This window comes from Echinimonas agarilytica (assembly GCF_023703465.1).
Lineage (GTDB): Bacteria > Pseudomonadota > Gammaproteobacteria > Enterobacterales > Neiellaceae > Echinimonas > Echinimonas agarilytica.
In genome coordinates, this window is the sequence record NZ_JAMQGP010000006.1 from 287,371 (window position 1) to 329,164 (window position 41,794).

A 41,794-nucleotide genomic window follows, 5' to 3' on the forward strand; every position below is an offset into this window, starting at 1 on the left:
GGCGGGCCATCGATTGCTGATATGGACAATGACGGTGACTACGATCTGATTTTAAATAACCACAATGATTCACCCAGCAAACTCTATTGGAATAATGGTGATGGGAGCTTAACCAAAAGCGATCCAGACCTTTCTTTATGGAGGCTCATGGATCTGCACGGTTCGGCGGCAGGTGACTATGACAATGATGGAGATTTAGATTTGCTCATTACGTTAGGCGGTGGTAATGGAACAAATCCGACCCCTCCTGTGTTTTTTCGGAATGATGATGGCGTTTTAGTGCGTAGCGATGTTGTTGTTGGTATCACCGAAGGGGCTCGCGGTCGTTCTCCTCGCTGGATGGATCTGGATATGGATGGAGATTTGGATCTGGCGTTATTCAATGCCGAGGGCATCAATGGAGAAACTGGCGCTCAGCATATTTTTTATCGGAACAATGGTGACGGTACATTTGAAGTTGCAGACATACCGGGTATTGGATATACCTCGGGCGATCGCATTGTACTCACCGATTTCAATAAAGATGGCATTGACGATGTATTGATTATCGCACCCATGCAGCTATGGCAAGGCAATGGAGACTTTACTTTTACTAACGTGACGTCATCTTGGTTGCCTGAATCTACTCGCAATTTATGGGGAGGAATGGCAGCAACCAGTGTCGATTTAGACAACGATGGCGACCTTGATATCTATGTGGCTGGCGGTAAAGGCTATTACTCGGTTGCAGATAAATCGCTTGATTTCAATGCTGAAACCCAGCGTTTGGATATCAGTGATAAAGGAGATGCAGCCGGCAGCACAGCATTTACGTTTGAAGCCGATGGCGCAATTGATTTGGTGAATTATGACACCAGTCTTATCACTACTTCTTACAATGGTTCATTCCAAGTTTATCTCGGCTCAGCAAAAGCTGCGATAAACCCAGCAGATCGCGATGCGGTGCACAACATCACGCAAGCGGATGCCGATGGTTGGCCTGCCGTACGAGATGAAAATGGCATCTATATTGGACATACTGGCGACGGAAATTGGCAGTTAGAAATCGTACGTGATCAGAAGCTAAGCTGGAGTATTAAGTTTGGCTTTGAAGGTATTCGCGACGTCCACACGGAATGGCAGCCAAATAACCGAAATGTTCAAGATGTGTTACTGATTAACCAAGGCGACCAATATACCTTGGCGCAAGACAGCTGGAATATTCCAAAAGGTGGTAACCACTGGGGCGTGAGTCACGGTGATTTCAACAATGATTCACACAATGATTTACTCGTTTACCGTTACACCTATTTAAAACAGCGTGTTGCAGATTATCTGTTGCTGAACACAGGTAACGATAGCTTTGAAATTGTGACCTCAACCGAAGCAACAGATCTTAGCTCTGGTGGGCATGCAGATTCCGGTCAAGCCTTTGACTTTGACCTCGATGGTGACGTCGATATATTAACCGGTGATGATGAGTACGGGGTATGGCATTTATTCCAAAATGACTATGCTGGTATGAACAACCACACACTCGTTCAAGTGGGCTACAGCCCGATTGAAAACGTAGATCCAATCTCGGCTCAAGTGACAATTACCACTGCAAGCAACACTTACTATAAGCGTGTTGCCTCTTCGGGGGAGTCACACTCGCAAAGCTTGTTGAATACTCTACATTTTGGTTTAGGGGATGAGTCAGAAATTGTTTCAGTGGAAATTCGCTGGCGCAATGGAGAGACCGTTTACTTGCGTGATGAAGCTGCAAACCAATTGTTGAAAAGTTCTGATGGTGAGTTTCCTGCTCCTGAGTCAATTATGCTATCGCCAGCAAATGCTGAAGTTCGCGTGGGTATCGAATTACCATTAATGGTCGATTTTGTGCCGGTGAACGCAGACCCTCAAGTTACTTGGAGTTCTGACAACGAAGCATTAGCCACGGTCGATCAAAACGGTGTTGTCACCGGTGTGAGCGAAGGAACGGGTGTCACGATTACTGCAACATCAGATGCCAATGATGAAGTTGGAACGGCAATGATCGATGTGATTGAGTTTTTCGAAGTTCCAGTGGAAGGCGTTACTTTAGCTCCTGAATCTACACTCTTATTGAAAGGCGCAACAACAAATTTAGTTGCCACGATTTCACCAGACGAAGCTGACAATCGCGATTTAAATTGGGCGTCAAATGATGTCAATGTTGCTACAGTTGAGAATGGTGTCGTCACAGGGGTTGATGACGGTGAAGCGATCATTACGGTGACAACGCTCGACGGCGATTTTACGGACACCAGTACGATTACTGTAGAAACCTATGCGCCTCCGTCAGTTGAGTTTGATGACGAAGAATATTACACCACAACGGAGTTTGCGACGTCTGGTAACTTAGATGTGATGGTGAATTATCACGCAGGTACAGGCGATACCATCATTGAAGGTGTAGATGATGGAGCGAAGTTTTGGCTCCGAGAAATGACATCCGATTGGTCTGCAGCAGTGAACGATTACGTTGTATCTGATGCTCGCATTGTGGGCATGTCAACGGGGACCGCTTCTGCAAGCATTGCGCTTGAAAACGTAACTCCAACAGCCGATTTGCCAACGGGTAACTTCTACTTCCTCTGGGTTCGTATGAGCAACGATGAAGGTGAAACGATTGATAAAGGCGTCTACCCGATTACCATTGTTGCAGGCGACCCAGATGACGGCTCTGCTGCAGTACTGTGTAATGCGAGCAATTTGGTAAGTTGTGGAAACAATGATGGCGAAGGGGCAACTGTGGGTGAGTGGTATTCTTACCAAGACGGCAGCTATGATACCGACTTGTCTCATAGATTGTCGGTTTCAAATGAGCAAACCAATGGTGGTTCGGGTAGCATTAAATATGCGTATGATGAATCTGGAACATCTCACTTTTTGTATCAGGATGTTGTGTTTGAAGTGACATCTGAGGGCAGTTATCAGTTTAGTGCCGATGTATTCGGCGATAACTTATCCTCAGGCACAGACTATGTTATTGAGTTGTCATTTCGTCCTGAGGGCTCTCCGGATGATGCTGAAACGTATAAGTTATGGCATCGCAAGGGTGCAGGTTCTTGGCATAACTTGAGTGTCACTAGCCAGTTACCTGAAGGCCGTTATTTCGTAGCCTTTAAAGTGTTCAGTCCTGGTTTTGCTACTGATTTAACGTTGGATTACTATATCGACAATATGGTGGTCACTCAGCAATAGTGTTAAGCCTTTGTGATGACATTGAAAGCCACCGCTTGCGGTGGTTTTTTTATGCCGATTGAGCTGTCATGATCATCTGAAGTTCATCAATAATCGGCTTAACCTGAGAGGGAATTGGTGCTTACTGAGTAATGTAAAAGTGATGCATTTGAACGAGCTAAAGCTGGCTTTAAAAGTTGCAGACTTAGTCAAGGTTTTATTTTGGCTTCTATTTTCTATTCTTTAGACATAAAAAAACGGAGCCAATGCTCCGCTTTTTTCACACAAATATGATTTTATTTTAGGGCTACTTTGACCCATACAAGACGATGATCAGATGAGGTCTTACGCTCCTGCACCGCAAAGTGCATCTTATCACCTTCAGCGGGCCAAAATACGCCACTGCTCATTACCTCAAGGCCTTTCACAGAAGGTAATACATAGTCCACACGTAAGCGAAATCCTGATGTGTGAGTTGCTGCGTTGGGATTGTCGGACGTGTGCTGAGCTCCACCCTTGCTGATAGGAGTGGGCTCAGCATTCACCGCTGGGTGCAATAGAAGCTGGTCTATTGCGCCCTGACGGGTATCGCCTTCATTGGGAGATGCATTCAAATCCCCCATAATCACAAATGCTGCTTGCTCAGGTAACCCGCCAGTATTGCCCGCATCGTCGACTAAGTAATCATTGCTTGTTGCGCTGATATAGTCGGCCCACAGGCGTATCTCATCATAGTTTCGTGCGCCATTTCTATCTTCTGGCCCATCAAAGACCGGAGGCGTAGGGTGGGCGGCCAACACATGCAAGGTTTTACCATTCACGGAGACAGGAACATCCCAATGAGACTTGGAGGATAAACGCATACCTTGCCATGTCTCATCGGTATGAAATGCTGTGCCATCGGGGTTCATCACGCGATTTGCATTGGGCATTTGATGCCATTTGAAGAGTCGAAATGAGCGAATCTTCGCCTCATCAAGTGGATATTTAGACAATAAAACCATCCCATATTGACCGGGATAGTTGCCGTAGCCCCATGCATCGTCACCGGTGCCACTGGCGATGCCGTCACCATTCAAATCGTAAGGGCTTGGTACTCCGGTATTCACCTCGGCTACATAATAAAAAGGGTAATCAATGGCTTGTTGCCCATGCTGGCCTCGATTGAGGTAATTAGCAATGAAGGCTTCAACTCCTTCTTTGGGGTCCGTAATGTAATCAAACTCGTTGAGCAACAGTATATCTGGACGTACATGTTGAATAATCGCAGCCACGTTTTTGATTTGAGAGTGGGTGCCCGTTGCCAGCTGTTTCTTGAGAGCATTTGGATCGCGTGGGTCGTTTCTGGCTTTATAGTTATCTGCTTCCATACTCACATTAAAAGTTGCAATGGTGAGTTCGGTGACTGTCGGTGCGGGCTCTTTCGAAGCACAGCTCATTAAAAAAACTCCTGCGGTGAACAAGGCTATGCATGTTCGAAGTACGTTTTTTGATTGTATGTGATGAAACATCATTTTTCGTCTATAACCTTAAGAATACGTGGCAGATTTAGCATCGCTAACCCAAGTTGATACTAATCGCGAATGGGCCTGAAAAGTATGCCAGTGTCATTTTTTATTTACCCAAAATGTAATTAAATTATTACAGCGGTTAGTTTTTGCTGTTTATTTAGTCTGATTTATTGTCCATTAAGTTAACATTGTTGTAACGTAGTGCCACTAGAATGTTTGCTCAAGATTCTGGTTTTACAAAAAAACAATCAAAAAACAATATCTTAGGTTGGTTCTTAAGATGGGGACAAATGCGATGATTTCAAAAGTTTTTAAACGTGGCCGTGTAGCATGCGCACTGGCCTTGGCTTTAGGCGTAAGTGGCGCGGCATACGCGAACGAAACTGCGTCGGGTATTCGTGGAACAATTGTTGATGCTTCAGGTCAGCCTGTAACAGATGCAAAAATCACGATCGTTCACCAACCCACGGGAACCGTTTCTGAGGTTGTCGTGAACGAGCAAGGGCGCTTTAACGCTCGCGGATTACGTGTGGGTGGACCATACACCGTCTCGGTTGATTCAGATTCTCATTCCGACGACTCACGAGAGAATGTCTATTTAAACTTGGGTGAGACCTTGCGCTTCACAAGCGTGTTAGAGCAAGCGGGCATTGAAACAATCCAAGTCAAAGGTGCTCGACTCGCATACCGCACAGCCGGTTCAAATAGTGATTATGGTTTACGAGATATTGAAGACTCTCCAACCATGAACCGCGATTTAAAAGAAATTGCGCGAATGAACCCATTTGCGGTGTTGGCCAACGACGACGCTGGCACATTTACGGTTGCAGGCTTAAACCCGAAAACAAACACATTGTTGGTTGATGGTATTGGCCAAAATGATGATTTTGGCTTGAACAGCAATGGTTACCCGACTCAGCGTAGCCCCATCTCTTTAGAAGCCATTGAACAAGTGGCGTTGAACACGACACCTTTCTCTTCTCGTTATGGCGGATTTAGCGGCGCACAAATGAACGCCGTGACTAAATCGGGTTCGAACGAAGTCACCGGTAGCGTGTTTTATGAATTCACCAACGACAGCATGGCGGGTGACGGTAAAGATCCGATCACAGGCGACAAGTCGGAACAAGAATTTGAAGAAAAAACATACGGCGGCTCGATTGGCTTCCCAATTATTAAAGATACGTTGTTTTTCTTTGGTGCATATGAGTACTTCAAATCACCTCGTGATGCAGACTGGGGTCCAGCAGGCACTGGTGCAGCAAACGAAGCCGAATACATTAGCTTAGAAGATGCCAACGAAGTCGTTCGCATTGCCAATGAAGTGTATGGCGCAAACGCCGGCGGTTGGGGTGACGAAATTGAAGAAGAAGATGAAAAACTTCTGATTAAAATTGACTGGAACGTGAACGACGATCATCGTGCTGCGTTTACTTATCAGCACTCTGAAAGTAACGACACACGCAATGAAGAAGGTGATAGTGACGAGCTGAAATTGTCGAGCCACTGGTACGACAAAAATGAAACGCTTAAAGGCTATTCATTGCAATTCTTCAGTGATTGGACGAGCAACTTCTCTACCGATATTCGCGTATCGTACAAAGATGTCACCTCTGAAGTCTCTCCTCTCGTGAACTCTGGTATGGGACACGTTACGGTTTATACTGGTGAAAATGATTGGGGCGACCCAATAAACTCGGTCGTATTGGGAACTGACGAATATCGTCATGCCAACGAACTCGACAACCAAAACTTAGAATTACGTTTTGCGGGTACTTACCTGTTGGGTGACCATGAGATTGGTTTTGGTATTCAGCACAATCGTCTCGATACCTTTAACATGTTTGTACCGACTTCCTTGGGTAAGTGGGACTTTGACAGCATTGAAGATTTTGCATCAGGCTCTGCTTCAGATCTCGAATACCAAAACGCTTATACCGGTAATCCAAGAGATGCAGCGGCTGAATTCACCATGAACACCACTGCGTTATTTGCAGAAGACGTGTGGGCCATTACTGATGATTTAGAACTCACATACGGCTTGCGTTATGAGCGTATGGACACGAGCGATAAGCCAACACTCAACGAAAACTTCCAAGAGCGTTATGGTTTCAAAAACAATGAAACAATTGATGGTTTAGATATTTGGTTGCCTCGCATCGGGTTTAAATACCAAGTACTCGATAATTTACAAGTGCGCGGTGGAGCGGGTCGTTTCTCAGGCGGTCAACCCACAGTTTGGCTTGCAAACAGCTTCTCTAACGACGGTATTACCAACGTTGAAGCTTTGGATACAAGCGCATACTTAGACAACGCTAATCCAACTGAAATCCCTCAAGGGCTGACGGATTCATTAGTGCCGGGTGATGGTTACGTAAACTCTTTAGATCCTAAGTTCGATTTGCCATCTGACTGGCGTTATAACTTAGCGATAGATTACACCACTGACATCCCTTACCTCGGTAAAGACTGGTATTTCGGCACTGAGTTCTTGTACATCGATCGTGAAAACGATGTGGCATGGGTAGACTTAGCGCGTGAAGCAACAGGCACCACTCCAGGTGGCCGTACTGTGTATACGCCAATCGACAAACTCACGGGTGAAGAGTCTGATCGTTATGACTTGATGCTTACCAATGCAGAAAAAGACGGTCGTAACCGCGCGATTAGCTTTACCATGTCAAAAGCGTGGGAGTCAGGTGTTCGTTTCAGCACGTCTTACACTAACACTGACATTGATGAAGGTAACCAAGGTTCATCGTCACAAGCCACGTCGAACTACCAATACACAGCCGTTGGCTTAGATCGAAACGGCACAACAATTGGCCCTGGGTACTACGAAGTTGAACATCGTTGGATCCTAACATTGGGTTACGACACTGAGTTTGTTTCTAACTACAAATCAACCTTCAATGTTTTCTGGGAGCGTCGTAGCGGCCAGCCGATTAACTACGGTTTGGGTGCATTTAGAAATGGCAGCTTGGGTGATCAGCCAGAGTTTGATGATTCGGACTACTACTTACCTTACATTCCAACGGGTGCCGATGATCCAGCGGTTAACTATCGCGGTGATTTGACGTATGAAGCCTTCATGGATGCAGCGCGCGCAATTGGTATGGGCGGTGATGCGGGTGGATATGGCGGTAAATCAAGCGGCAACCAACCTTGGGTGAGCCAGCTGGACTTCCGTTTCACACAAGAGCTACCAGGTTTCTATGGCGACAATCGCTTCTTGTTCTACTTTGATGTGAAGAACGTTTTGAACTTGCTCAATGACGATTGGGGCCAAGTGAAAACCAAGCGTTATGGTTCAGACATCTTAGTGGATTACAGCTACGACCAAGACACGGGTGAGTACACTTACTCAGTTCCTTATGGTCAAGAAGGTTTGGAAACACGCAATTGGGACGATTACAACGTTGAGCAATCAGCGTGGCGCCTGAAAGCGGGTATTCGCTACAACTTCTAAGCGTTTAACATAAACTTAAAAAACCGGCTCATTGGAGCCGGTTTTTTTATGCACTTAGTTTAGAACGTGAGTGGTGGGTAAAATTATTTAGAAATCTTCACTTCACCCTTAACGGTCGAGATACGAACCGTGCCTTTACCGTCTCCTTCAGTGAACGATAACGAGCGCGTATTGCTCTTTTTATCGACCTTCACCTGAGCGTCGTTGAGCTGGTTCACAATGTCGCTGCCATAGTGGCCTTCAACATGCACATTGGCTGACAAGCCCTGAGGAAACTTCAATTCTATGTCGCCACTAACAGATGATGCTTGTATGGAGCCGCTGTCGGTCAAGCCGATGACAGCTTCAACATCGCCGTTAACAGTGGTCACATCAACCTTAGCAAGCTCATTACTTTTTAACTCAATGTCACCATTGACGGTTTCTGCGGTAAACCCATTCACCTTTCCTGTGACTTCAATGTCGCCATTTACGGTTCGAGTTTCCACATCATTGCTTTGGATGTTTTCAAGCTCAATGTCACCATTAACGGTTTCAAAATAGCTTGAACCGCTAACATTTTTGACTTCGATATCGCCATTGATCAGTGTAATACGTGTATCGCCTTCAATGTTTTTAGCACCAACATCACCGTTAACAGCGTCGATTTTCAATGCGCCGATAGTACTGCTAATAGAGACATCAGCGTTGGTTGATTGGTATATCACCTGGCTTTGTTGAGGGACAAAGATTTCAAGACGATCACCTTTTAGCGTGGTGCCTGACCAGTTCTTGCGTTCTTTCACTTGAATGACAATGTCATCGCCTTCACGTTTAAAGATGAGCTTTTCGGCTGAATTGGATAACTCGCCTTTGATTTGCACTTCATCGCGGGCCCAGCCCGTAATTTTAGCTTTGCCATTACTATGTTCGATAGACACGGTGGCGCCGGGTGTAGCCGATAGCGTGTCGTTGATGAGTTCACCTGCATAAGTCATTGCAGTGCTTAAGCTGAGCGTTAATACGCATGCCATAGTTGATAGTTGTTTCTTTATCATCATCTTCATGTTCCTTTCAAAGCAAGCCACGTGGGCGCTATGGGGTATTCCTTGTTGAGCGTTATACCTTAGACCATTTAGGGACGTGTACACGCTCTACGAGTTGGACTTGCTGTTGGTAAACGCTTTGCAGCATTTTTAACAACGTTGGGTTCATTGGATCGTTGTCGAGAGCCAATTTAATCGCTTTCGCAGCTTCATCTAATTCCTTGAGCTGTTCTTCCCAATTCTTAGTGAGGGCCGGGCGGCCTTTAAATTGCGTGAGTAAGCCCTGCAATTCATGCGAATGTTTTTGTTCGAGCGCGGAAATCATTTGGTCGCTCGTGACCTGAGCGGAGTGCTGATACGCCACAAACCATGTAGAAACACCAACCAAGGTAATGGCGGCGGCCATTGCAATTAAGCGCGACGCTTTTGGTTTTGAGGATTTTGAAGATCGCTCAGGTTCATTTAGCGCATGCTCTATGCCAGGCCAAAGGTCACGTTGAGGCGAGGGCGCTTTATGCACCTGCGTTACATGGGTCGCTAAAGCCGATTCAAAATTTTGCTTACTCATGACCTAATCTCTCCTTTAACAAATGTTTGGCGCGATGATATTGAGCTTTGCTAGTCCCCACTGCCATATTCAGCATTTCAGCTACATCTTCATGGCGATAGCCTTCAATTGCGTGCAGAACAAATACCATTCGAGCACGCTCTGGCAAGCTAGCAACGTGGGCTTCAAAGTTCACTTGTTGCAAATCGCTTTGTGCCGGGAGTTGCATTGCTTCAGAATTCTCAATTGAGAATGTGCGTTGCCACCATGACTTTTGGCGGCGCATGTACGACACCGTGATATTGGCTGTGACACGATGCAGCCAAGTCGAAAACTTGGCGTCACCGGCATAGTTATCTAACTTGTTCCAAAGTTGGATAAAGACTTCTTGAGTTGCGTCTTCGGCCATGTTTCGGTCACCAATGAGCCGCAGTGCAAGCCCGTACACTTGCCCAACACTGATGTCATAAAGCTGCCGATATGCGGCCTTATCGCCTGCACGACTCGCTTCGATAAGGTGGATTAGCTCAGTGTCAGTGAAGCGTTCGTGGGCTTCAATTAACTGTCCTTGATTACTCAATAGTCACGTCTCTGTGATTGCGTTAAAGAGTTAGTCGAACAATAAACCAGAAAGGTTTAAATGGTAGGAAAATATTTTTAAATGGATGTGTTCATGGTGCATGAACACATCCATAATGATTAATTTGAAGCGCTTGGAAGTCGATAGATATGGGCGTAAAGTCCGTCGAGCTGTTTGGTTTCTGTGACCTCAAGCCCACACTTGAGAAGCACGTGATGTGAACTTAAATTTTCAACATCCGCCATCCCTATATAATCGTTAATGCCTAGTACCTCTCGTCCATGTTTTACGCAGGCTAAAGCGGCCTCGCTGGCGATGCCTTGTCCCCAGAACTCAGGTAAAAATCGATATCCAATGTCGATGGCTTCAAAGTCGGGCAAATACTTAAAACCACAAAAGCCAATGACTTGAGATGTGTCTTTCCACTCAACAGCAAGCCGACCATAACCATAGGTATCATAATCTCGGTGCCACACATCGGTGACTAGCTTCCGAGCGTCCTCTAGGGTTTTGGTTTGCCCTTTATCCCCAGTATATCGAGTGACCTCTTTGTTGGATGCGAAGTTTAAAATATCTTTGGCATCCTCAAGCTGAAAAGGCCGCATGCGCAAGCGAGGTGTTTCAATGGATAGCGTTCGCTGCCATTTACTGCTCATGGTCGTCATCCTATTACTATTGTTGCGGTGTGCTGAGCTCTTTCGCCTCAACCCGCTGTGTCTTTTTTAATGATATTGGGCGCAATTCCGCATCGCTATTCGTGGTGGTCCAAAGCATGACCGACCATGCTGCAACATTTTGTTTTAGAGCCTCTGGCGATACTTTGTCAAGTGTGTCATTGGGCGTGTGATGAAAATCAAAATAATCAGTGCCGTCTTGCAACAATGTAAGTGCAGGAACGCCTTTGTTGACCAGTACAGATGTGTCTGGGCCTCCGGTGGCCTTATTATGGCCTGCTTCGATATTCAATGGCGCTAGCTCTTTAAGTAATTTTTTACTCAATGCAGAGAGCGCATCGGAAAAGCGTGTATCTAGTTTCCAAATTTCACCGGCGCCAAAGTCGGACTCGGAAGCCAAGTAAATGTTGTGTAAGTCATCTGCATTTTCTCTCGCGTAAGCTTTCGCGCCGACTAAGCCCAATTCTTCAGCGGCATAAAGCACCACTCGCACACCCCGCTTGGGGCGATCTGGTAAATCAATGATTTGTTTTGCAGCAGCAGTCACAATAGCAATGCCGGCACCGTCATCCAACGCGCCAGTGCCTTCATCCCAACTGTCGTGATGCGCGCCCACCAGTACATACTGCTCTGGAAATTTAGCGCCATCGTATTCAGCAATAACATTGTATGAAATTGCTGATTCTAGGTGCTCACTGCCAAGCTCAAAGTTTAAAGTAACCTTGCCGTGTTGTGTGAGTAGACGAGTGAGCTGATCTGCATCGGGCGCAGAAAGCGCAGCCGAGGGAATTCGAGGTTTCTTTACGTCGTATAGCATCATTCCAGTATGGGCGAAGCGATCGCTGTCGGTACCGATTGAGCGAATTAACAGTCCTACCGCGCCTTTAGTGGCCGCAATGCTCGCTCCATTGGAGCGGCCGCCCACAACTTCTCGATAATACTTGCCCGCTCGGTGACGCTCCATTTTGTGATCAATAAAAACAATATGCCCTTTAACCGCTCGGGCGGATATTTCAGAGAGTGCTGCCAATGAAGACACGCGCACCACTGGCGCAGTAATCCCGCCTTCTGGTGTGCCAACTGAATGCCCGAGGGCTGAAATGATCAAAGCTTGAGGTGCAGGAGAAACAATAGACGCATTCGCTATCCCTCGCTTCCATGCGGGCACACGCACGGGCTGCTTATAGACACGATCAAATCCTTGTGATGTGAGTAAGTTTTCTGCCCATGCAACAGTTCGTAAATCGGCTTCTGTGCCTGGCAGTCGTGGGCCAATATTGGTCGTTAGGTCGGTCAATATATCGAGTGCGTGACGGGAAGTGAGCGCAGTTTCTATAAGTTGCTCATTGATTGTTTTTTTCTCGACGGTGTCGTTTGCGTTTACAATAGATGCAACAAAAGCAAATGATAAAATAATGTGTCTGAGCACATAAACCTCTTTTAATGGCGCATTGATCACGGATACCGTTATCATTGAGCTGAACATACTAAAATGAAACACAATGAATAGCGAACGCTGTTAGAAATTGATAGGTAACGTAACTGTAATGAACCTCCAGCAAATGCAGCGCAATGCAAGTCAGGCAATTCCGTTGCTTAAGGCTCTGTCCAATCAAAACAGGCTGTTTATTCTATGCCATTTACACGGTACAGAATTAAGTGTGACTGAGTTAACTGAGCGAGTCGGTTTAAGTCAGTCGGCTTTATCCCAACATTTAGCGATTTTGCGTAGCGAAGGGTATGTAAAAACAAGAAAGGAAGCGCAAACAGTCTATTACTCGCTCGACAGTGAAGAAGTGGCGGCCATGATTGGCTTACTGCACGACTTGTATTGCAAGGAATAAAGTTGAGTTGCTGCGGGTCAGTTTGAGTAGCATGAGGATTGCAGGACAAATTTCAGGCATAAAAAAACCGGTCATAGACCGGTTTTTCATATGACCTAAAAAACTTACAGCGCTTTAATCTGAGTATTCAGACGAGCCTTATGGCGTGCTGCTTTGTTTTTGTGGATCAGGCCTTTAGCGGCAAAACGATCCAAGATAGGTGTAACAACTGCATACTCTGCTGCTGCTGTTTCTTTATCACCAGCTTCAATAGCTGCGTTTACCTTCTTCAGGTATGTGCGCATCATGGAGCGACGGCTAGCGTTATGCTTACGGCGCTTTTCTGACTGGAGCGCACGTTTTTTCGCTGACTTGATATTAGCCAAGGTCGGACTCCCAATTCACTTATGTAGATAGATTTTCAAGGCGGCGCATTTTGCACCGTTAAAAACCCAATGTCAATTAATTTCGCGTTAGCTTACAGGCTTTGCAAGTTGCTTTTGGCGATTTGCGTACAGCCTAGTAAGATGAGCGCGGATTTTAGCAGTACGTTGGGCCTAAAGCCAGTGCTTAAGCACGCTAAATCATCGGATTTGTTAGGTCGCTGCCACAAAAGGAATGAAGCTTGAGTAAGCAATTAGTTAAATCGGGCGCGATTGTCAGTGCTATGACACTGATTTCGCGGGTGCTAGGGTTGGTACGAGATGTTGTAGTTGCCAACTTAATGGGAGCCGGTGCCGCAGCGGACGTGTTCTTTTTTGCCAATAAAATTCCTAATTTTTTACGCCGTTTATTTGCAGAAGGCGCATTTGCACAGGCGTTTGTTCCTGTGCTGGCAGAAACCAAAGCTGAAGGCGACAAAGACGGTGTTCGCCAGCTAATCGCTTATGTGTCGGGTACTTTGGGCACATTGGTGATGATTGCGACCATTGTTGGCGTTGTGGGCTCTCCTGTTTTAGCGGCTATATTCGGTACGGGGTGGTTTATCGAGTGGCTGAATGATGGGCCCGAGGCGCATAAGTTCGAAACGGCATCGCTGATGCTTAAAATTACCTTTCCTTACCTGTTTTTTATTGCACTGACGGCGCTTTCGGGGTCGATTCTGAATACCTATGGGCGTTTTGCTGTGGCCGCGTTTACCCCCGTATTTTTGAATATAGCGATTATTAGTTGCGCTTTACTACTCAGCCCAACACTAGACGAACCTGCGCTAGGGTTAGCGTGGGGCGTTTTTTTGGGTGGAATCATTCAGTTCTTATTTCAAATTCCATTTTTGAAGCGAGCAGGTTTTTTGGTCAAACCCAAGTGGGGATGGCGTCAACCTGGTGTAGTGAAAATACGTACGTTGATGATCCCTGCATTGTTCGGTGTGTCGGTAAGTCAACTCAACTTGTTATTCGATACCTTTATCGCCAGCTTTTTAATGACCGGCTCTATTAGTTGGCTGTATTACGCCGACCGTTTGTTGGAATTTCCACTAGGCCTGTTTGGTATAGCTATCGCCACTGTGGTATTGCCAAGTCTCAGTAGTAAGGCTGCCGCACACGATAAAGACGCCTTTAAACACACCATGGATTGGGGCGTGAGAATGGTGAGTGTACTTGGTCTGCCTGCCGCCCTTGGGCTCATTGTGTTGGCGCAGCCTATTTTGATGCTGCTCTTCATGCGAGGGGAGTACACTTCCAATGATGTACTGGCGTCGAGCTATAGCTTGTTTGCGTATGCATCAGGCCTGCTGTTTTTCATGTACATCAAAGTGTTGGCCCCGGGCTATTTTGCGCGGCAAGATACCAAAACACCGGTTAAATTTGGCATTTATGCCATGGTGTCCAACATGGTTTTCAATGTGATATTGGCGTCTTGGCTTGGTTACATTGGCCTTGCCGCGGCAACCTCTCTATCGGCTTTGCTCAATGCTGGGCTGTTGTATTGGGGTTTGCGCCAACTGGGAGTATTTCAGCTTTCGAGTGAATCCGTTGGTTTAATTATTCGTATGTTGATCAGTGCTGTCATTATGGCGTTTAGCGTTTGGTACTTAAGCCCTGAGTTTAAACACTGGTTGCAATTTAGCTTTACTGAAGCGGTGTTTTGGTTGGTTGGATTAATGCTCTTGGCTGCTTCCGTCTATACGGTTATGTTAGGGATTCTGGGTGTGCGAGTAAGACATTTAATGCGATAGCTAGTAAGCAGCGCATTGAACACGTTATAATCCGCGCTTTTACAGCCAACATGGCCACCATGGAACTAATTCGCGGTATACACAATTTGCGACCAGAGCACCAAGGGTGTGTACTCACTATCGGTAATTTCGACGGTGTGCACCTTGGGCATCAAGCTGTTATTAAGCAATTGGTTGCAAAGGCAAAAGAGTATCAGCTTCCATCAACTGTGATGGTATTTGAGCCTCAGCCTCAAGAAGTTTTCGCACGCGAAACAGCGCCTGCTCGCTTGAGTTTATTGCGCGATAAAGTGCAGTTGCTGGCAGAGCTAGGTGTTGACCGATTACTGTGTATTCAGTTTAATCAGCATTTTTCGTCGCTGACTGCTGAGCAATTTATATCGCAATTATTGGTCACACAGCTTGCTGTGAAATTTTTAGTGGTGGGCGATGATTTTCGATTTGGCCAAAAACGCCAAGGTGACTTCGACTTGTTGCTTAAAGCGGGCCAACAGCATCATTTTGTGGTGGCTAATACCGCGAGCTTTGTGCTGAGCCAAATGCGTGTAAGTAGCACTAAAATTCGAGCGGCGTTGTCGACGAATCAGCTCGATGACGCGCAGTCTATGTTGGGCCGTAAGTATGCACTCACTGGGCGTGTGGCCCACGGTAAGGCGCTGGGACGGACCATAGGGTTTCCTACTGCGAACGTATTTATGAAACGCCAAGTGGTGCCAGTGAAAGGCGTGTATGCCGTAGAGGTTGAGTTAGCCTCTGGCGAGCGTCGTACCGGTATGGCGAATATTGGTACGCGGCCCACAGTGAATGGCACGCGTTGCCAGTTGGAAGTACATATTTTTGATTTCGAAGGCAATTTATATGGCCAACGAATTCGGGTTGAACTGGTCGCAAAATTGCGAGAAGAGCAGCCGTTTGCATCTGTCGAGGCTTTAACCGCGCAGTTGCACCAAGACAAATTAAATGCACAGTCGAGCTTGGCTCAGCTGTGATGATTATATTCTTTCGAATTGACGTAAGACAGACGACATCAGGATTGAGCTTTCAATGAGCCAGTATAAAGACACGCTGAACCTTCCAGAAACAGATTTCCCCATGCGCGGCAACTTAGCCCAGCGCGAGCCGAAGATGCTGCAACAATGGCAGAAAAATGATTTGTACGGCGTCATTCGTGATGCGCGCAAAGGTCGCAAATCATTCATTCTTCATGATGGTCCTCCGTACGCCAACGGTGAAATTCACTTGGGGCATGCCGTTAACAAGATTCTGAAAGACGTCATTATTAAATCTAAAACATTGAGTGGCTTTGATGCTCCTTATGTACCGGGGTGGGATTGTCATGGTTTGCCGATCGAACTTCAGGTTGAGAAAAAACATGGTAAGCCAGGCAAAAAGCTTGATGCAGCCCAATTTAGAGTTAAGTGTCGAGAATATGCGGCTCGTCAAGTCGACGGTCAGCGCGAGAGTTTCAAGCGTTTAGGTGTATTTGGTGAGTGGGACAACCCTTATCTCACGATGAACTTTGACTTCGAAGCCAATCAATTGCGCGCTTTGTCAAAAATTGTAGAAAATGGTCACTTGCACAAGGGCTTTAAACCCGTTCACTGGTGTACCGATTGTGGTTCAGCGCTCGCTGAGGCGGAAGTTGAATATCAAGACAAGACATCTCCGGCGATTGATGTTGCGTTTGAAGTCGTTGACGCCGAAGCCTTGTTGGCTAAATGCGACCACCCTGCAGATCATACAGGGGAAGGCCCAGTTTCAGTGGTGATTTGGACCACAACGCCTTGGACTTTACCTGCAAACCGAGCGGTGGCTGTTCACCCTGAACTTGATTATGTGGTGGTTCAAGCGAATACGGAAACAGGGCCACGTCGTTTGGTGATGGCTAATGCCCTGATGATGGATGCAATGGACCGCTACGGCATCAGCGATTTTCACGTTGTGGCCACCTGCCGCGGTGTTGACTTAGAGCTTGCTGCACTTAAACATCCATTATTTGATATGGAAGTCCCTGTTATTTTGGGCATGCATGTGACCACTGAATCAGGTACGGGATGTGTGCATACGGCACCGGGGCATGGTCAAGACGATTTCATCGTCGGTCAGCAGTATGACTTAGAAGTGGCTAATCCAGTTCTCGATCATGGCGTGTTTAAACCTGAAACGCCATTGGTTGGCGGGCAACACGTTAAAAATGCCAACGGCATTATTGTCGAAGCCATGAAAGAAAATCACACCCTATTGTGCCATGTGAATTACCAGCACAGCTATCCGCATTGCTGGCGTCATAAAACGCCGATTATCTTCCGAGCAACACCGCAATGGTTTGTCAGCATGGAGCAAGCGGGCTTGCGTGATGCGGCATTGAACGAAATTAAAGACACGCAATGGTTGCCTGAATGGGGTGAGAACCGCATTCGCAGTATGGTTGATGGTCGTCCAGATTGGTGTATCTCTCGTCAACGTACGTGGGGGGTTCCTATTGCTTTGATTGTTGATAAAGACACAGGCGAATTGCACCCTAACGCGTTGGAGTTGCTTGAAGAAATCGCCAAGCGTGTGGAAAAAGAAGGCATTCAAGCTTGGTTCGATTTGGAACTCAAAGACATCTTAACGGCCGAAGAATGTGACCAATACCGTAAGGTGCAAGACACCTTAGATGTATGGTTTGACTCTGGTGTGACGCATGCATGCGTCGTTGATGCGCGTGAAGAAACGTTCCACGGCAACAAAGCCGACTTGTACTTAGAAGGGTCGGATCAGCATCGTGGTTGGTTCCAGTCCTCGTTGTTAACATCTATCGCCATCAAAGGTGAAGCGCCTTATAAAGCAGCGTTAACGCATGGTTTTACCGTTGACAAAGACGGCCGTAAAATGTCGAAATCCTTGGGCAACGTGATTGCACCGAAAGAGGTTATTGGCAAGTTAGGGGCAGATATCTTGCGTTTGTGGGTTGCGTCAACGGATTACACTCAAGAAATGACGGTTTCTGATGAAATCTTCAAACGCAGTGCTGACGCGTACCGTCGAATTCGTAATACTGCGCGTTTCTTACTTGCGAACTTAAATGGCTTTAATCCAGAAACGGATGCAGTGCCATTTGAAGACATGGTTGCGCTAGACCAATGGGCCGTAGCTCGTGCCCTCGAAACGCAAAATACTATTGTTGATGCTTACGAAAACTACAACCTTCACCAAGTGAACCAGTCATTGATGTTGTTCTGTTCAATGGACATGGGGAGCTTTTATCTCGACATTATTAAAGATCGCCAATACACCGCAAAAGACAGCGGCCTAGCGCGTCGTTCATGTCAAACAGCGCTGTATTCCATCGCCGAAGCGTTGGTGCGTTGGATGGCCCCAATCATGAGCTTTACCGCACAGGAAATTTGGCAAGCATTACCGGGTAAACACGAGCAGTACGTATTTACCGCGGAGTGGTTTGACGGTCTTCGCGAGCTTCCAGCTGATGCCCCTTTGTCTGCAGAGCAATGGCAGCAAGTACTGGCGGTGCGCACCGAGGTGAATAAATCTCTCGAAGCAGCGCGCCGTGATGACTTGATAGGTGGCACACTCGAAGCCAATGTCACGCTTTACACGGACGGTTCATTGACCGACGTACTGCAGGCATTGGGCAATGAGTTGCGCTTTGTGTTGTTAACATCAACAGTTCAAATCAAACCGTTAGCGGAAGGCGTTGATGCGGTTGCCACTGAAATTGAGCAATTAAAAGTGGCGGTCTCAGCGACAGAAGCTCCGAAGTGTGAGCGCTGTTGGCACCATAGTGATGATGTGGGCACGCACGAAGCGCACCCAACGTTGTGTGGCCGCTGTGTGACCAACGTTGATGGTGAAGGCGAGGAACGTCATTATGCCTAATGCAAGTGCAGCTCAAACGAACATAACGCCAGAACAAACAAGCTGGCGCGATAGTGGCCTGCGTTGGGTATGGGTGGCGATCATTAGTTTGATTTTAGATCAGGTCACCAAGTTACTTGTGATTGATCAAATGGATCTCTACCAGAGTATTGAGGTTTTGCCGTTTTTCAATTTAACGTATGTTCACAATGAAGGCGCCGCATTTAGCTTTTTGAGCGATGCGGGCGGTTGGCAGCGCTGGTTCTTTACCGCGATTGCCATTGGTGTCAGTGGCATGTTGCTGTATTGGTTGCGTAAAAATAACGCGACTCAAGCGCTTCAAAATTTAGCCTTTACGCTTATTTTAGGCGGCGCATTGGGCAATGTGATTGATCGTGCTGCCTACGGTTATGTTATCGACTTTATTGATGTTTACGTGGGGGCTTCTCACTGGCCTGCGTTTAACATTGCAGACTCGGCCATTTGTGTGGGTGCAGTGCTATTGATCTGGGATGCTTGGAAGAATCCAACGGAGCAGTCGAAATGACCGGAATCACGATCAGCAAAGGCGCAACGGTGATCATGCATTTCAGCATTAAACTGAAAGATGGAACGGTGGCCGACAGCACCAAAGTGAATAATAAACCTGCCCAATTTCAAGTGGGCGATGGCAACTTAACCGAGAGCTTTGAAAACTGCTTACTCGGGCTGTCTAAGGGGGATGAGCGCACATTCGAGTTGGGACCAGATGAAGCTTTTGGACAAGCCAACCCTGATAATATTCACCACCTCGACCGGACCAAGTTTACTGCTGAAACACCCGCCGAAGAGGGTTCGATTGTTGTGTTTACACAACCGAATGGTGCTGAAATTCCGGGAATCGTTCGTGAAGTCGTGGGTGACTCTGTGACCGTCGATTTTAATCATCCGCTGGCGGGGCAAACCGTTACGTTTGAAGTTGAAATTCTAAATGTTGAGGGTAATGAATAATGGACATTTTATTAGCCAATCCGCGTGGCTTTTGTGCGGGAGTGGACCGCGCAATTAGTATTGTCGAACGTGCCTTAGAATTGTTTGAACCGCCTATCTATGTACGTCATGAAGTTGTTCACAATCGCTATGTTGTGGATGGATTACGTGATCGAGGCGCCATTTTTGTAGATGAATTGGACGAAGTTCCAGACGACTGCATTGTTATTTTTTCAGCGCATGGCGTGTCCAAAGCTGTGCGTGATAATGCCAAACAACGAGGTCTCAAAGTATTTGATGCCACCTGTCCATTGGTCACTAAAGTCCATATGGAAGTGACTCGTGCGAGCAAACGAGGTACCGAATGTATTTTGATTGGCCATGCAGGACACCCAGAAGTTGAGGGCACAATGGGTCAGTATGATACTGATAGTGGTGGTATTTATTTGGTCGAATCTCCGGCGGATGTCAAAACATTGCCAGTAAAAGATCCGAATAATCTGTGTTACGTTACTCAAACAACCTTGTCTGTAGATGACACGGCCGAAGTGATTGATGCGCTACGCGAACGTTTTGAGAAAATTGTAGGGCCGCGCAAAGACGATATTTGCTATGCCACGCAAAATCGTCAAGACGCAGTGCGAGAACTTGCTATTAAAACCGACGCCATGTTGGTGGTTGGCGCACGTAATAGCTCAAACTCAAATCGACTTCGTGAGTTGGCCGAGAAAATAGGCACCACTGCTTACCTCATCGATACTGCAGACAACATTGAAAAAGAATGGCTCACCGGTGTGAATACCATTGGTGTAACCGCTGGGGCTTCAGCGCCAGAAATTTTGGTGCAACAAGTTGTAGAACGCCTGCAAGAATGGGGTGGTACTCAGGTACAAGAACATCCGGGACGAGAAGAAAATATAACCTTCGCAGTGCCGGCTGAGTTGCAATAGTCACATTCTTGCTGAGTTTCCAATAAGCCACCATTTCGGTGGCTTTTTTGTAGGTTGCACACATGAATCCAAGCACAGTGAGATTGATGTCACGGGGATATAGAGGAACGCAATGTTGAAACCTTCATTCAATCAAAAAGGATTTACCTTGATTGAAGTGCTGATCACTATGTTCATTTTAGTTGTGGGCTTGCTTGGGCTTGCAGCAATGCAATTAACTGTGACTCAAGCAAACCAAGACAGCTATGTGCGTTCGCAAGCCATGGTCATTGTACAAAGCATGGCCGACCGAATTCGCCTAAATCAACAATACGTCAATCGAACAGATTATACATCACCTGTTCTTGTTGCGGCTAACGACAACGCTTATAGCACCAAAACAAATTATAACTTTTCAGGCCTTGGTAGTTGCACATCAACGGCTTGGAATTGCTACTGCCAAACCATTCCTAACAATGTGCCTAAATGCCGAGATGATGGCAGTACCAATGCCGCGTCGTGCTCTGCATCCGAGCTGGCTCAGTTTGATGCGTGGGAAATGAGTTGTGCTGGAGTAAACGTTCATCCCGACTTTTTTTTGGAAGTGGCTTGCCAGGATGCCAATAGTGCCGATGGAGATGCGTGTTCAGCACACAGTAATTATGTGGTTACAGCCAGTTGGCCAGCAAGCGTATCTGATGTGTCCTCGCGAGCGAGTTGCCCAACCGACATCACGCTTGGACTTGCTGCGACAGGGGCCCAAAATGTTGATCGAAACTGTGTGCTGTTAACGGTGACGCTTGGAGGTTCACGATGAATACTCAAAAAGGTATGACGCTCGTTGAACTGTTGGTATCGCTGGTGATCGGAACGGCATTGTTGGCAGGCTCATTAACGGTGCTGACTAGCAATAATGCGAGTTTGAGACTCAATGAAGCCTTATCTTCGGTGCAAGAAAATGGGCGTTTTGCACTATCGAAACTCACTCAGGATGTGCGGTTGGCGGGGAGCTATAACCCGCAAGCACCTGAATTAGATGTTAATGGTATTGAAGTGACCACAGAACAAGCAGAGGTTGTAGATACCGCAGTTGGGTTTGTTGGTGCATTTCTTTCCAACGCGTTTCTGGGAAGCAAAGAAGGGGCGAGCGGCGCTTCGGATACACTGGTGATAGGTATGCAAGGCGGTGCTGACTGTACTCGAGATAGTCATGGATACGGGACGGTGGTCGTGGCGGGGCAAACCGTGGCTCGCGAATTCCATGTGGTAAATGAATACTATTTAGATGCCAACCAGCTTAAATGCAAAGGCTATGATGGCCGGGTACTCAGAGGTGTGAAGTCCTCTTCCGGTTCATCAAATGCTGTGACGTTGGTAGAAAATGTGGATGATTTTCAGATTCTATATGGTGTGGCAGAGCCCGATGCATTGGGTGCATTTACTGGTCAACCCAGTTACTACGCAACAGCTGACCGAGCAACCGTTGCGGTAAATGCCGGAGCTCGTGTCGTCGCCGTTCAGTTATCACTGTTGCTATTTAGCGAAGACACTATCAGCAAAAATGGCGCTAACCGCAAAATGAAATTATTAGACAATAAAGCCTCTGTGCCGGCTGAAGCACGTGTTTACCGTACCTTTGAACAAACGGTGATGCTGCGCAATGCTTGGAACGCTGCCGTGTTTGGAGCGAGCTCATGAGACCAATACACACCCAATCTGGGGCCGCCTTGGTGGTGTCGCTTGTTATTCTTCTGGTGTTAACCTTGACTGGGGTACTAGCGCTGAATCGCTCGACCATGCAGCAAAAAATGGCCACATTATTTGATGCGTCAGGCATGGCATTTGATGCCGCAGAAGTTGCGATTGATGGCGTGGTCTTTGAGCAAGAAGACGTGACTTTAGATGCCAACTTGCGGGTACTGACGATTGCTCAAGGTGCAGCTAGTTTTGACCCTGAAATTGATAGTATGGAGTGTCATGATGCCAATTGGACGTCTAGAACCATGACCAGCTCGGGCATGACCAAAGGAGCGGTTCATAGTGGTACAGGCAGCTTGCATGCTGATCCAGAATTAAACTCTTGGTCCAAAGTTGCCTATGTTGGAGAAGGCCTGAGAGTGCCAGCCGGTTGGGGATTTAATCAAGGGTTTCATTATTTCCAAGTGCGAGGATGCGGGCATGTGGCAGGCGAGCGAACAACCACTGCGAATGAATTACAAATATATTTACTTGGACCAAAGTCCGAGTAGTTAGGGCGTATAAGAGGACATGAAGATGGCTCCAGCAACCATGTGGAAACGAATCACGGCGTGCACTGCCAGTGTTGTATTCTCTTTATGTGCTGGCATGGCTGCGGCAGATGACATTGAAATCTATGCTGGGGCCAGCGACTCTTCGGCGACTTACTTGCCCAACGTCATGTTTGTCATTGATACTTCCGGCAGTATGGATGGCAAGGACGGCACATCAACCACGCGTTTGTACAAAGTTCAGGAAGCGCTTAAAGAAGTGCTTGCTGCATCGACCGACGTGAACGTGGGGCTTATGCGTTTTTCTGATCCCGGCGGGCCTGTTTTATTTCCTGTGAGTCATATCGATTCAGCAGTATCGCCCGATGAGCGGGTAAGTGTGCGGCTTGACCAAAATGATGGCTCAGAGACGAATTCGGGTTACGTGGTATTGGATAATACCGTGATTAGTTTGGGTAACGGCGACTTACATGGTTTTCGTTTTGAAGATGTACGTATTCCGCAAGGAGCCAGCATTCATTCGGCCCAATTATATTTTGGAGCATCGACAGACAGTGCGGATGCTGTGACGTTTACTATCAAAGGCGAAGATGCTGACAATTCAGAACAGTTTTCGACCGCATCTAACGATCTCTCAAGCAGGACGTTCACCTCCGAAACATCCAGTATTACCGATGCCTCCGTATGGTCTCAAGATCAATTCAGCCCAAGTTTTGATGTGACCTCTATTGTGGAAGAAATCACTGAGCGCAGTGGCTGGTGCGGAGGCCAAGCGTTAAGTTTGTTTGTGAAGGCCGAAAATGGTTCTAGCTATGGCGCGCGTCCTATTCACGCCAATGACAGTTCTTCATCGTTAGCGGCTGCGTTAAAAATTAGCTATGACTACAGCAATGCAAGTGGGTGTGTCAGTGGCAGTCACGCCAACCAAATTAGCGCCCAAGAAAATAATGTTGAAGAAACCACCAATGGCTGGAACAGCACCGGTAATGTGATCAATGTAAAGTCCAATGAAAATCAGGCCATTGGTTTACGTTTTGAAAATGTATCAGTTCCGCAAGGAGCAACCATTGAAGAGGCGTACTTAACGCTGACGCCATACGCCAACCAATCAAATTCATCTACGTCTAAAATATCCATAGAAGACACCACAAACGCAGCGGCCTATTCCAACTCTCGATACCCAGTCACCTCAAGAGATTTTCTTGGCAATGTGTCGTGGACGGTCAATGGCTGGTGGACTAACTCGGCTCAAAATACGTCAAACATATCGTCGCTAATCACCAGCGTTGTGAGTAAATCGGGTTGGAAAAGTGGCAATGCAATGTCATTTAAAATCACGCCGTCTAACAAAGAAATTAAAGCATATACCTACAAAGGCAGCGCCAGCAAAGCGGTGTCGTTGTACATTAAGTATCGTGGCACGGCGGAGTCATCTAGCTTTACCGTGCGGCAACACATGCAAACATTGGTAGACGGTTTAACTCACGAAGGATATACACCTGTTGCTGAGACGATGTACGAAGCCTATCGATACTTCAATTCCAAAGACGTTGAATATGGTTTGGTTCGCGGAACCGATTCGAAAGTGAAGCCACTGACTCGAGTCAGTCATGAAAATTCGTATTCGGGGGCAGAACCTGTCCGCGCAGCGGGTTGCTCGGAAGATAATTTGAGTGCGTCGGCCTGTTCAAGCGAATACATTCCTTCGTCACCTAAACCGAAATACGTCAGCCCTGTGACTCATGTGTGTCAACAAAATCATTTGGTATTGCTGACCGACGGATATGCCAATAAAACACGACAACATGTGAGAGATTCAATCGATGCCTTAACGGGCAAAACATGTGATGCAAAAACCAGCGGCAATATTAATGATGTGAACTGTGGTGTGCATTTAGCGCAGTACAATGCCGCAAGCGAAAAGCCTAATGGCGCAGAAGATGCCAGAATTTTCACCCACACCATTTCTTTTGTACCGGAAGGGACAGGCACGCCGAGCTGGCTCACTTATCTACAAGATATGGCAACTTTGGGCGGCGGAGATTTCTATCCAACCTCCGATGCAACGTCAGTCGCAGAAGCATTTCAGCGCATTATTTCTGATGCAAAAAAGCGTAACACGACCTTTGTTGCACCCTCGGTTGCTATTTCAGACGTCAACAAATTACTGCACGATAATTTTGTCTATTACGCCGTATTTAGCCCGCGAGACACGCAGGATTGGCCCGGCAATTTAAAGAAGTATAAGGTCCAAGATGGCCTGATTTTGGGCAAAAGTGGCAACAATGCGGTTGACCCCGCCACAGGCTTTTTTGAGTCAGCTGAGGGCGACTATTGGTCGACAACGTCATCCGGAAACGATGAGGTATCAGTCGGCGGAGCCACTGAAGTCAATGCTAATCTGACCAACCGAGTGGTATATAGTAATTTAGACGGCTTTAAACAAATATCATCGTCTGCACATCAGTCTCTTGTGACCGAGGATGTGCTGGGGATTTCTGCGCGATCGGATGCGTCGGATCGCCGCGATGAGCTGCTTAATTGGATTAAGGGGCTCGATGATGATGGAAATGCTGATTACACCATGGGGGATCCTCTGCACTCGTCACCCGTTGTGATGAATAATGACAAAGGCAATGACGTCATATTTTTTGGCACTAACCAAGGGTTTATTCACGCCATTGATACCAGTAATGGCAAAGAGCTGTATTCGTTCATTCCCGAAGAGTTACTCAGTAACGTCAATGAATACTACGAGAATTCTGTTTTCGTAAATCGAGTGTATGGCATGGACGGCCCGCTCACACTGTATGATTCAGGTGATAAGAAGATCCTCGTGGCCGGAATGCGCCGAGGTGGAGAAAGCTACTACGCGTTGGATGTTACTAGCAGCACGCCCTCAATGGCTTGGCTCAACCCTATTCAACCTCAATCCACTGGCCCTTACAGCAAGTTGGGACAAAGCTGGTCGAAGATGATCCCAGCTAAAGTTCAAATTAATGATGTAGACAAAAATGTACTGGTGTTTGGTGGTGGTTATGACCCCACGCAAGATACCAAAGAAACCCGTGTGACCGATGGCGTAGGCAACGTTATTTATATGGTGGACGCAGCCACGGGCGAACTCCTTTGGTATGCGAGCAATGCCAACCTATCCGGTGGCTCAGAGTACACCACAGTGGCGGGAATGGATTATGCAATTCCGGGCGACATCTACGTGTTAGACCGCGACAGAGATGGCTATTCCGATCATATGTATGCCATGGATATGGGCGGTCAAGTACTGCGTTTTGATATTCACAATGGTCACGGTTCGACTCACTTTGTATCGGGTGGCATCATTGCAGATGTTGCGGGAAGCTCGGTGGAAGCTAATAACCGTCGCTTCTTTTACACGCCAGATGTCGGGTATGCCGATGATGCTTTTGGTAAATATTTTGCGGTTGCATTAGGCTCCGGCTATCGCGCTCATCCTTTGAACACTGAGATTAACGACCGTTTTTATGTGTTACGAGATGCCGGTGTTTTCGAAACTACAACTGCAACGGTCAATGGTAAAAATAAAGTAACCTACGCCTTCAACAAAGTGGCTGAAGATGATTTACTCGACTCCACCAACATCACCTCTGGTAGCGATGTGAACGGGTTAAGCACTGCCGAGTTAGATCGGTATAAAAAAGGGTTTTATGTGCGCTTAACGACCGAGGGGGAAAAAGTTCTTTCATCGCCTGTGATCGCCGATTACAAAGTTGCGTTCACTACATATATTCCAGGCGACTCTGCCACCGCGCCTAACGCGTGTACCCCTCCTGAGGGCAATGGACGGGCTTATGTGATGTCGCTAAGTTACGGGCTTCCTACCGGGGACTATGACGAGAATGACAGTGTGGATGCAGATGACCGCTATATCAATTTAACGCATGGAGGCATTCCAAGTTCTCCAAAAATTATCTATTCAGAACAAGATCTTCCGGTCATTTGTGTGAGTAGCGAATGCGCAAACGCCTCTACCATGTTTGATAGCGATGGCAACCCCGACTCATCGACTAATTCGCAAGGCAATAGTTCAAACGCCTTGAATACATTTCTGCCTCCAACCAATCGCGTTTATCGAGATAGTAATTGGAGCAGCGAAAAGGAAATATCACCTTGATCATAGGTAAACGCTCTATCCGTGGTTTCAGCCTCATTGAATTGATGATTGCGGTATTGATTCTTGGTGTACTCGTGCTGGTGGCATACCCAAGTTATACCGACCATGTGATGTCCACCAAGCGGCAAAAAGCCATGGCTGATTTATTAGCATTGGCCAACGCGATGGAAACTTACAAAGCACAAAGTTATAGCTATGGTGGAGCCGGAGCCAACGGTGCAGACACCGGAGCCCCCACTATTTTCAACAGCTGGTCGCCTGCTGACGAGCCTTCAGCCAACAAAGCATACAATTTGACCATCAAAAAAATCGGAGATAATGGCCGAACCTATGAACTCCTTGCTACCCCATTGAGTACGGAAAATATGAGCAAAGATGGAAAGCTATTGTATCGCTCCGATGGCGCGAAAGCGTGGGATTCGAATAATGATGGTACGTTTGCCAGCTCAGAGTACTGCTGGCAGTGTTGATGATGACCTAGGAAGCACCTGAAGAGGCAACGCAGCTTAGCTCTGTGCCACTGGGATACTCATGAACGCCATTACCGTTATAATCCTTAGAGAGTTTAATACGGCCTTGCAGATTAATTACGACGCTTCGAGCATATGCGGCTTCTTTAGAGCTATCACAAATTTTAAAGGTGCCAAATTGAGTGGTGTGGCCTTCAGCTTGGTATTGAATCACAGTGCCATTATTGAACGAGCGAGTGATGCTTTCTGGCGCCGCCTCCACGCTGTGGATGACGGTATCACCTGAGTTAAAGGTTTTACTATTGTCGGCATCGATAAAGATCATAATGGCATCATCCCAAGACGTCGAACATGCCGACAAATCTGCCTTGGCAGGACAGACACCAATCACCTGCGCCGAATCAATCGCGCTCATACGAGCAACTTGTAGCGCAGAACTCACATAACTGGCTTGTTGAGACGCTCGGCTGTGACGGATAAATTCGATCAAAGATGGTACGCCCGCAAGTAATACGATGCTGGCAATAGCAACCGTCACCATTAATTCGATTAGGGTAAAACCAGACTTCCTTGCCATAAGACTTCAACATCGCTTCTAAAGACCTAACTGAACGGCAAGATTAGCATTATTTACAATGCTAAGACATTGAGTAACTCACGGATTTTAGCCCTTAGACGTTTCAGCCGATCAGGTTTAGCGGCCGTCATCAAACTCTCATTTGACCCAGCCAACTTCCTTTCTAGGTTTATTGTTCGGCTGTTACTTTTATTAACTCATTTAATACATAACAATTTGAATGACTAAAAACGCTTAAACTTGATCAGAATGTATCCCAACCGTACCACTTCTTTAGAACTTGCTTTATGATTGAGCCCTGATGATGATTGCGCCTGAATGAAGGCCAGAATTTGAGGTAGACGTGTTAAACATTGCTCTTGGACAAGTGCACTGCTGGGTTGGTGACATTGAAGGTAATTGTCAGAAGATTTTGGATGCCCTGCATCAGAGTTACTCCGAAGGTGCAGATCTCGTTCTTTTTCCAGAATTAACATTGACGGGTTACCCTCCCGAAGATCTTTTATATCGTCCTGATTTATACGACCGAGTAGATGCCGCTCGCGCACGGATTCTTGCTGAAATGCCAGCGATTGATGCAATGGTTGGATTACCGACCAAAACCCATCAAGGAATCTTCAATAGTCTTGCGTGGCTAAGCCATGGCGAAGAGAAAAAGCGTTACCACAAGCAATCGCTGCCGAATTACGGCGTATTTGATGAAAAACGTTATTTTATCGAAGGCGACAAAAGCTGTGTAATTCAAGTAAAAGGGCATTCTTTAGGGGTGCTCATTTGTGAAGATATTTGGCACGAACAGCCCGGCCAAGCAGCCAAAGATGCCGGAGCCGAATTGTTGCTGGTGGCCAATGCGTCTCCGTATCACAGCAAAAAAACGGCGATGCGTCATCGGATCATTGAGTCCAAAGCCAAAGCCTTAAATGTGCCAGTGGTTTATGTGAATCATAGCTGCGGGCAAGACGAGTTATTGTTCGATGGCCAATCATTGGCGATCAATGAATTGGGCCACACGGTCTACCAAGCACCAGCATTTGAACCTGACCTTACCAAGGTGCGGTTCGATGGCAAAACCATAAGTTGCGATACCGAATCTAACCCTAGCATGGACTCCCTTGCCGAAATCTACAAAGGCTTGGTATGCAGCGTGCGTGATTATGTTCTGCGCAATGGTTTTGAAGGCGCAGTATTGGGACTTTCGGGCGGAATCGATTCAGCACTCACCTTAGCGATTGCCGGAGATGCGTTGGGCAAAGAGCGAGTGCAAGCCGTGATGATGCCATTTCGCTATACTTCTGAAATGAGTATTGCCGATGCCAGCGAACAAGCTCGTCTAATGGGGGTGGAGTACGAAGCGGTATCGATTGAGCCTATTTTTGATGCGTTCTCTAGCCAGCTTGAGCCGATGTTTGCCGGAACCGAAAAAGACACCACGGAAGAAAATCTTCAAGCACGAAGTCGCGGTGTTATTTTAATGGCGATATCGAATAAACGTCGTCGAATGGTATTAACTACAGGCAACAAAAGTGAAATGGCTGTGGGGTATGCCACGCTCTATGGTGATATGTGTGGTGGATTTGCGGTGCTCAAAGATGTGCCTAAGACCATGGTTTACGCCTTATCGAATTATCGAAATACGTTAGGACGAATTATTCCTGAACGTGTGATTACTCGTCCTCCGTCGGCTGAATTAGCGCCCGGACAAGTCGATCAAGACAGCCTGCCTGATTACGATGACTTGGACGATATGATTGAAAGATATGTAGAACTTGATGAATCACTGGCAGATATTGTAGCTGCAGGCTACGATGAGAACGTTGTGCGGCGAGTGATTCGTTTAATTGATATTAATGAGTACAAGCGACGCCAATCTGCAGTAGGTCCACGGATCACCCCCCGAGGATTTGCGAAAGATCGCCGTTATCCAATTTGTTCAGGGTTTGGTCGTCAGAACTGGTAAAAAGGAATAGGTATGAAAAAAGTAGAAGCCATCGTTAAGCCATTTAAGCTTGATGACGTTCGTGAAGCATTGTCTCAAGTCGGAGTGAGTGGTTTAACCGTAACAGAAGTAAAGGGCTTCGGTCGTCAGAAAGGTCATACAGAGATGTATCGTGGCGCTGAGTATATGGTTGATTTCTTGCCGAAAGTTAAATTAGAAATCGTTGTTCCTGACGCTGATGTTGAGCGCGCAGTTGAAGCCATTACAGAAGCGGCCCACACCGGCAAGATTGGTGACGGCAAAATATTCATCCAAAATGTGGAACGCGCAATTCGCATCCGCACAGGCGAAGAAGACGACGAAGCATTGTAATCAATGCTTCGTGTTTTTTAGTGGATCAAAAAAGCCAGTCGAGTGACTGGCTTTTTTATCACTTAACAGTGGTGGTTTAGTTCACCATGCTGTTGTCTGGATAATTTAATTTCAGCACTGCAAGTGTATCTTGCTTGGCTTCAGGCATATCCAGTTTGTCATAACTTTCAACCATGAGCTCTAACGCACGCTCGACCGAAGGGGTATCAGACATATATTGTACGACATACTTCCCACGCCCAATGCTCGCAACGTACGCTTCACGCTGGTAGTAGTATTCGGCCACTCGTACCTCATATCGCGCTAGTCGATTTTTCAACGCAATCATGCGTCGGGCTGCATCTGGAGCATACTTACTGGCCGGATACTCGCGAATCAGTCTTTCAAAGTCACCAAAGGCTTGGCGCACCATTGCAGGGTCGCGATCAGACCGATCGATGTTAAACATGCTTTGGAAAAAGTTTGAATCTTCATCTTCACTCATCAAGCCACGCATATACAACGCATAGTCGATGTCTTTGTGAGTTGGGTTTAAGCGAATGAATCGATCCGCGGCTGCACGGGCTGCTGCATTGTCTGAAACCGCATAGTAGCCGTAAATCAGATCAAGTTGCACTTGGTCTGCATGCGGCCCAAACGGATAGCGTGACAATAAAGCTTCAAGGTGAGCAATCGCACTTCGGTAATTACCGGTGTTCATGCGCTGCTTAGATTCCAAATATAATTCAGCGGCAGGTTGCTCGGAAATTTCTTCTTTTTCGGGAGTGCTTGAGCACGCACCTATTAACAATGTAGGGATTACTAAGCCCAATACGGACCATCTTCTAAACAACATTTCGACATCTCCGCAGCACTGCTGCGTTTCGGTTAGGCTGACTTCCATATACAATGTCAGCATTCTAAACTAATCCTCGGCACGATGTGAATGTGTCGTGACTAAGAATGAGACTATGGCTCAAGAATTTTCGATTACAGCAGAACTAAGTTCGCACCAGTTTGGACAACGCCTCGATCAAGCGTTGGCTGAAGTTTTTCCTGATTATTCAAGGACTCGCGTGCAAGCGTGGATCGCTGACGGTCGCGCCGAAGTCGATGGAAAGGTCGTGACCAAAGGCCGAGAAAAAGTCATGGGCACCGAAAAAATAGTGCTCAATGTTGTTCTTGAGGACGAAGTGACGCATCAGCCTGAAGACATCGACCTCGATATTATCTACGAAGATGATGACATTTTAGTGATCAATAAGCCTGCTGGACTAGTGGTTCACCCCGGTGCGGGCAATCAGCAAGGTACTTTATTGAATGCTTTGTTGCACTATTTACCGGCCCAGATTGAAGTGCCGCGTGCTGGTATTGTGCATCGTCTAGACAAAGACACAACAGGGTTGATGGTGGTGGCCAAAACGGTCCCTGCGCAAACGCACTTGGTGTCGATGTTGCAAGATCGCAATATTACGCGTGAGTATGAAGCTATCGCAGTGGGTGTTATGACAGCAGGTGGAATGGTTGAAGAACCTATTTCACGCCATCCTAATCGTCGTACCGCCATGGCTGTGCATCCAAATGGTAAAGAAGCAGTGACGCATTACCGTGTTGCAGAAAAATTTGCACATCACACGCGTCTTCGCCTACGTTTGGAAACAGGACGTACGCACCAAATCCGTGTTCATATGGCTCACTTACACCATGCTTTGGTGGGGGATCCGACATACGGCGGCCGAAATCGATTGCCAAAAGGTGCCAGCCCAGAAATGGTCGAGGCACTCAGAGGTTTCAGACGCCAAGCCCTTCATGCTGCTCGTCTTATTTTAGAACACCCTATCACGGGCGAGAAAATGGATTGGCAGGCGCCGATTCCAGATGACATGAAGCAACTTACAGAGGTTTTACGCGAGGATGCGCGAAGAAATCCCTCAGATATCGGATAGTCAGATCGAAGATTGGGCCTTGCCTAGCAATGTCCGTGCGACTCAGTCAACACGTGAAAAGGGCGCGAGTCGCCCGCCTTATCAAGGCTTAAATCTTGGGCTTCACGTGAATGATGACGCAACGCTTGTGCATCAAAACCGACTCACGCTGCAACAATCGATGGTAGGTTGCCAACACCTTCATTGGCTAGAGCAAATTCATAGTACTCAAGTGTTGCACTTAACGTCGGCACCGCGCATCGTCATGTCGGCCGACGCGTCTGTGACGCAGGTGCCGGGTCAGGCGTGTATTGTCATGACAGCTGATTGCTTGCCCGTTCTGTTTTGTGCTGCCGATGGTTCAGAAGTCGCAGCCGCGCATGCCGGTTGGCGAGGATTGTTAAATGGAGTGATCGAGAATACTATCGATGCCATGCAAACCTCGGTAAAAGATATCAGAGTATGGTTAGGGCCTTGTATTGGGCCTCGTGCATTTGAAGTGGGCGAAGAAGTGCGCGCTGCATTTATTAAATCATCGCCTCATCACCAACAAGCCTTTGTTGCGCAAGGCAATAATAAGTGGCTCGCTCACTTGCACTTATTAGCCGTACAACGCCTTCAAAAATATGGTGTGACCGACATTTCTGCTGATGCTCGGTGCACATTTGAACAACCCGAATTATTCTTTTCTTATCGCCGAGATGGCGTAACGGGCCGCATGGCTTCGGCTATCTGGATCGAACAACACGCTTGAATATCCAGTTTTAGTACCCATCTATTAATCAGACCAAAATTTGTTCGATTAGACGGGAGTGACTATGCGTATTGATCGATTAACCAGTAAATTTCAGATTGCCTTATCAGATGCCCAATCACTAGCTTTGGGCCGCGATCACCAGTATATCGAGCCTTCTCACTTGTTGTTGGCGTTGCTCAACCAAGATCAAGGGTCGGTGCGTCCGTTGTTGCAGCTTGCCCAAGTTAATGTTGTGGCGTTGCGTTCTCAATTGTCAGAATCGCTCGACCAAATTCCAAAAGTAGAAGGCATTGGCGGTGATGTTCAGCTGGGTCAAAGCACGATTAGTCTGTTGAATATGACTGACAAGCTGGCTCAAAAGCGCAAAGACAAATTTATCTCCAGCGAGTTGTTTGTGTTGGCTATGAGTCAGGACAAAGGCAAAGTTGGCGATGTACTTCGCGCGCAAGGTGGCACCCCTGAAGCGATTGAAAAAGCCATTGAGCAAGTGCGTGGCGGTCAGAAAATTGATGATCCGAACGCAGAAGAACAACGCCAAGCGCTTGAAAAGTATACTATCGACTTAACTGAGCGTGCAGAAGCAGGCAAGCTCGATCCTGTGATTGGGCGTGATGACGAAATTCGACGCACATTACAGGTATTGCAGCGCCGAACCAAAAATAATCCAGTCCTCATTGGCGAACCGGGCGTAGGTAAAACTGCAATTGTTGAAGGCTTAGCTCAACGTATTGTTAACGGAGAAGTGCCCGAAGGCTTAAAAAACAAGCGTGTATTGTCACTCGACATGGGCTCATTGCTGGCTGGTGCGAAATATCGCGGTGAATTTGAAGAACGACTCAAAGCGGTTTTGAGTGAATTGTCGCGTGAAGAAGGCCAGGTTATTTTATTCATTGATGAGCTTCATACCATGGTTGGAGCAGGCAAAGCTGAAGGTGCGATGGATGCCGGAAACATGCTTAAACCCGCTTTGGCTAGGGGAGAGTTACATTGCGTGGGCGCCACCACTCTGGATGAATATCGTCAGTACGTTGAGAAAGACGCAGCGTTGGAGCGTCGATTCCAAAAGGTATTGGTTGAAGAGCCCAGTGTCGAAGATACTGTGGCCATTCTGCGTGGATTAAAAGAACGCTATGAATTGCATCATTCGGTTGATATCACCGATCCCGCTATTGTTGCCGCAGCAACTTTGTCTCACCGCTACATTTCAGACCGACAATTGCCCGACAAGGCGATTGATTTAATTGATGAAGCAGCGTCTTCCATTCGCTTACAGATTGATTCTAAACCCGAAGACATGGACAAATTGGAGCGCAGAATCGTTCAGCTCAAAATTGAACAGCAAGCCATTGCCAAAGAGCACGATGATGCCAGTAAGAAACGCTTAACCTTACTGGAAGCTGAGCTTTCTTCGTTGGAAGAGCGATATCGCGAACTAGACGAAGTTTGGGAGTCTGAAAAAGCAGCTCTGTCAGGCACTCAACATATTAAAACTGAACTTGAACAAGCTCGTTTAGACCTCGAATTTGCAAGCCGAGCGGGCGATTTGAATCGCATGTCTGAGCTGCAATACGGTCGTATTCCAGAGTTAGAACGGCAGCTAGACTTGGCTTCGCAAGCTGAGATGCAAGAAATGACTCTGCTGCGCAACAAAGTTGGCGAAGAAGAAATTGCCGAGGTTCTTGCCCGCGCCACAGGCATTCCGATTGCGCGAATGCTTGAAGGTGAACGCGATAAACTGTTGCGAATGGAAGATCAATTGCACAAACGTGTGATTGGTCAACATGAAGCGGTGGACGCGGTGTCTAATGCCATTCGTCGCTCTCGCTCCGGTCTGGCCGATCCGGATCAGCCTATCGGTTCATTCTTATTCTTAGGCCCAACCGGTGTTGGTAAAACAGAGCTGTGTAAATCGTTGGCGTCATTTATGTTCGATACCGAAGATGCCATGGTGCGTATTGATATGTCTGAGTTTATGGAAAAGCACTCTGTTGCTCGTTTAGTGGGAGCGCCTCCGGGCTATGTCGGCTATGAAGAAGGCGGGTATTTAACAGAGGCGGTGCGTCGTCGTCCATATTCTGTGGTTTTACTAGACGAAGTTGAGAAAGCTCACCCCGATGTGTTCAGTATTTTACTGCAAGTACTGGATGATGGGCGTTTAACCGACGGCCAAGGGCGCACGGTCGATTTTCGCAATACAGTGATCATCATGACTTCTAATTTGGGCTCGGATCGTATTCAAGAGCGCGCCGGACTTGACGATTATGAGTTGATGAAGGCTCAGGTGATGGATGTGGTGGGGCATCATTTCCGTCCAGAATTTATTAACCGTATTGATGAGTTGGTGGTGTTCCATCCGCTTGAAAAAACGCAATTGCGATCGATTACGGGCATTCAAATCGAAGGTTTGGCTAAACGCTTAACTGAACGAGAATTGACCCTCGAAATTTCGACAGAGGCGCTCGATAAATTATCAGACGCGGGATTTGATCCAGTGTATGGTGCGCGCCCACTTAAGCGGGCTATTCAGCATCAGCTTGAAAACCCACTGTCACAAGCATTATTACAAGGGAAATATGTACCTGGCAGCGTAATTCAAGTGGATGTAGCAGACGAACAATTGGTTTTTTCTTAGTCATTTTTCTTGCAGGGGGCATTCGTTCCCTGCTTCATTTGCGTAATATCAAACATACTCATTCACCCCACTCACGTGCATGTGCTAATCTGTTGCCAGTTATTGACTGATTTATCCGGAAAAATAGCCTCAATGTCAGAGCATCAAGATCAAGAGCCACAGGCTCACAAAGGTATTTTCTTATTGCCGAACCTGTTAACCACAGGCGGTTTATTCTCAGGTTTCTATGCTGTTGTAGCATCGATGAACGGGGATTTTAAACTTGCGGCAGTCGCTATTTTTATTGCCATGATTTTTGATGGTTTAGATGGCCGAGTGGCACGCATGACCAATACTTCAAGCGCTTTTGGTGCGGAGTATGACAGCATGGCAGACATGGTATCATTTGGTGTCGCTCCAGCCCTGATTGCATACAATTGGGGGCTGAGTGAACTTGGTAAAGTTGGCTGGTTAGCTGCCTTTATTTTTGTTGCAGGTGCCGCGTTACGGCTTGCAAGGTTTAACACCATGGTGGGTGTTGCCGATAAACGTTATTTTCAAGGGTTAGCCAGCCCAGCCGCGGCCGGTATTATTGCAGGCATGGTGTGGTTAGGTAGCGACTACGAGGTTGTGGGTCACTCGATTAATTGGATTGTTGCTGCGATTACAATCGTGTCGGGTTCGCTCATGGTCAGCAATTTCCGTTATCACTCGTTCAAAGACGTGGACTGGAAAGGACGCGTGTCGTTTCTTGCCATTCTTGTGATTGTGTTGGTTTACGTGGTGATCGCCACAAACCCATCCTTGGTATTGTTTGTTATTTTTGCGGGATACGCGATTTCAGGGCCATTCGTGACGATTCGCGGTGTACGTAAATTAAAGATGGAACATGTTGTGGGCGACAGCGATGATGCAGATTTTGATTCGTCGAATGAAGCGAAGCAGTCTACGCAAGATAAGGCTGAAACTCCCAAAGAGAAAAGTGATCCATAAAGTTAAGCCATTACCGCTTTTTCGAACGTTCATTGTTTCAAAACGCACCAGTGTAAGGTGCGTTTTTTGTATCCTCTTGCCTCAATTAGTGCGACTCCAAAAATACAATCTAACGAAGTCATACATCGCTAATCATTGAATTTTAGTACGACTTTTTGTGTCGAGTATTTTAAGATTATAGAAAGTGTCTAGTGCGATCAGGCCGTATCGGCCGTCATATTGAATGAAGACTAAATGGAAATGAACAAATTCATACCACTCGCTTTAGCCGCTTCTGTCGTTTCGTTACTAGGTTGTGGTGAACCCACTTATCTCGATGTAGGCAGCGAGGAAGCACAAGTGTTGTTGCACGAAATCTATTCCACGCATTGTGCATCTGAAAAGGTTGTGGAATATGAGGCTGAAGATGGCATTCTCACCGAAGCTGAGATAATGGAAAATGTTCATAGTGCCAACGCTGTATATGAAGCTCTAAACCAGCTTAATGAGGCAAGTTCTAAGCTCCAAGCGATTGCTCGTAACAGCCCTAAGTTCATAGAGGCGTTTAAGCAGGAACAGCAAGCCCGAGACCAATACAATTTTTTAGTCTCTGATCAAACCGACATATGGTTTGATGAAAACGACTTGCGAACTCACCACCATAAAGAAGCAGTGGAGGCCACTGAAACGTGCGCGTTGACCTACTTGAAATCTAAACACATCATTTTGTTGTAAGTAGCCCTTGCCTTGATACTTCGTTTGAATTCGCCCATGAACTGCTACAACGGTCATCCCATCGCAGATCTAAAAAAGCAGCCAAAAGGCTGCTTTTTTCCGAGTTAAAACTTGACTAGTTATTATCGCTTCTTGCGGCGAAAGGCTATCGCTATCGCGCCAACCATAATCAGAAAGGCAACCGAAGGTTCTGGTACTACATTCACGCTGCCTAGGTCGAATGGTAGGTTGTCATAAAGAGTACCGCCTAAAATGGCGTTAAACTCGCCGCCAAACCCAGCTTCCCAAATGCCTTGAAAGTCGAAGAATGTTGCTGAGTCGACTACATCAATCAGTAAAAATTGAAGCCCACTTGCAATGTCCATCGGGTCAATCTGCAGCTCAATCACAAATGCATCTTCAGGTGCAAAATCAACACCCAAGAAATCAAATGATTGCCAAGTATCAATGGTGTCAAACTCGTCAGCCAATAGAGGGTCGAAAGAAATAGATCCCTCTACAACATTGTTGAAAATAATGTCTTGAGTGACCAGCACTGCATTTGCGTGGAGGCTTGTGATTAAGAGAGTTGCGCCGAGTAATATTGTTTTAATGATTTTTTTCATTGTGTTTATCCTTAATGTCTTCGTTGGCGGGCAGATACTTGCATTCGTATTTGCCCGCACTTCCTGTGGTTATATAAATGGTAGTTAGTTAGCCTTTACATCGACGATGGTCACCATTTGCTCAACACCTTTGTTGTCGAGGAAACTTACTGCGCCTAAATATGAACCGCCAGCAACCAATCCGCGTGTCGAGATAGACACATAGTTGCTTCGGCCTTGAATTGCTCGGCGGCTTGAAGAGACTCTCATATTTGATGTGTCAGCCCCTTCTTCTGCAAACCAGAACGGCATTTGGTAGGTGACGGTAGAATCGGCTTGGCCATCGATATTGTAGGCGTGAACCATGATGAAGTAGAAATCACCATTTGGGCCATCCGCTGCCGGCTCAGGGTTAATCAACAATACTTCTTCGTTTGACGTTGCAGTCGTTGATTGGCCTGCCAAGTCGCATGCGTTTGCAATGCAGCGATATACGTACAAATCTAAATCTGCTCCAGGAACAGAAACGAGATCGTCGCTCAACATAAACTTCAAAGCTTTTGTCCCTTCAGAGACTAAGAACCCGTGCTTACCCAAACTGGCTTCGTTGAAGGTAAAGGTAGAGTCAGCATCTTGAGGAATGGTTGCGCTAGTGACAAACGGTAGTGTGAGACCCGTCGAACGTTGACTGGTGGTGCCGGTGTAGTTCATTTCGATCTCAAAGTTGAGTCGCCCCCGCGTTGCATTGACGGTGTTGCTGACAAGCGCTGGCGCCAATATCGTTTGAGGCGAAACTACTTTCACCGCGATAGGGCTCCGAACAACGTGGCCAGCTGCGTCACTCCAAGTGATTGAGCCAAATACCCACTCACCCAGTTGTGCATTATCTTCAACCGTGAATAGTAATCCGTATTGAGCCGAAGAACCTGAATTAACAACTAACTCTCCAGTTTCGGAGGCAGTGAATACTTCAATAGAAATACCTGAAGGAGCATCTACCAATGCTGTATAGACGGAGTCTTGTTGGGTAATGTTGGTGACAGTTCTATACACGGCTTCGGGAGCTGATAATTCACCAATCGCAATTGAAGGTAAGTTCAGTTCACTGGGATCAATGTCAAAGTTAGCTGCCACATAATCGGGACAAGCAAAACCACTGGTTTCAAGTACGAAGCTGTCTTGCTCTAAACCACACATGAAGGCCATATAGTCAAAAAAACCGGTTTGATAGACCAAACCCGGGTCCATGGCTGATACAGGCACAGCATGTCCAGATCCGAAGTCAAAAGGGTCGGCTATCTCGATTAATGTTTCTTTGACGAGATTTTGCCGAGCGGAGGTCATTAAGGCCGACTTAATAATAGACGGCGACCAATTCGGATATTGGCCTTTGAGCAAAGCTGCCATACCTGCGATATGAGGGGCAGACATAGAAGTACCTTGCAAGTACTTAAAGGTTTCTCCATCCGCTGCAAAAGCAGGATTACTGGTGGTTGCTGCGAGGATGCGCACGCCCGGTGCAGTAATATCGGGTTTAATAACATCACCCGTGGACAAGTTAGGGCCACGTGATGAGAAATCAGCAATGATATTACCGACTTCCTGACGAGGGATATAAGTACCAGCGTCGAGAGTCACCGCTGTGTATGCGTTATCATCTAACCCAGACAGTAAGGTTTCACCGTTGGCCTTACTAATCATAACTCCGGGTATATCAAAGTTTTTGGTGCCACCCATAACAATAGGCGCTCCATCATTATTGGTATACACAACGACACCGACAGCACCCGCTAGAAGTGCGCGTTCTACTTTTTCGGTAAATGCACACGCTCCACGGGTTATCAGGGCGATCTTGCCAGCAATTTCTTCTTCATTTTCCAGTGGCGTGGGTGTTTCGGGTGCAATAAAGCATCCGTCAATGGGTTGGGCTGCCACTAATGCTTGTGTAGTAACACCAACTTCACTCATTGGTTTAGTGATTGCACCCTCAACTGATTCGTAAAGCGAGACCATGTCGTCGTCAGTCACCACGCTAATCGCATTCGTTGCACTAGTTCCATCATAGGTAGAGGCAGCAACACTCATCACCCAAGGTGCGGGTGTGCCAACGGTGGAAATATCGGGACCATCGTTACCGGCTGATACGGCAACAAATACACCCGCTCTTTCTGCCATGAGCATTGCTGCAGTTGAAGGCACGGTTAGATCAGTAAGGCTACCGCCAATGGAATAGTTGATCACGTCAACGCCATCCTCCACTGCTTGATCGATTGCCGCCATTGTATCGCCGTAAAAACAACCACTTTGTTTTTGACCTGATTCAGTCTCGTAATCACTATTCCAGCATGCTTTATATACTGCTACACGTGCACGGGGTGCTATACCCGTCACTGATCCAACATCTGTACCGAACAATACTGCCGGTACATTTTCATTACCCGCTGCTGTACCTGCGGTATGACTGCCATGACCGTCGGCGTCTCGTGGTGACCGAAACTCTTGAGGAATGAGTGGGTAGGTCGCTTCAAAAGCGCCACTGAAAAACTGCGCACCGATTAATTTGTGATTACATACAAATGCTTCGTCTTCGCCAGCATCACATGAACCAGCCCAGCCAAAATCTGTGGGATCACTATATGATCCGTCATCAGCAAAGCTAGGGTTTTCCGGCCAAATACCAGTATCGACAATACCAACGACTACGTCTTCACCTTTCAGATCTAGGGTGTGTTGACCCGAGGGCGAGTCCAATCCCAAGAAAGTCGGAGTATTTGCAGTGGTTACTTGCTGTAACTGATCTTCCCACACGCCTAAAACGTCAGGGTTTGCTTTTAATGCGTCGACTTGAGATGACGTTAATGTGGCACTAAATCCGTTAAATGTATGCGTGTAAGAGTAGGTAATCTCACTGACGCCTACTTTTTGTGCAAGAGTTTGGTGCAATTGCTCTAATTTGGCCGTGTACTGTTGCACCTCACTGTCACGGGCGTTGTACCGGTTTTGTGGAATTGCTGCCTTATTGGAAGGTATGAGTTGCCCTAAATCATTTGCAACACTAATCCCTGAGGGGGATTTAAGCTGAATAATGTAGTTACCGGATTTGGATTTGGGCTGTAGACTTGTTTTTCCTTGTTGTAGCTGTGTTGTATCAAGGTTACCAATCTCATTTGCTGAGATTCCTAGAACTGGCAGCGCGACAATTGCGCCTGCAAGCAATAGGCTTGATGCTCCTTTCTGTTGAAACATAAAATTTCCTTTTATATACCTGAGTCCGCTATTTGTTTTGTGATTGCGGATTATTAACGGTCGGCCCTTCGTACTTCTCCATCGAAGGTAATGTGACTAAGCAAATTTAGTGCCTCAGATAGTATTTCGTTAGTTGAATGTGAGAGTTTTGTTGATAGAGGGTGTAAAGATAAGTTTATGGTGCCAAAAACGCCTAAAAACGAGCATTTATTAAGCGGTTTTTAGCATGTGAGGAATATTACGAATTTATTTCATAAAAGCCCTTGACCGTGTCAGAAGATTCCCTATAATGCGCCCCCACAGCAACGGGCAAGGCGGCAACGCTAGAAGTTAAGACTTCAGCCCGAAGCGGTGAAGAAAATCGGTTAGCAAAAAAGATTCATTGAATCGCTTGACACTAACCACCGGAAGCGTATTATACGCCTCCCGCAACGGCAACGCCGAAGCGACGCTCTTTAACAATTTAGCAAGACAATCT

Annotated in this window: 32 protein-coding genes (1 of these 32 cut by a window edge); 21 read left to right on the forward strand and 11 right to left on the reverse strand. The window is 46.8% G+C overall.

Annotated elements, in window-relative coordinates:
- Positions 1–3,207: the 3' portion of an Ig-like domain-containing protein gene (locus tag NAF29_RS13060; RefSeq protein WP_251262055.1), read on the forward strand. 753 nt of this gene lie to the left of the window's left edge; the window shows 3,207 of its 3,960 coding nt (coding positions 754–3,960); the start codon falls outside the window, past its left edge; the stop codon is at positions 3,205–3,207.
- Between the two features lie 275 nt (positions 3,208–3,482).
- On the opposite strand, the gene NAF29_RS13065 is transcribed toward NAF29_RS13060, so the two are convergent.
- Complete coding sequence (locus NAF29_RS13065) at positions 3,483–4,625, reverse strand: endonuclease/exonuclease/phosphatase family protein (RefSeq protein ID WP_251262058.1); 1,143 nt, start codon at positions 4,623–4,625, stop codon at positions 3,483–3,485.
- Positions 4,626–4,992: 367 nt separating this feature from the next.
- Here NAF29_RS13065 and NAF29_RS13070 point away from each other — a divergent pair, with 367 nt between their 5' ends.
- Positions 4,993–8,166 (forward strand): TonB-dependent receptor, encoded by a 3,174-nt coding sequence (locus tag NAF29_RS13070; RefSeq protein WP_251262060.1) that lies wholly within the window; start codon positions 4,993–4,995, stop codon positions 8,164–8,166.
- Between the two features lie 83 nt (positions 8,167–8,249).
- Here NAF29_RS13070 and NAF29_RS13075 read toward each other — a convergent pair whose 3' ends face one another.
- From NAF29_RS13075 to NAF29_RS13095, 5 genes are all read right to left on the reverse strand, one after another.
- The gene (locus tag NAF29_RS13075; protein WP_251262061.1) at positions 8,250–9,206 is read right to left on the reverse strand and encodes a DUF4097 family beta strand repeat-containing protein; all 957 of its coding nucleotides are present in this window, start codon (positions 9,204–9,206) and stop codon (positions 8,250–8,252) included.
- Positions 9,207–9,264: 58 nt separating this feature from the next.
- Positions 9,265–9,759, reverse strand: coding sequence for a hypothetical protein (locus NAF29_RS13080; RefSeq protein ID WP_251262062.1), 495 nt, complete (start codon positions 9,757–9,759; stop codon positions 9,265–9,267).
- Positions 9,752–10,318: an RNA polymerase sigma factor gene (locus NAF29_RS13085; protein WP_251262063.1), complete on the reverse strand. Its 567-nt coding sequence runs from the start codon at positions 10,316–10,318 to the stop codon at positions 9,752–9,754. Before NAF29_RS13085 ends, NAF29_RS13080 begins: the two co-directional genes overlap by 8 nt.
- A 119-nt stretch (positions 10,319–10,437) precedes the next feature.
- Positions 10,438–10,974 (reverse strand): GNAT family N-acetyltransferase, encoded by a 537-nt coding sequence (locus NAF29_RS13090; protein ID WP_251262064.1) that lies wholly within the window; start codon positions 10,972–10,974, stop codon positions 10,438–10,440.
- A 16-nt stretch (positions 10,975–10,990) separates the two neighbouring features.
- Positions 10,991–12,466, reverse strand: coding sequence for a M20/M25/M40 family metallo-hydrolase (locus NAF29_RS13095; RefSeq protein ID WP_251262065.1), 1,476 nt, complete (start codon positions 12,464–12,466; stop codon positions 10,991–10,993).
- A 73-nt stretch (positions 12,467–12,539) separates the two neighbouring features.
- Between NAF29_RS13095 and NAF29_RS13100 the strand changes: the two genes are divergently transcribed.
- Entirely contained in the window at positions 12,540–12,836 is a 297-nt protein-coding gene (locus NAF29_RS13100; protein WP_251262066.1) for an ArsR/SmtB family transcription factor, read from the forward strand.
- Positions 12,837–12,940: 104 nt separating this feature from the next.
- Here NAF29_RS13100 and rpsT read toward each other — a convergent pair whose 3' ends face one another.
- On the reverse strand, positions 12,941–13,201 hold the full coding sequence (rpsT, locus tag NAF29_RS13105) for a 30S ribosomal protein S20 (protein ID WP_251262068.1): 261 nt from the start codon (positions 13,199–13,201) through the stop codon (positions 12,941–12,943).
- Positions 13,202–13,440: 239 nt separating this feature from the next.
- On the opposite strand from rpsT, the gene murJ reads away from it, so the two are divergent.
- From murJ to NAF29_RS13160, 11 genes are all read left to right on the forward strand, one after another.
- Positions 13,441–14,994, forward strand: a complete 1,554-nt coding sequence (gene murJ, locus NAF29_RS13110; protein ID WP_285817750.1) for a murein biosynthesis integral membrane protein MurJ — start codon at positions 13,441–13,443, stop codon at positions 14,992–14,994.
- A gap of 59 nt (positions 14,995–15,053) precedes the next feature.
- Positions 15,054–15,983, forward strand: a complete 930-nt coding sequence (gene ribF, locus NAF29_RS13115) for a bifunctional riboflavin kinase/FAD synthetase (protein WP_251262070.1) — start codon at positions 15,054–15,056, stop codon at positions 15,981–15,983.
- Between the two features lie 55 nt (positions 15,984–16,038).
- Positions 16,039–18,873, forward strand: a complete 2,835-nt coding sequence (gene ileS / locus NAF29_RS13120) for an isoleucine--tRNA ligase (RefSeq protein WP_251262072.1) — start codon at positions 16,039–16,041, stop codon at positions 18,871–18,873.
- Positions 18,866–19,399, forward strand: coding sequence for a signal peptidase II (gene lspA, locus NAF29_RS13125; RefSeq protein WP_251262073.1), 534 nt, complete (start codon positions 18,866–18,868; stop codon positions 19,397–19,399). Before ileS ends, lspA begins: the two co-directional genes overlap by 8 nt.
- On the forward strand, positions 19,396–19,842 hold the full coding sequence (fkpB, locus tag NAF29_RS13130) for an FKBP-type peptidyl-prolyl cis-trans isomerase (protein WP_251262074.1): 447 nt from the start codon (positions 19,396–19,398) through the stop codon (positions 19,840–19,842). Before lspA ends, fkpB begins: the two co-directional genes overlap by 4 nt.
- Positions 19,842–20,771, forward strand: coding sequence for a 4-hydroxy-3-methylbut-2-enyl diphosphate reductase (gene ispH, locus NAF29_RS13135; RefSeq protein ID WP_251262075.1), 930 nt, complete (start codon positions 19,842–19,844; stop codon positions 20,769–20,771). Before fkpB ends, ispH begins: the two co-directional genes overlap by 1 nt.
- Before the next feature lie 112 nt (positions 20,772–20,883).
- Positions 20,884–21,567, forward strand: a complete 684-nt coding sequence (pilV, locus tag NAF29_RS13140; RefSeq protein ID WP_251262076.1) for a type IV pilus modification protein PilV — start codon at positions 20,884–20,886, stop codon at positions 21,565–21,567.
- The gene (locus NAF29_RS13145) at positions 21,564–22,448 is read left to right on the forward strand and encodes a PilW family protein (RefSeq protein WP_251262077.1); all 885 of its coding nucleotides are present in this window, start codon (positions 21,564–21,566) and stop codon (positions 22,446–22,448) included. The genes pilV and NAF29_RS13145 overlap by 4 nt, the downstream gene beginning before the upstream one ends.
- A complete protein-coding gene (locus NAF29_RS13150) occupies positions 22,445–22,999 on the forward strand; it encodes a PilX N-terminal domain-containing pilus assembly protein (protein ID WP_251262078.1) in 555 nt (184 codons plus the stop codon). The genes NAF29_RS13145 and NAF29_RS13150 overlap by 4 nt, the downstream gene beginning before the upstream one ends.
- 25 nt (positions 23,000–23,024) lie before the next feature.
- The gene (locus NAF29_RS13155) at positions 23,025–27,152 is read left to right on the forward strand and encodes a VWA domain-containing protein (protein ID WP_251262080.1); all 4,128 of its coding nucleotides are present in this window, start codon (positions 23,025–23,027) and stop codon (positions 27,150–27,152) included.
- Positions 27,149–27,622 carry a type IV pilin protein gene (locus NAF29_RS13160; RefSeq protein WP_251262082.1) on the forward strand — a complete coding sequence of 158 codons (474 nt, stop codon included), beginning with the start codon at positions 27,149–27,151 and terminating at the stop codon, positions 27,620–27,622. The genes NAF29_RS13155 and NAF29_RS13160 overlap by 4 nt, the downstream gene beginning before the upstream one ends.
- 7 nt (positions 27,623–27,629) lie before the next feature.
- On the opposite strand, the gene NAF29_RS13165 is transcribed toward NAF29_RS13160, so the two are convergent.
- A complete protein-coding gene (locus NAF29_RS13165) occupies positions 27,630–28,199 on the reverse strand; it encodes a GspH/FimT family pseudopilin (protein WP_251262083.1) in 570 nt (189 codons plus the stop codon).
- 343 nt (positions 28,200–28,542) lie between these two features.
- Between NAF29_RS13165 and NAF29_RS13170 the strand changes: the two genes are divergently transcribed.
- Positions 28,543–30,156, forward strand: coding sequence for an NAD+ synthase (locus NAF29_RS13170; RefSeq protein ID WP_251262084.1), 1,614 nt, complete (start codon positions 28,543–28,545; stop codon positions 30,154–30,156).
- Between the two features lie 12 nt (positions 30,157–30,168).
- Positions 30,169–30,507 (forward strand): P-II family nitrogen regulator, encoded by a 339-nt coding sequence (locus tag NAF29_RS13175; protein ID WP_251262085.1) that lies wholly within the window; start codon positions 30,169–30,171, stop codon positions 30,505–30,507.
- A gap of 76 nt (positions 30,508–30,583) precedes the next feature.
- Here NAF29_RS13175 and NAF29_RS13180 read toward each other — a convergent pair whose 3' ends face one another.
- Positions 30,584–31,342: an outer membrane protein assembly factor BamD gene (locus NAF29_RS13180; RefSeq protein WP_285817769.1), complete on the reverse strand. Its 759-nt coding sequence runs from the start codon at positions 31,340–31,342 to the stop codon at positions 30,584–30,586.
- A gap of 115 nt (positions 31,343–31,457) precedes the next feature.
- On the opposite strand from NAF29_RS13180, the gene rluD reads away from it, so the two are divergent.
- The 5 genes from rluD to NAF29_RS13205 all read left to right on the forward strand — a co-directional run bounded on the left by rluD (position 31,458) and on the right by NAF29_RS13205 (position 37,486).
- On the forward strand, positions 31,458–32,432 hold the full coding sequence (gene rluD / locus NAF29_RS13185) for a 23S rRNA pseudouridine(1911/1915/1917) synthase RluD (RefSeq protein ID WP_251262087.1): 975 nt from the start codon (positions 31,458–31,460) through the stop codon (positions 32,430–32,432).
- Entirely contained in the window at positions 32,401–33,165 is a 765-nt protein-coding gene (gene pgeF / locus NAF29_RS13190) for a peptidoglycan editing factor PgeF (protein ID WP_251262088.1), read from the forward strand. The genes rluD and pgeF overlap by 32 nt, the downstream gene beginning before the upstream one ends.
- A 64-nt stretch (positions 33,166–33,229) precedes the next feature.
- Positions 33,230–35,800, forward strand: coding sequence for an ATP-dependent chaperone ClpB (clpB, locus tag NAF29_RS13195; protein ID WP_251262090.1), 2,571 nt, complete (start codon positions 33,230–33,232; stop codon positions 35,798–35,800).
- A gap of 132 nt (positions 35,801–35,932) precedes the next feature.
- On the forward strand, positions 35,933–36,772 hold the full coding sequence (pssA, locus tag NAF29_RS13200) for a CDP-diacylglycerol--serine O-phosphatidyltransferase (protein ID WP_251262092.1): 840 nt from the start codon (positions 35,933–35,935) through the stop codon (positions 36,770–36,772).
- 240 nt (positions 36,773–37,012) lie between these two features.
- Positions 37,013–37,486, forward strand: a complete 474-nt coding sequence (locus NAF29_RS13205) for a hypothetical protein (RefSeq protein ID WP_251262093.1) — start codon at positions 37,013–37,015, stop codon at positions 37,484–37,486.
- Between the two features lie 122 nt (positions 37,487–37,608).
- On the opposite strand, the gene NAF29_RS13210 is transcribed toward NAF29_RS13205, so the two are convergent.
- Positions 37,609–38,091 carry a PEP-CTERM sorting domain-containing protein gene (locus NAF29_RS13210; protein ID WP_251262094.1) on the reverse strand — a complete coding sequence of 161 codons (483 nt, stop codon included), beginning with the start codon at positions 38,089–38,091 and terminating at the stop codon, positions 37,609–37,611.
- Positions 38,092–38,175: 84 nt separating this feature from the next.
- A complete protein-coding gene (locus NAF29_RS13215; protein WP_251262095.1) occupies positions 38,176–41,316 on the reverse strand; it encodes a S8 family serine peptidase in 3,141 nt (1,046 codons plus the stop codon).
- Positions 41,317–41,794 lie beyond the last annotated feature (478 nt).

Excerpts from the sequence above, each read along its gene's own strand:
- lspA (WP_251262073.1), top strand. The coding sequence starts at position 18,866 with ATGCCTAATGCAAGTGCAGCTCAAACGAACATAACGCCAGAACAAACA.
- NAF29_RS13205 (WP_251262093.1), top strand. The coding sequence starts at position 37,013 with ATGAACAAATTCATACCACTCGCTTTAGCCGCTTCTGTCGTTTCGTTA.
- NAF29_RS13090 (WP_251262064.1), bottom strand. The coding sequence starts at position 10,974 with ATGAGCAGTAAATGGCAGCGAACGCTATCCATTGAAACACCTCGCTTG.
- NAF29_RS13180 (WP_285817769.1), bottom strand. The coding sequence starts at position 31,342 with ATGTTGTTTAGAAGATGGTCCGTATTGGGCTTAGTAATCCCTACATTG.
- rluD (WP_251262087.1), top strand. The coding sequence starts at position 31,458 with ATGGCTCAAGAATTTTCGATTACAGCAGAACTAAGTTCGCACCAGTTT.
- NAF29_RS13165 (WP_251262083.1), bottom strand. The coding sequence starts at position 28,199 with ATGGCAAGGAAGTCTGGTTTTACCCTAATCGAATTAATGGTGACGGTT.
- clpB (WP_251262090.1), top strand. The coding sequence starts at position 33,230 with ATGCGTATTGATCGATTAACCAGTAAATTTCAGATTGCCTTATCAGAT.
- pilV (WP_251262076.1), top strand. The coding sequence starts at position 20,884 with ATGTTGAAACCTTCATTCAATCAAAAAGGATTTACCTTGATTGAAGTG.
- NAF29_RS13210 (WP_251262094.1), bottom strand. The coding sequence starts at position 38,091 with ATGAAAAAAATCATTAAAACAATATTACTCGGCGCAACTCTCTTAATC.
- fkpB (WP_251262074.1), top strand. The coding sequence starts at position 19,396 with ATGACCGGAATCACGATCAGCAAAGGCGCAACGGTGATCATGCATTTC.
- NAF29_RS13065 (WP_251262058.1), bottom strand. The coding sequence starts at position 4,625 with ATGAGCTGTGCTTCGAAAGAGCCCGCACCGACAGTCACCGAACTCACC.
- NAF29_RS13075 (WP_251262061.1), bottom strand. The coding sequence starts at position 9,206 with ATGATGATAAAGAAACAACTATCAACTATGGCATGCGTATTAACGCTC.
- NAF29_RS13070 (WP_251262060.1), top strand. The coding sequence starts at position 4,993 with ATGATTTCAAAAGTTTTTAAACGTGGCCGTGTAGCATGCGCACTGGCC.
- NAF29_RS13155 (WP_251262080.1), top strand. The coding sequence starts at position 23,025 with ATGGCTCCAGCAACCATGTGGAAACGAATCACGGCGTGCACTGCCAGT.
- ribF (WP_251262070.1), top strand. The coding sequence starts at position 15,054 with ATGGAACTAATTCGCGGTATACACAATTTGCGACCAGAGCACCAAGGG.
- NAF29_RS13095 (WP_251262065.1), bottom strand. The coding sequence starts at position 12,466 with ATGATAACGGTATCCGTGATCAATGCGCCATTAAAAGAGGTTTATGTG.
- pssA (WP_251262092.1), top strand. The coding sequence starts at position 35,933 with ATGTCAGAGCATCAAGATCAAGAGCCACAGGCTCACAAAGGTATTTTC.
- pgeF (WP_251262088.1), top strand. The coding sequence starts at position 32,401 with ATGCGCGAAGAAATCCCTCAGATATCGGATAGTCAGATCGAAGATTGG.
- ispH (WP_251262075.1), top strand. The coding sequence starts at position 19,842 with ATGGACATTTTATTAGCCAATCCGCGTGGCTTTTGTGCGGGAGTGGAC.
- NAF29_RS13175 (WP_251262085.1), top strand. The coding sequence starts at position 30,169 with ATGAAAAAAGTAGAAGCCATCGTTAAGCCATTTAAGCTTGATGACGTT.
- NAF29_RS13100 (WP_251262066.1), top strand. The coding sequence starts at position 12,540 with ATGAACCTCCAGCAAATGCAGCGCAATGCAAGTCAGGCAATTCCGTTG.
- NAF29_RS13080 (WP_251262062.1), bottom strand. The coding sequence starts at position 9,759 with ATGAGTAAGCAAAATTTTGAATCGGCTTTAGCGACCCATGTAACGCAG.
- ileS (WP_251262072.1), top strand. The coding sequence starts at position 16,039 with ATGAGCCAGTATAAAGACACGCTGAACCTTCCAGAAACAGATTTCCCC.
- NAF29_RS13150 (WP_251262078.1), top strand. The coding sequence starts at position 22,445 with ATGAGACCAATACACACCCAATCTGGGGCCGCCTTGGTGGTGTCGCTT.
- NAF29_RS13145 (WP_251262077.1), top strand. The coding sequence starts at position 21,564 with ATGAATACTCAAAAAGGTATGACGCTCGTTGAACTGTTGGTATCGCTG.
- NAF29_RS13215 (WP_251262095.1), bottom strand. The coding sequence starts at position 41,316 with ATGTTTCAACAGAAAGGAGCATCAAGCCTATTGCTTGCAGGCGCAATT.